Source organism: Massilia sp. Root418, assembly GCF_001425265.1.
Taxonomy (GTDB): domain Bacteria; phylum Pseudomonadota; class Gammaproteobacteria; order Burkholderiales; family Burkholderiaceae_D; genus Rugamonas.
On sequence record NZ_LMEC01000002.1, the window covers coordinates 111333 to 169003 of the forward strand.

Annotated in this window: 48 protein-coding genes (2 of these 48 cut by a window edge); 11 read left to right on the plus strand and 37 right to left on the minus strand. The window is 66.1% G+C overall.

Annotated features, from left to right (window positions below):
• The 8 genes from ASC94_RS06260 to ASC94_RS06295 all read right to left on the minus strand — a co-directional run.
• Positions 1-2271: the beginning of an NAD-glutamate dehydrogenase domain-containing protein gene (locus ASC94_RS06260; protein ID WP_056392397.1), read on the minus strand. It extends 2466 nt beyond the left edge of the window; the window shows 2271 of its 4737 coding nt (coding positions 1-2271); its start codon is at positions 2269-2271; the stop codon falls past the left edge of the window.
• A 129-nt stretch (positions 2272-2400) separates the two neighbouring features.
• Complete coding sequence (gene astB, locus ASC94_RS06265) at positions 2401-3741, minus strand: N-succinylarginine dihydrolase (protein WP_056392399.1); 1341 nt, start codon at positions 3739-3741, stop codon at positions 2401-2403.
• 17 nt (positions 3742-3758) lie between these two features.
• On the minus strand, positions 3759-5234 hold the full coding sequence (astD, locus tag ASC94_RS06270; RefSeq protein WP_056392401.1) for a succinylglutamate-semialdehyde dehydrogenase: 1476 nt from the start codon (positions 5232-5234) through the stop codon (positions 3759-3761).
• Positions 5227-6276: an arginine N-succinyltransferase gene (gene astA, locus ASC94_RS06275; RefSeq protein WP_056392403.1), complete on the minus strand. Its 1050-nt coding sequence runs from the start codon at positions 6274-6276 to the stop codon at positions 5227-5229. The genes astD and astA overlap by 8 nt, the downstream gene beginning before the upstream one ends.
• Positions 6277-6288: 12 nt before the next feature.
• Complete coding sequence (locus tag ASC94_RS06280; RefSeq protein ID WP_056392404.1) at positions 6289-7320, minus strand: arginine N-succinyltransferase; 1032 nt, start codon at positions 7318-7320, stop codon at positions 6289-6291.
• A gap of 137 nt (positions 7321-7457) precedes the next feature.
• Positions 7458-8696: an acetylornithine/succinyldiaminopimelate transaminase gene (locus tag ASC94_RS06285; RefSeq protein WP_056392406.1), complete on the minus strand. Its 1239-nt coding sequence runs from the start codon at positions 8694-8696 to the stop codon at positions 7458-7460.
• A 132-nt stretch (positions 8697-8828) separates the two neighbouring features.
• On the minus strand, positions 8829-9773 hold the full coding sequence (locus ASC94_RS06290) for a GlxA family transcriptional regulator (protein ID WP_056392408.1): 945 nt from the start codon (positions 9771-9773) through the stop codon (positions 8829-8831).
• 22 nt (positions 9774-9795) lie between these two features.
• Positions 9796-10719, minus strand: a complete 924-nt coding sequence (locus ASC94_RS06295; RefSeq protein ID WP_082616290.1) for a DMT family transporter — start codon at positions 10717-10719, stop codon at positions 9796-9798.
• Between the two features lie 90 nt (positions 10720-10809).
• Between ASC94_RS06295 and ASC94_RS06300 the strand changes: the two genes are divergently transcribed.
• From ASC94_RS06300 to ASC94_RS06315, 4 genes are all read left to right on the plus strand, one after another.
• On the plus strand, positions 10810-11244 hold the full coding sequence (locus ASC94_RS06300) for a MarR family winged helix-turn-helix transcriptional regulator (RefSeq protein ID WP_056392409.1): 435 nt from the start codon (positions 10810-10812) through the stop codon (positions 11242-11244).
• A 53-nt stretch (positions 11245-11297) separates the two neighbouring features.
• Positions 11298-11582 (plus strand): hypothetical protein, encoded by a 285-nt coding sequence (locus tag ASC94_RS06305; protein WP_056392412.1) that lies wholly within the window; start codon positions 11298-11300, stop codon positions 11580-11582.
• A 139-nt stretch (positions 11583-11721) separates the two neighbouring features.
• Positions 11722-12558 (plus strand): HDOD domain-containing protein, encoded by an 837-nt coding sequence (locus ASC94_RS06310; RefSeq protein ID WP_056392414.1) that lies wholly within the window; start codon positions 11722-11724, stop codon positions 12556-12558.
• Between the two features lie 87 nt (positions 12559-12645).
• Entirely contained in the window at positions 12646-13836 is a 1191-nt protein-coding gene (locus ASC94_RS06315) for an alanine--glyoxylate aminotransferase family protein (RefSeq protein WP_056392416.1), read from the plus strand.
• 4 nt (positions 13837-13840) lie between these two features.
• On the opposite strand, the gene ASC94_RS06320 is transcribed toward ASC94_RS06315, so the two are convergent.
• The 13 genes from ASC94_RS06320 to queA all read right to left on the minus strand — a co-directional run bounded on the left by ASC94_RS06320 (position 13841) and on the right by queA (position 29230).
• Positions 13841-15103, minus strand: coding sequence for a hypothetical protein (locus ASC94_RS06320; protein WP_056392418.1), 1263 nt, complete (start codon positions 15101-15103; stop codon positions 13841-13843).
• A gap of 1 nt (position 15104) precedes the next feature.
• Positions 15105-15440: a DUF6384 family protein gene (locus tag ASC94_RS06325; protein WP_157201317.1), complete on the minus strand. Its 336-nt coding sequence runs from the start codon at positions 15438-15440 to the stop codon at positions 15105-15107.
• A gap of 21 nt (positions 15441-15461) precedes the next feature.
• Positions 15462-17036, minus strand: a complete 1575-nt coding sequence (locus ASC94_RS06330; RefSeq protein ID WP_056392421.1) for a hypothetical protein — start codon at positions 17034-17036, stop codon at positions 15462-15464.
• A complete protein-coding gene (locus ASC94_RS06335) occupies positions 17036-18463 on the minus strand; it encodes a DUF6384 family protein (protein WP_056392423.1) in 1428 nt (475 codons plus the stop codon). Before ASC94_RS06335 ends, ASC94_RS06330 begins: the two co-directional genes overlap by 1 nt.
• A gap of 1 nt (position 18464) precedes the next feature.
• Positions 18465-19601, minus strand: coding sequence for a hypothetical protein (locus tag ASC94_RS06340; protein WP_056392425.1), 1137 nt, complete (start codon positions 19599-19601; stop codon positions 18465-18467).
• Between the two features lie 240 nt (positions 19602-19841).
• A complete protein-coding gene (locus ASC94_RS06345; RefSeq protein WP_056392428.1) occupies positions 19842-20465 on the minus strand; it encodes a glutathione S-transferase family protein in 624 nt (207 codons plus the stop codon).
• Between the two features lie 99 nt (positions 20466-20564).
• Entirely contained in the window at positions 20565-22652 is a 2088-nt protein-coding gene (locus ASC94_RS06350; RefSeq protein WP_056392430.1) for a TonB-dependent siderophore receptor, read from the minus strand.
• Between the two features lie 196 nt (positions 22653-22848).
• Positions 22849-23538: a YafY family protein gene (locus ASC94_RS06355; RefSeq protein ID WP_056392502.1), complete on the minus strand. Its 690-nt coding sequence runs from the start codon at positions 23536-23538 to the stop codon at positions 22849-22851.
• 66 nt (positions 23539-23604) lie between these two features.
• Entirely contained in the window at positions 23605-24636 is a 1032-nt protein-coding gene (gene secF, locus ASC94_RS06360; RefSeq protein ID WP_056392432.1) for a protein translocase subunit SecF, read from the minus strand.
• Between the two features lie 15 nt (positions 24637-24651).
• Entirely contained in the window at positions 24652-26520 is a 1869-nt protein-coding gene (gene secD, locus ASC94_RS06365) for a protein translocase subunit SecD (protein ID WP_056392434.1), read from the minus strand.
• Between the two features lie 63 nt (positions 26521-26583).
• Entirely contained in the window at positions 26584-26913 is a 330-nt protein-coding gene (yajC, locus tag ASC94_RS06370) for a preprotein translocase subunit YajC (RefSeq protein ID WP_056392437.1), read from the minus strand.
• Between the two features lie 125 nt (positions 26914-27038).
• Positions 27039-28178, minus strand: a complete 1140-nt coding sequence (tgt, locus tag ASC94_RS06375) for a tRNA guanosine(34) transglycosylase Tgt (RefSeq protein WP_056392438.1) — start codon at positions 28176-28178, stop codon at positions 27039-27041.
• A gap of 8 nt (positions 28179-28186) precedes the next feature.
• Entirely contained in the window at positions 28187-29230 is a 1044-nt protein-coding gene (gene queA / locus ASC94_RS06380) for a tRNA preQ1(34) S-adenosylmethionine ribosyltransferase-isomerase QueA (protein ID WP_056392440.1), read from the minus strand.
• 66 nt (positions 29231-29296) lie between these two features.
• Here queA and recG point away from each other — a divergent pair, with 66 nt between their 5' ends.
• Together recG and ASC94_RS06390 are read left to right on the plus strand one after the other, a co-directional pair.
• Positions 29297-31384, plus strand: coding sequence for an ATP-dependent DNA helicase RecG (recG, locus tag ASC94_RS06385; protein WP_056392442.1), 2088 nt, complete (start codon positions 29297-29299; stop codon positions 31382-31384).
• 53 nt (positions 31385-31437) lie between these two features.
• Positions 31438-32376: a M23 family metallopeptidase gene (locus ASC94_RS06390; protein ID WP_056392443.1), complete on the plus strand. Its 939-nt coding sequence runs from the start codon at positions 31438-31440 to the stop codon at positions 32374-32376.
• 63 nt (positions 32377-32439) lie between these two features.
• Here ASC94_RS06390 and ASC94_RS06395 read toward each other — a convergent pair whose 3' ends face one another.
• The 9 genes from ASC94_RS06395 to ASC94_RS06435 all read right to left on the minus strand — a co-directional run bounded on the left by ASC94_RS06395 (position 32440) and on the right by ASC94_RS06435 (position 41408).
• Positions 32440-33657, minus strand: coding sequence for an MFS transporter (locus tag ASC94_RS06395; protein WP_056392446.1), 1218 nt, complete (start codon positions 33655-33657; stop codon positions 32440-32442).
• A gap of 15 nt (positions 33658-33672) precedes the next feature.
• Complete coding sequence (locus tag ASC94_RS06400; RefSeq protein ID WP_056392448.1) at positions 33673-34662, minus strand: Gfo/Idh/MocA family protein; 990 nt, start codon at positions 34660-34662, stop codon at positions 33673-33675.
• A gap of 82 nt (positions 34663-34744) precedes the next feature.
• Complete coding sequence (locus ASC94_RS06405; protein WP_157201320.1) at positions 34745-35548, minus strand: DUF3025 domain-containing protein; 804 nt, start codon at positions 35546-35548, stop codon at positions 34745-34747.
• Positions 35549-35561: 13 nt separating this feature from the next.
• Positions 35562-36611: a dihydroorotase gene (gene pyrC, locus ASC94_RS06410; RefSeq protein ID WP_056392451.1), complete on the minus strand. Its 1050-nt coding sequence runs from the start codon at positions 36609-36611 to the stop codon at positions 35562-35564.
• A 51-nt stretch (positions 36612-36662) separates the two neighbouring features.
• Positions 36663-38102: an amidohydrolase family protein gene (locus ASC94_RS06415; RefSeq protein WP_157201321.1), complete on the minus strand. Its 1440-nt coding sequence runs from the start codon at positions 38100-38102 to the stop codon at positions 36663-36665.
• 32 nt (positions 38103-38134) lie between these two features.
• On the minus strand, positions 38135-38827 hold the full coding sequence (locus tag ASC94_RS06420) for an amino acid ABC transporter permease (RefSeq protein WP_056392452.1): 693 nt from the start codon (positions 38825-38827) through the stop codon (positions 38135-38137).
• A gap of 1 nt (position 38828) precedes the next feature.
• Entirely contained in the window at positions 38829-39581 is a 753-nt protein-coding gene (locus ASC94_RS06425) for an amino acid ABC transporter permease (protein ID WP_056392453.1), read from the minus strand.
• A gap of 21 nt (positions 39582-39602) precedes the next feature.
• Positions 39603-40547, minus strand: a complete 945-nt coding sequence (locus tag ASC94_RS06430; protein ID WP_056392454.1) for an amino acid ABC transporter substrate-binding protein — start codon at positions 40545-40547, stop codon at positions 39603-39605.
• Between the two features lie 135 nt (positions 40548-40682).
• The gene (locus ASC94_RS06435; RefSeq protein WP_056392456.1) at positions 40683-41408 is read right to left on the minus strand and encodes an amino acid ABC transporter ATP-binding protein; all 726 of its coding nucleotides are present in this window, start codon (positions 41406-41408) and stop codon (positions 40683-40685) included.
• A gap of 194 nt (positions 41409-41602) precedes the next feature.
• Between ASC94_RS06435 and ASC94_RS06440 the strand changes: the two genes are divergently transcribed.
• Positions 41603-42862 (plus strand): dicarboxylate/amino acid:cation symporter, encoded by a 1260-nt coding sequence (locus ASC94_RS06440; RefSeq protein WP_056392458.1) that lies wholly within the window; start codon positions 41603-41605, stop codon positions 42860-42862.
• 46 nt (positions 42863-42908) lie between these two features.
• On the opposite strand, the gene ASC94_RS06445 is transcribed toward ASC94_RS06440, so the two are convergent.
• The gene (locus tag ASC94_RS06445; protein WP_056392460.1) at positions 42909-44738 is read right to left on the minus strand and encodes an ABC transporter ATP-binding protein/permease; all 1830 of its coding nucleotides are present in this window, start codon (positions 44736-44738) and stop codon (positions 42909-42911) included.
• A 63-nt stretch (positions 44739-44801) separates the two neighbouring features.
• On the opposite strand from ASC94_RS06445, the gene ASC94_RS06450 reads away from it, so the two are divergent.
• Complete coding sequence (locus ASC94_RS06450) at positions 44802-45257, plus strand: acyl-CoA thioesterase (protein ID WP_056392463.1); 456 nt, start codon at positions 44802-44804, stop codon at positions 45255-45257.
• A 10-nt stretch (positions 45258-45267) separates the two neighbouring features.
• Positions 45268-46929, plus strand: coding sequence for an alkaline phosphatase (locus ASC94_RS06455; RefSeq protein WP_056392464.1), 1662 nt, complete (start codon positions 45268-45270; stop codon positions 46927-46929).
• 29 nt (positions 46930-46958) lie between these two features.
• On the opposite strand, the gene ASC94_RS06460 is transcribed toward ASC94_RS06455, so the two are convergent.
• The 4 genes from ASC94_RS06460 to ASC94_RS06475 form a co-directional block, all read right to left on the minus strand.
• Positions 46959-48629: a long-chain fatty acid--CoA ligase gene (locus ASC94_RS06460; RefSeq protein ID WP_056392465.1), complete on the minus strand. Its 1671-nt coding sequence runs from the start codon at positions 48627-48629 to the stop codon at positions 46959-46961.
• Between the two features lie 74 nt (positions 48630-48703).
• Positions 48704-50401, minus strand: coding sequence for a long-chain fatty acid--CoA ligase (locus ASC94_RS06465; RefSeq protein WP_056392467.1), 1698 nt, complete (start codon positions 50399-50401; stop codon positions 48704-48706).
• 189 nt (positions 50402-50590) lie between these two features.
• On the minus strand, positions 50591-51694 hold the full coding sequence (locus ASC94_RS06470; RefSeq protein WP_229417187.1) for an aminopeptidase: 1104 nt from the start codon (positions 51692-51694) through the stop codon (positions 50591-50593).
• Between the two features lie 33 nt (positions 51695-51727).
• On the minus strand, positions 51728-53815 hold the full coding sequence (locus tag ASC94_RS06475; RefSeq protein ID WP_056392472.1) for a molybdopterin-dependent oxidoreductase: 2088 nt from the start codon (positions 53813-53815) through the stop codon (positions 51728-51730).
• 156 nt (positions 53816-53971) lie between these two features.
• Here ASC94_RS06475 and ASC94_RS06480 point away from each other — a divergent pair, with 156 nt between their 5' ends.
• Positions 53972-55168 carry a M20 aminoacylase family protein gene (locus ASC94_RS06480; protein ID WP_056392474.1) on the plus strand — a complete coding sequence of 399 codons (1197 nt, stop codon included), beginning with the start codon at positions 53972-53974 and terminating at the stop codon, positions 55166-55168.
• A 97-nt stretch (positions 55169-55265) separates the two neighbouring features.
• Here ASC94_RS06480 and ASC94_RS06485 read toward each other — a convergent pair whose 3' ends face one another.
• The gene (locus ASC94_RS06485) at positions 55266-56162 is read right to left on the minus strand and encodes an NAD(P)-dependent oxidoreductase (protein ID WP_157201322.1); all 897 of its coding nucleotides are present in this window, start codon (positions 56160-56162) and stop codon (positions 55266-55268) included.
• Positions 56163-56295: 133 nt separating this feature from the next.
• Between ASC94_RS06485 and ASC94_RS06490 the strand changes: the two genes are divergently transcribed.
• A complete protein-coding gene (locus tag ASC94_RS06490) occupies positions 56296-56841 on the plus strand; it encodes an acyloxyacyl hydrolase (RefSeq protein WP_056392477.1) in 546 nt (181 codons plus the stop codon).
• Positions 56842-56907: 66 nt separating this feature from the next.
• On the opposite strand, the gene ASC94_RS06495 is transcribed toward ASC94_RS06490, so the two are convergent.
• Positions 56908-57671, minus strand: partial view of a M4 family metallopeptidase gene (locus ASC94_RS06495; RefSeq protein ID WP_082616293.1) — the 3' end only. Its footprint extends 964 nt past the window's final position; the window shows 764 of its 1728 coding nt (coding positions 965-1728); the start codon falls outside the window, past its right edge; it ends in the stop codon at positions 56908-56910.

Here is a 57671-nt window from a genome sequence, read left to right on the forward strand (position 1 = left end):
GGTGTCGAACTTGAAGATGATCTTGTCGCCCTGCTGATTGTTCTGGTAGTAGTTGGTGCGCAGCGTGGCGCCCATCAGGTCCACGATGGCGGCCAGGATTTCCTCGGTGTCGGCGTGGTTCACCGACGGCAGGCGCGACTTGATGCCGGCCAGTTTTTCCAGCGCGGCGGCGCGTTCGGCTTCCGGCAGCGCAGGATCGAAGCGCTGCTCGAACGCGTCCACCAGCTCCTTCACCAGCACCGGCTGCTTGCGCAGCGTCTCGGCCACGTAGCGCACCGAGAAGCGGCTGCCCGCCTGGCGCCAGTAGCTCGCGTAGGCGCGCACCAGCTGCACCTGGCGGGTGCTCAAGCCGCCTTCGATGACCAGGCCGTTCAGGCGGCCGTCTTCGGCTTCATTGTTGAACAGGGACGTGACCAGGTCCTGCACCACTTCGGCTACGCCGGGCTGCGCCAGCTTGGCGGCACTGGCCTCGTCCACCAGCAGGCTGGTGACGAAGTGGCGCTTGCCGTCGCCAGTGTGGATGGTATAGGTCTGCTCGCGGTCGATCGCCACGCCGGCATTGTGCAGCGCAGGCAGGATGTTGGACAGCGACGGCACGCGCTCCACCGAGTACAGGCGGATGGTGGTGGCGGGGCTGTCGGCGGAAGCGAGTTCCACGCGCGCAACCACGCGGCCGCCGTCGCCCTGGCGCAGCATGGCGCCCAGGTCGTGGAAGGCCACGGCAGGCGCGGTGGCGTTCACGTAGTCCACCGGCAGCGCGGCGCACAGTTTGCGCAGGCTGGAACGGGTGGTTTCCTCGAACACGGCGTCGGCCAGGGTGGAGAAGCTGTTGTGCCAGCCGTCCAGGATGGACAGCAGCGGACGCTGGATGTCCGACTCCAGGTCCAGCGGGTAGCGGGCGGCGTGCGCGATCAGGTAGACGCGCGCCAGCGGGCCGTCCGCCACCAGGGTTTGCGAGCTGACGTGCGAAGCGCCCGAGCTTTGCTGCAGGGCCTTGGCCAGCGCATGCGCCACGGAGGCGCTGTAGCGTTCGCGCGGCAGGTAGACCAGCACGTTCAGGTGGCGCGCGTACACGTCGCGGCGGGCGAACACCTTGGTGCGCGGCTGCTTGTACAGCGAGACGACCGCGCCGCACACTTCGGCCAGCCATTGCGGTTCGGCTTCCATCGCTTCGGTGCGCGGCAGCGACTCCAGGATCTCGACGAATTTCTCGGCGCGGAAGCCTTCCTTGCGCACACCGGCGATCTGCAGCACTTGCGCAATGCGGCCGCGCGCGAACGGCATGCGGGCCAGCGGGGTGATGGTGGCGGCGCGGGTAAACAGGCCGACGAAGCAGTGCTCGCCCAGGATGGCGCCGTTGGCGTCGGTGTTGCGCACGCCGATGAAGTCCAGCTGCTGGTCGCGGTGCAGCGTGCCTTCCACGTCGGCCTTGACGATGGACAGGGTATGCGGGCGCTTGGACAGGGTGTCGAAGTCGCCGGGAATGTTGGCCAGGCAGGTGCCGTAGACCGGGTGCGAGGTGTCCTGCAGCACGCCGATGCGGCTTGGAATGTCGCGTTCCAGTTCGCGCACGCCCGGCTTCACCTGGTAGTAGGCGTAGCCGAACGGCTCAAAACCTTCGGTGCGGGCCCAGTCCAGGAAGGCGGCCACTTCCTGGCCTTCTTCGCCGCCGTTGGCTGCGGCGGCCGCGCCCACGCTGGTGAAGCGCTCCTTCATGGCGTCCAGGTCGCGGCGCACCACGGCGGCGTCGCGCGCCACCAGTTCCAGGCGCGCCACCAGGGCCGCCAGGTCGCCTTCGGCCAGGTCGTCGGCCAGCAGCACCAGCACGTAGGATTCGAACTTGCCGCCGGCAGCGTCGGCACCCGCGCCCACGGCCGTGGCCACGCCATCGGCGCCACGCGCCACCGGCAGCACCGCGTTGAGCACGCCGTTGGCGATCAGGCGCTGCTTGCGCAAGGCCATGACGATGGAATCCACAAGATAGGGCATGTCGTCGTTCAGGATCAGCAACGCGGTCGCCTTGCCGCCACGGCCGTCGGCGTAGCGCAGCTTGGCGATCTGCACGCCTGCCCCGCTGCGCTTCGCCGCTTGCGCGAACCCTTCCCACAGCACCGGGACCAGGCTGTCCGGCGCAACGCCGGCCAGGTCTTCTTCGTCGATGGCCGCGAGCCAGGCGCCGATCAGGGCGGAGACTTGGCCGCTGTCGGCCGATTTGTTCGCGTTGATCAGGTCCAGCGTCTGTTTGCGCAGGTCTTGTGGCATTTGTGTCATCGTTGCTTCTCCAATACGTTGTGTGTATCCGTCCACACCGTGAGGCTTTTGGCTGGACGGCGGCGACGCTTATTCGGTGGCGGGGGTTGGCCCCGCAACCATATGGGGATGAATCCGGCTTTCTACAACTTACAGATCATACAGCCCTGGCAGGCCGAGGATGCGGGTCAGCTCCTCCAGTGCGGCGTGGGTCTCCAGCGCCAGCGCGGGGTCGGCCAGGTCTTTCGGCTCCAGTTGGTCGCGGTAGTGCTTCTCCACCCATGCCACCAGCGCGTGATACAGCGCCTCGGTCATGATCACGCCCTGGTGCATGGCCGACGCTTCCTCGTCCGTCAGCGCCACGCGCAGGCGCAGGCACGCGGGGCCGCCGCCGTTGCGCATGGACTGGCGCAGGTCGAAATGGATCAGCTCATCGACCGGGCCGCCGCCGGCCACCAGGCCCTCCAGGTAGCGTGCCACGGCGGCGTTTTCCTGGCACTCGTGCGGGATCACCAGCGCCATCCTGCCGTCCGCCTTGGACAGCAGCTGGGAGTTGAACAGGTAGCTGTGCACCGCGTCCGCCACGGCCACGGCGCCGGTGTCCACGCGCACCGCCTGCAGCTCGGCGCCTACGCCGGCCATGGCTGCACGCAGCGACGCCAGCGTTGCCGCCTCGTCGGCGAAAGCCTGCTCGTGGTAGAACAGCACATTGCCGTTGCCGACCGCGATCACGTCGTTGTGGAACACGCCCTGGTCGATCACGTCCGGGTTTTGCTGGATGTAGACGGTGCGCTCGGCGGCCAGGCCGTGCAGGCGGGCCACGGCCTGCGAGGCTTCCAGCGTCTGGCGCGCCGGATAGCGCCTGGGCGCCGGCGCGGCTGCGTCGAATTCCACGCGGCCGTAGACAAACATCTCGATCGCTTGCGCGCCGTGCGAGGAGCACAGGCGGGTGTGGTTGGCCGCGCCCTCGTCGCCGAAGGCCGGCGTGCCGGGCAGCGCATCGTGCACGGCGAAGTGCTTCGGATCGCCGAAGATGGCGCGCAGGCTGCGCGCCGACTGCGCGTGCTCGAAGGCGCGGTGCAGCTTGTTGTTCAGGTTGGCCGGCGTGAAGTGCACGCGGCCGTCGCCGGTGTCAGCGGACGGGCTGACGGTGGCGGCGTTGGCGGTCCACATGGGCGAGGCGGAATACGCACAGGCCAGGATCACCGGCGATTCCTTGTAGGCCCTGGCCAGCACGTCGGCATCGCTGCCGGTGAAGCCCAGGCTGCGCAGCAAACGGAAGTTGGGACGGTCCTGTGGCGGCAGCAGCGCCTGCGCAAAGCCGCGCTGCGCCAGCGCCCGCATCTTCGCCAGGCCCTGCAAGGCAGCCTGCTTCGGATTCGACGCGCTCTTGACGTTGTTGAACGAAGCCACGTTGCCGAACGAGAGGCCGGCGTAGTTGTGGGACGGGCCTACCAGGCCATCGAAGTTGAATTCGCGTGCTTGCCGCATGGGGTCCTCGGATTTCCTTAGAAGTTCATGCCGGGCGAAAGCTTGGCCGGCATTTCAAGCGCGCTGTTCTCGATCGAGGCGACCGGGTAGGCGCAGTAGTCCGCCGCGTAGTAGGCGCTCGGACGGTGGTTGCCGGACTTGCCCACGCCGCCGAACGGCGCGCTGCTGGCGGCACCCGTGGTGGGGCGGTTCCAGTTGACGATGCCGGCGCGCGCCAGCACCTGGAACTTGTTCCACAACGCTTCGTCGTTCGAAATCAGCGCGGCGGCCAGGCCGTATTCGGTGGCGTTGGCCACCTTGATGGCGCTGTCGAAATCGTCCACGCGGATGATCTGCAGCAGGGGGCCGAACCATTCCTCGTCCGGGATGCCCCTGGCGCTGGTGGTGTCCACGATGCCGGCCGAGACGAAGCCCGTGCCCTCCTGCAGCTGCTTCATTTCCAGCAGCAGCTTGCCGCCCTTGGCCACCATGTCATGCTGCGCCTGCACCAGGCGCGCGGCGATCGGCGCCGACACCACAGGACCCATGAAGGGCTGCGGCTCGGCGTTGGACGCGCCCACCACCAGCTTCGAGGCCACGTCCACCAGGCGCGCGATGAAGGCGTCGCCTGCCGGGCCGGTTTGCACCACCAGGCGGCGCGCGCAGGTGCAGCGCTGGCCGGCGGAGATGAAGGCGGACGACACGGCCATGAAGACGGCCGCGTCCACGTCCTTCACATCCCACACCACCAGCGGGTTGTTGCCGCCCATTTCCAGCGCCAGCAGCTTGCCGGTCTGGCCGGCGAACTGGCGGTGCAGCGCGGCGCCGGTCTGGCTGCTGCCGGTGAAGAGCACCCCGTCTATATCCTGGCTCTGGCCAAGGGCAATGCCGGTGTCGCGGCCGCCGTTGACCAGGTTGATGACGCCGGCGGGCAAGCCCGCCTGCTCCCACAGCTGCACGGTTTTCACGGCGGTGCGCGGCGCGTATTCGCTGGGCTTGAACACCACCGTGTTGCCGGCGATGAGGGCGGGTACGATATGGCCGTTTGGCAGGTGGCCGGGGAAGTTGTAGGGCCCGAACACGCCGAACACACCGTGCGGGCGGTGGCGCAGCACGGCTTCGCCGTCGGCCACCTTGCTGCGGGTTTCGCCGGTGCGCGCACCGTAGGACTGGATCGAGATATCGACCTTGTTGGCCATGGTTGTCACCTCGGTGCGGGCTTCCCACAGCGGCTTGCCCACTTCCTCGGCGATCAGCAGCGCCAGCGCTTCGGCGTTTTCCTTCAACAGGTCCCGGAAGCGGATAACGATGGCCACGCGCTGCTCCAGCGGCGTGAGCGCCCAGCCTTCGAAGGCGGCACGGGCGGCGCCGGCAGCTGCCGCCACGTCTTCCGCGGTTGCCTCGCGGCTGGCCCAGGTCTGCTTGCCGTTCGACGGGTCGATGGTCACCAGTTCGGCGCCGTGGCCTGCCGACCACTGGCCGTTAATGAAATTACTCTTGGCTTGTTCAGACATTGGTGTTCTTCCTCACGTTGAGAGTCAGGGTGCGCACGACGTCGCCGGCGTGCACGCGCAGCAGTTTCTGGTCGTCGGCGGACAGGTCGATCTTGCCGTTCACCGACGCGGCTTCGGACAGGATCATGCGGAAATCCTTCAGGTTGGTGTTCGACACCAGCACCGGTTCCATCTGGGGCGCGCAGGCGTGCGTCATGTCGGTATCGACGTCAACCACGGCCAGGCCGCTGTCGCGCACCGCGCGCAGTTCGGACACGCGGCCTTGCAGCACCGGGCCCGCGTCGAAGATGTCGACATAGCCCTCGAAGTGCATGCCCTCCTGCTCCAGCAGGCGGCGCGCCGGCACGGTGGAAGTGTGCACCTTGCCCACCACGTCCTGCGCGTCCTGCGGCAAGTAGGCCACGTACAGCGGCTGGCGCGGCATCAGTTCGGCGATGAAGGACTTCTTGCCCTGCGCGGTGAGCGCGTCGACATGGTCGAACTCCATCTTGAAGAAGTGGCGGCCCAGGCCTTCGTAAAACGGCGAGCGGCCGTCCGACTCCTGGTAGCCGCGCATTTCGGCGATCAGCTTTTCCGTGAACAGGTGCGGGAACTGGGCGATGAACAGGAAGCGGCACTTGGACAGGAATTTGCCGTTATTCCCGGTGCGGTAGTCGGGGTTCAGGAACAGCGAGCACAGTTCGGTGCTGCCGGTCAGGTCGTTCGACAGGTACAGCGTTTCCATGCGCGTGAACACTTTCAGTTCGCGGCTGGAGTGCACCAGGGTGCCGATGCGGTAGTTGTAGAACGGTTCGTCCAGGCCCACCGAGCCCTTGATGGCGCACACGCCGGCCAGGCGGCCGGTGTCGGTGTCTTCCATCACGAACATGTAGTCGCGCTTTTCCGGCGGGATGGTTTCGGCAAAGGAGGCGACCGCGATTTCCACGCGGTCGCCCAGCATCTTCATGTCCGGCTTGAGCGTGGTCATGCCGGAGCCGACCTGGCTGGCCATGTCGAACAGGGCGTCCAGGTCGGTGGCTTGTATGGCGCGTACAACTAGCATAGGAGTCTCTTTTTAGATGCGTACACAAATCACGTTGCCGCCGTCGGCGACCTGCAGCGTTTCCTGCACTTCCAGCGGCAGGGCGATGGTGGCGCTGGCCTCGATGGCCGGCACGGACACCACCACGGCGCGGAACTCCTGGCCGGCGTTGGCGGCCACCGCGTAGGGCACCACCGGTTCGCCCGCGCGCGAGGGGCGCGGCGTGACCACGGTGCGCTGCAGCGACGAGGTGCAGGTGCGCAGCGCATGCTTGTGCGCCTGCAGTATCGGGCCGCCGTCGAAAATGTCGATGTAATCGTCCGCTTCGAAGCCTTCGGCCGTCAGCAGGTTGAAGGCCAGTTCGCCGGAGGGGTGGATCTGGCCCATCACGGCTTGCGCGTCGCCCGGCAGCAGGGGCACGTAGACCGGGTAGTGCGGCATCAGCTCGACGATGAGGGTGCGGTTGCGGGCGCCGCCTATGGTGCGCTCGGCGTCGAGGAAATCCATCTGGAAGAATTTGCGGCCGACCGCGTCCCAGAACGGCGACTCGCCGTTCGCGCTGGTGGCGCCGGCCAGGGGCACGAAGAAGCGGTCCGCGAAGCGCTGCGGCGCCATGGCGGCGAACAGCAGGCGCGCGCGCGACAAGAGCGCCGCCTCGGGGCGGTTCTGCACCGCTTCGTTGACGTAGAAACTGGACAGCTGCGAATAGGCGGTCAGCTCGGAGCACAGCGTTAACGCGTGTACGCTATGGCTGATGTTCAGGTCGCGCGAGACCTGCTGGATCACGTCGTTGCGGAACGAGAAATAGGTGCCGTTGGAGCCGGCCGATGCGAAGATGGCGGCGGTGCCAACGATGCTGTGGTCCGCCAGGGATTCCAGCACGAACAGGTACGACTCCTCGCTGGGGATGTCGACGTGGGCGCTGAAGGATGCGATCGAAGCCTCGACCGCCTGCGCGATCTTGTCGCGCGTCTTGGGCAAGGTATGGACACCCGGCATGCTTACCGCAGCCAGCTTTTCCAGCGCTGCGATATCCGCAAGTTCTACCGGACGGACAACATACATGTGAACTCCTTTGTTTTTATACTTACGGGTGCTGCATGCGTGCTTGGCGGGTTACGGCGTTCCGCCTAACCCGCCCTACGTGTCCACCGGCGGATCGTAGGGCGGGTTAGCGCCTCAGCGCGTAACCCGCCAATGCATCAAGCAGCCAGGCTGTCCAGCGCAGCGCGCAGCAGGCGGCCGGCTTCGGCGATCTGCTCGTCGGTCACAACCAGCGCCGGCGCGAAACGCACCACGTCGGTGCCGGCGATCAGCACCATCAGGCCCTGCGCTTCGGCTGCCTTCTGGATGTCTTTCGACTTGCCCTTCCAGGCGTCCGCCACCACCACGCCCAGCAGCAGGCCGCTGCCGCGCACGGTCGACAGGATGGCCGGGTATTCCTTGGTCAGGCTTTCCAGCAGTGCCACCAGCTTGGCGGACGCTTCCTTCACGCGCGCCAGGAAGGCCGGCTGGTTGATGGTGTCGAGCACCGTCAGCGCCACGGTGGCGGCCAGCGGGTTGCCGCCGTAGGTGGTGCCGTGCGAGCCCACGCCCAGCGAGGCCGCCAGTTCATTGGTGGTCAGCATGGCCGCCACCGGGTAGCCGTTGCCCAGCGCCTTGGCCGAGGTCAGGATGTCCGGGGTGATGCCGTAGCCCTGGTAGGCGAACAGGTGGCCGGTGCGGCCCATGCCGGACTGCACTTCGTCGAAGATCAGCACGGCGCCGGTCTTGTTGCACAGGTCGCGCAGCTCTTGCAGGAAGGCCTTGTCGCCCGGCAACACGCCGCCTTCGCCCTGGATCGGTTCCACGATCACGGCGCAGACGTCGTCGCCGATGGCGGCGCGTGCGGATTCAATGTTGTTGTACTCGATGTGGTCGATGGCCGGCGGCAGCGGCTCGAAGCCTTCGGTGTACTTCGACTGGCCGCCGACGGACACGGTAAACAGCGTGCGGCCGTGGAAGGAGCTGAAGCAGGACACGATGCGCGACTTGTGCTCGCCGAACTTGGCGTGGGCGTGCTTGCGGGCCAGCTTCAGGGCCGCTTCGTTGGCTTCGGCGCCGGAATTGCAGAAGAAGGCGCGGTCGGCGAAAGTGGCTTCGGTCAGGGCCAGGCCCAGGCGCAGCACCGGCTCGTTGGTGTAGCCGTTGCCCAGGTGCCAGAGGGTGTTGGCCTGCCTGGTCAGCGCCTCGACCACCAGGGGATTGCAGTGGCCCAGGGCGGTGACGGCGATGCCGGAGGTGAAGTCCAGGTAATGCTTGCCGTTCTGGTCCCACAGGTCCAGGCCCGATGCGCGCACCGGCACCATCGCGGCCGGCGCGTAGGTTGGCACCAGTACTTCGTCAAACGTCTGCCGGGTGACAGGGCGAGTGGTTACAGTCGAATCAAGCTTTGCGTTCATGGCATTCCCTATCAATGTATAGAGGTACGGCCGCAACCAGGCGGCTACGGGTGGTACAACATTATAAAAAGCGGGATGCTAAAACTCTTTTGCGGATGCGACAAGGATTTTCATAATCCAGTGGCGCCCGGTTCACCCGTTCAGCTTGCGCTGGCGCTCCTCGCGCGGGGTGTTGCCAAACAGGGTGCCGAAGGCGGTGGAAAAGTGCGAGCCGGACGAGAAGCCGCACATCAGTCCCACCTGCACGATGGAGGAATTGGTCTCCAGCAACAACTGGCGCGCGCGCTGCAGGCGCAGCTCCAGGTAGTAGCGCGACGGCAGGCTGCCCAGGTATTGCTTGAACAGCCGCTCCAGCTGGCGCCGCGACAGGCCCACCAGGTTGGCGATGTCGTCGGTGGACAGGGGTTCCTCGATATTGGCCTCCATCAAGGTCACCGCTTCCGACAGCTTGGGCTGCAGCGCGCCGAAGCGCGCCTGCAAGGCCACGCGCTGGCGCTCCTCGTGGCCGCGCACGCGGTCGATGCACAGTGCTTCCTTCACCTCGGCCTGCACGTTGGCGCCGTACAGCGCGTCCACCAGGGTCAGCGCGAAGTCGGCGCTGGCGGCGCCCCCGCAGCAGCTCAGGTGGGGGCCGTCGATCTCGAACAGGTGCGGGGTCAGGATGGCGCGCTCGGAAATGCTTTCGGTGTCGGCGTACAGCGCCCACGGCAGGGCAATGCGCACGCCACCCATCAGCCCGGCCTCGGCCAGCCACAGCACGCCTGCGCCCACCCCGCCCCAGTAGGACGCGGCGCGCAGGCGCTCCACCACAGCGCGCAACTGTCCCGGCGGCGGCGCCGCCTGCTGCTCGTCGGCCACCAGCAGCGCCAGGTGCCAGCCGCCGGCCGGCGCCGGCGCCGCGGCCAGTTCCTGCGGGGTGCGGATGTCGAGCTGGAATTGCGGGCCCACGCTGCGCGCGGCCAGGCGCAGCGGCTGGACCAGGCCGGCCCAGGTGAGCGTGTCCGCCCCGCCCGCATTGACCAGCAGCACGCGCAGCGGCTGCTCCTGGGACAGGCGGGACAAATGGGAAAACGGCATCGGCGGATCTACTGGTGGATGATTACTCGGGCGCCAGCGCGGTGGGAGGCCGCGCAACGTTCCATTGGCTCACTATCATACCGGAGATCAACAATACCGCGCCGAGCAGCCCCGTCCATGCCAAGGTCTCGCCCAGCCAGAAATAGCCGAAAATCGCCGCGCAGCCCGGCTCGAAGGCATAGATCACGGCAGCCTCGTTGGCAGTGCTGTGGCTCTGGCCCCAGGTCTGCAGGGAAATGATGAGGGCGGTAGCCACGACGCCCAGGTAGATCAGGTTCCAGCGGTACAGCTTCAGGCCCTGCCAGATGTATTCCCAGTAGTCGCCCATGTCCTGCGGGCCGGCCACCGGGCCGCGCGGCACTTCGCGGACGGCGATCCACAGCGCCGCGCACACGGCCACGGTGAGGATTTGCGCGGCGGTCAGTGTCATCAGGCGCTCGGCCTTGCGGCTGAACACTTCCATCATCTTGATGTAGCAGCCGAAGCACAGCGCCGCCAGCAGCGCCAGCGTGTCGCCCCGGCCCCAGACGAAGGCGCCGTCCCAGCACAGCGCGAACAGGCCCACCAGCGCCAGCGCCAGGGCCGCCACGATGCGGCGCTCGGGCAGCTTGCCCAGGAACACGCCCAGCAGCGGCGGTACCAGCACGTTCAGGCCGCAAACGAAGGCGTTGCGGTTGGAACTGGTGAGCGACAAGCCCTCCACCTGGAACAGATAACAGAAAAACAACACAGCGCCGCTCAGCAGGCCGTAGCGGAAGTCGGCCCATTTGGCGCGCAGCAGGAAGGGCGACAGGATCAGGCTGGCCATGGCAAAGCGCGCCACCACGATCCAGTTGGTGGACAGGTAATTGGTCATGTCCTTCATGGCCGGGAAAGTGGTGCCCCAGACCAGGGTGACGAGCAGCAGGGCGGCAATGCCGCGGGCGTGGTTGGGCAGGGACGGCATGGCTGGTAATGTTCGTTTATCAATATTGGCTAGCCGCGTAGTGTACCGCGATTGCCGCCATGCAGCGGCGCGGCGCTATAATCACGCCTTATGGGTGAGCGATATCTGAAAAGCATCCGGCTGCTGGCCGAATGCATGCAAGGCTTTGAGCGGCTGTCGGGCGAGCACGTGCGCGAGTGCGGGCTGACCCATGCGCAATTCGATATCATCGCCACGCTGGGCAACACCGAAGGCATGTCCTACAAGGAACTTGGCGACCAGACCCTGATCACCAAGGGCACCTTGACGGGCGTAATCGAGCGCCTGGAGCAAAAGGGCCTGGTGGAACGCCAGCGCAGCCTGGACGACAAGCGCTCCTGGTTCATCCGGCTCAGTCCGCAGGGCGAGCAGGTGTTCCGCGACGTCTTCCCCAAGGTCATTTCCCGTGGCGGTGCCGTGTTCGCCAGCTACAGCGAGGAAGACTTCGCCGCCCTTGAAAAAACCCTGTCCGGCCTCAAACAAGTGATAACGGCAGGCGGCGCCTAAGGCCGGTCACGCGCCCAGCGCGCCCCCATCCCCCCAACAACCAAGGAACGACATTGAAAACCTCTCTGCTCGAAGGCAAAAAGCCTGCGAAATTCGACAAGCACATCATCGGCAACCTGTTGCTCAACGTCGACACCCCCGAGGAAGTGCGCAAGGAAAAGCTGCTGATCGGCGTGCGCAATGAAGACGGCGAAATCTACCGCCTGATCGGCGCCACCAAGCACAACAGCTTCATGAACGCCATCGAGGAACTGTTCGACCTCGGCCTGGTGGACGAACTGCAAGACTCCGAAGGCACCAGCGAAGGCTGCGACGCCATCTTCAGCGAAGCCGACTAAGGAAATGCAGTCTAAAATGGGGTCAGGGTTAATTTTGAAGGAAATGTTTCCCGAATAATTAACCCTGACCCCATTTTTCTTTTGTGGGATTGTGTCGCAAATAAATTCCACACGGCAATAATTTGCGTATAATTTCCTGATGGATAGACTGGACGCCTTCAAGCATGTCGCTGCTCAAGCGAGCCGGGGGGATCTTGCGTTCCCGACCAATGTGAACGCGTCCATCCGCCTGCAGGAGGCGCTCAGCGATCCGGATTGCCATGTCGAGGCGGCAGCCAAACTGATCCAGGCCGACCCGCTGCTGGCGGCCCGCACCGTGGCCATCGCCAATTCGGTGGCCTACAACCGTTCCGGTACTGAAATTTCCAGCGTGCGCTCGGCCGTCCAGCGCCTGGGCGTGCGCACCCTGCAGTCGCTGGTCGCCGCGCTCATCGTGCGCCAGCTGGGCAGCAAGATCACCGATCCCGCCCTGCAGGCCATGTCCGCCCAGCTGTGGGAGCATACCGCCCACGTGGCGGCGCTGGCCCAGGTGATCGCGCGCCGCGTGACCCATGTCGATCCCGATACCGCCCTGTTTACCGGCATCATCCACGAGGTGGGCGCGTTCTATATGCTGGCGCAGGCCGACGCTTATCCCGGCATCATGCAGGGCGATCCGGAGGACTGGGTGGAGCACGGCGAAATGGCCATCGGGCGCGGCGTGCTGCGCAAGCTGGTGGTGCCGGAAGCGGTGATGGCGTCCGTGGAGGCGATGTGGGTGGGCATGCGCGCCCTGCCGCCGGAAAACCTGGGCGACACCCTGCTGCTGGCCAACGACCTGGCACCTGTGCCTTCGCCCATGCACCAGCGCCCCGGCGCGACCACCCAGGCTGGGGCCCGCACCATCGACTTCGCCATCGGCGAGGGTACGCTGGACGAGATCCTGCGCGAGTCCGCGAACGACGTGCAGTCCCTGTTCTCGGTGCTGATGCTGTAGGTAAGCTGCAGGTAAGCTGTAGGTAGGCAGCAGTTAGCCGGCACTTCGGCTATAGTCGTAGCAACATCAACTACAACGACCGCTGCCATGTTCTCCCCGCCCACCGTAGACAGTATCAATTCCCTCCTCCCTTCCGAGCCGCTGCTGATGATGGGCGCCGGCCCGGTGCCGATCCCGCACAGCGTGGCGCAGGCCAATTCCATCGTGATCAACCACCTCGGCGGCACGATGGCGAAGATCATCCACCAGATGAAGGAAATGGCGCGCTATGTGTTCCAGACCGAGTCGCGCTGGATACTGGGCGTGGCGGGCCCCGGTTCGGCGGCGATGGAGATGAGCGTCTGCAACCTGGTGTTCCCCGGCACCCGCGTGCTGAGCGTGTGCAACGGCTACTTCGGCCGCCGCTTCGCCGAGATGGCCACCCGCGTGGGCGGCCAGGTGGAGTGCCTGAACGTGGCGGACGGCGAGGCGGCCCAGGTGGCGGCCGTGCGCGAGCACCTGGAGCGCTTCCGCCCCGAGGTGCTGACCATCGCCCAGGGTGAAACCTCGTCCACCGTGTTCAACATCCATTTGCCGCAGATCACCCGCCTGGCGCGCGAGTACGGCTGCTACGTGATCGTGGACGCGGTCTGCACCCTGAGCACCATGCCGTGCGAAATGGATAACTGGAAAATCGACGCGGTGGTAACGGGCGGCCAGAAGGGCCTGTCGTCCATCCCCGGCGTGTCGCTGATCGCGTTTTCGGAGCGCGCCTGGGAGCGCATCAGCGCGCGCCCGGTGCCGCCGCCGCACTGGTGCCTGGACGCCAAGCTGGCGGAGCAGTTCTGGCACAACGCGTCCTACCATTACACGGCGCCGGTGTCGGGCATCCTCGCGCTGCACGAGGCGCTGCACCTGATCTGCCAGGAGACGCTGGAGGAACGCTTCGCGCGTCACCTGCGCTGCTCGCTGGGCCTGCAGCGCGGCGTGGAGGCCATGGGCTTGAAGCTGTACGGCACGCCGGAGTCGCGCCTCAATTCGGTGGTGGGCATCGTGGTGCCGGACGGGATCAACCGGGCCGAGATCTGTGAGCAGATTTCGCTCAAGTACCGGGTGGAGATTTCCGGTTCCTTCGGCCTGAACATCGTGCGCATCGGGCAGATGGGCGAGCAGTGCCGCGCCCACCACCTGTTCCGCACCCTGCACGCGCTGGGCTCGACCATGAAGGACCTGGGCGCGGACGTGGACGTGGCGGCCGGCGTGGCGGCGCTGGAGCGGCAGCTGCAGGGCGCGCTGTAGGACGCTAGCCGCGCCCGCCGCTGCCCCAGGCGGTTTCGCCGTAGCGGAACTTGGGGCGCAGCTCGCGCGCGAACTGCTGCAGCTCCAGCGTGAAGCCGCCCAGCGACAGTTCGCCGTTCATGTAGCGCCCGATCAGGGACGGCAGGTCCAGGCCGTCGCGGAAGTCGATGTCCTTGCTGTCAACGAAGCCGCCGCGCCGCAAGTCCGCTTCCAGCGCTTCGGCGCGCTGCGCGTCTTCCTCGGCGTGGCGGCGCGCGGCCAGTGCGCGCTCGTAGTCGCGCCGGCTGGCGGCCAGCTTGTCCTGCAGGTTGACGATCTCCAGCACCAGCTTGTCGTCCTCCGGACTGGGCGTGGCGCGCGCCTGCGCGATCAGGTCCGCGATCGGCATGGACTTCAGGCTGGCGGCCTGCAGTTCCTGCGCGCGCAGATAGCGCGGGTCGCGCCGTGCGGCGTAGTCGGCCAGGCTGGCGCGCACCCGGCGCAGGCGTTCGTCGGCCTGCGCAACGGCCGCTTCGAGCGGGGCCACGGCTTCGGCGATGCGTTCGGCGATGGTGGGCGGCGGTGGCGCGAAGGACAGCTTGTCGAGCGCCGCGCGCGCCTCCGCCAGCGCCTGCGCGCTGCGCTCGGCGCGTACCGGCAGGGCTTCCTGCATGGCCAGCAGGATGCGCTCGTTGCGCCGGTTGTTCTCGAAGTTGCACAGGCCGGCGATCCATTCGTCCTTAGCCGCGTCGCTGCGGTCGGCGCGGTAGGCTGGCGTGCCGTAGCCTTCGCCGCACAGGTAGGCATACAGTTCGTCGCTGCGGTAGCGCGCCAGCTTGGCGGTGATCTCGGCCTCCAGGTCAGCGTTCATGGCCAGCAGCGACTGGTGCGCGGTCTCGGCGCGCTGGTAGGCTTCGCGCGCGGCCTGCAGCAGCTGCGCGGCGTCCATCTGCGCGCCGGGGCGCAGCGCGGCCTCGCGGATGTCGGCGCCGCGCTGGCGAATGGCCGCGACGTGGTTGGCGATGTCGCTGTTCACCGTTTGCAGTTCGGCGCGCAGGGCCTGTTCTTCGTCGGCGCGGAACGCCAGCTCGCGCTCCGCTTCGGCGGCAATGCTCTCGTTGTCCGCCAGGTGCAGCGCTGCGACCTGGCGCAGCAGGCCGGCGATTTTCTGCTCCAGTGCCAGCTCGTCGCGCCCCGCTTCGGCGGCGCGCGCGTCGCAGCTTTCCAGTTTACCCTGGTAGATGCGGGTGTTTTCGCCGATGGCGGCGCTGAATTCGGTGGCCAGCATGTTATTTCATCAGCCCGGACAACCAGCGGCGCCAGCCCGGCGCACGGCCGTGGCCGGCGCGCCGGGCGGCGATGTATTGCAGCGCCTTTTCGCGCTCGGCGGCGTCGCCAGGGCCGGGTTCGAATTCCAGGCGCTGGGCAAAGTAGGCGCGTACGCCTTCGGCGATCAGCTCGTCGTCCACCGCGAGGCGGTTGGCGGCATAGTACTCGCGGATGCGCGCCGCCACTTCCTCGCGCCGCCGGGGCAGGTCGAGATGCTCGTCCACCACCATCTGCCGGTGGCGCAGCTCGTCGATGATGGCCATCGCCCCCAGCTGCTCACTCAGACTCCCTGCCATGCCGCCTGTCCTTTCATGCCGCTAAAAACTGTCACTGGTGCTGTAGCTGCCACCGCCGCTGCTGTCGGAGGAGGAGTAGCTGCTGCCGCCACTGCTGTCCGAGCTGTCGTAGCTTGAACTGCTGCCTGAGCTGCTGCTTGCGCTGCTGCTGCTCGAACTGCTGCCCCAGCTGCTTGAGCTACTGCTTGAGCTGCTGCTTGAGCGCCGGCGCGAGCCGGAGGAGGACGAGGAGGACGAGCCGCCGCCACTGCTGGCAATCGCGCCCACCACCGCCACCACCACGGCGCCCACCGTCAGCAGCACCGTGCCGGCAGCCACGGCGCTGGTCTTGCCGACTTCGATCCACGAGATCGTACCATCGTCGTCATGGTAGGGGCCCAGCTTGCGCGTGTAGCGCCCGATTTCCGCATGCACCTGCTGCGCACTGGACTTGCCGTCCACATAGCCGTCCAGCACAGCGCGCAGGTCCAGTTCATCCTCGAAGAAGTGGCGCGTCACGCTGCCCGTGTCCGGCAGCGCTTCGAGCAGGCTGTCGCGGATTTCGCAGGCGCGCAGCCGTTTCTCGCGGCTCTCGCGCCCGCGCGCAGCCAGTGCCTCGTATTCCTGCTGCAGAGCGCTGGACTGCTTCCCCAGTCCAGTCAGGCGCTGCACCAGCGCATCATCTTCCACTGCCGGGGTGCTGGCCGCCAGGTCCGCCAGTTCATCGATGGAGCGCGCCTGCAGGAACTTCCGCACCATCTGCTGCACCGTGACGTAGCGGGCATCGGTCTTGTTTGCGTAGGCGGCGAGTGCCGCGCGCACCCCTGCTGCGGCGCTCTGCAGCACATCCAGTTCCCGGTTGCGCTCGGCCAGGCGCGCTTCGGCGGCCGGCAGGTCCAGCGCCGCACCGGCGGCAGCCAGCAGCTTCCGCTCGGCACTTTCCGCTTCCGCCAGATCCATATCCAGCCGGTAGGCGCGGCGCACCAGCTCTTGCTGCATCTCCAGCAGGGTTTGCTCCGCCGCGCGGTTGTCCTTGAAATGGCAGAGCCGCGCAATCCAGGCGTCCAGCAGGCGCACCGGCGGCAGCGCACTGTAGCTGAGGTCACCGTAGCGGCGCTGGCGCAGGTAGCCGTACAGGCTATCCCCGGCCTGGTAGGCGGCCAGCTTGGCGCTGCATTCGGCGCTCAGCTCCTGGTAGTCCGGCTGCAAGGCGTCGCGCGCCTCGCGCGCCAGCACATGCGCCTGCGCGCTGACGACGAAGGCGGTGTCGGCCGCCAGGTCCGCATGCAGGCGGTGGCGCAGGGCTTCGCATTCGCTGCGGGCCCGGTCGCGCGCCGCCAGCGCCGGCACCTCCCGCAGCTCGGCCTGGACCAGCCGGGTGCGCTCGCGCTGCTCTTCACGCGCGCGGTCGGCCAGTTCGGCCTTGACCCGGTTGCCGAAATCGGCCTGCTGGTCCAGCTGCAGTTCAGCCACCTGCCCCAGCAGCTCAGCCCGGGCGGCTTCGCACTCGGCCTGGCGCGCGGCGGCGCCGGCGCACTGCCGCTCAACGTCGGCCAGCGCCTGCTCGTGTGCGCGGCAAAATTCCTCCAGCGCCGCAATATAGGTCCCCTGCTCCATCACCACTCCGTAATCATATCGGGCTGCGCCTTGAGCGTGCGCGCGTAGCGCACCGTGAGCGAGTTGGCCGGCTTGTTACCCATGCCACGGTTTTCGACGTGGCCGGTGGACTGCTTTTCAGCCTTCACCGCCTGGTACTGCTCGCGGCTCACGCGCACGCCGTAGAATTCGGTCCAGGTTTGCGCGCCGGTTTCCACGCTGCGCACCGGCACCTGCACGTTGTTGCCCTCCGCGTCCAGCGCTTCCACGATCAGATACCAGGACTTGCCGCCAGACGTGTTGTAGTTGCGCTCCACGCCGGAGCGCACGCCCTCCCGGTCGGCTACCATGATGTCCAGCGGCAGGCGGGCGAAGTTCAGCAGGGCTTCCGCCTGCGTGGCCAGTTCCTTCACACGCCCGGCGTCCAGCTGGGCGGCAGCGGCGAAGGCCGCCTGCGCCAGCGCGTCCACGCGCTTCCTGTCATCGCCGGGCAGGCCCATCCTGCCCAGCTGGGCGACCGCCTCGCGCACGTCCTGCAGATGGCCTTCTGCCGCGCTGGCGGCGGCCAGCTGGGTGCCCAGTTCCTGCACCGCCAGCTGGGCGGCCGGTGCGCCGGCGCCGCCAGCCTGCTCCAGCGCCTGCTGCACCGCGCGCACCTGCTGGCGCACGGCCGGCGCATTCCATAGCACCGCTTCGTTGTATTGCCGCTGCAGTTCCAGCAGGGCCGATTGCGCCCCCAGCAGCTGCTCCAGGCGCTGCAGCGTGCCCTGCGTCTGCGCCAGCACGGCTTGCGCGGACAGCGCCTCGGCCTTACGCCGGTCCACCGCCGCCAGGAAGGCGCTGCGGTTGTCCGCAGTGATGGCACCGGCGTCGGGCGCGTTTTCCTTCAACGCGGGTTCGGTTTGCTTCAGCCCGGCCTGCACCTGGGCCAGCATGGCGGCGGCAGGCGGCAGCTGCGCCTGCGCCGCGCCCGAACGGCCGGCCAGGCGCACAGCTTGTTCGATGGCTTCTTTCTGGCTGGCGCGCGCCTGCTCCAGCACGCCCGCCAGCTGTGCAACATGCTCGCGGCTGTCGCGCTGCAAGCGCCAGTAGTCGAGGTAATGCATGCCGCCCCACATGACCAGGCTGGCCACGGCGCAGCCCAGCCACAGGCGGTACACATGGGCGTGCCGGCTGCGCCTGGTGTACAGGCGCGACAGCAGGCCGGCCAGCCTGCCCGGCGCGGCAGGGCGGAATTCCAGGCGCCCGTCGAAATAGGCGCGCACGCCCTGGGCGATCAGCGCGTCGTCCACCGGGATGTTCTGTGCCGCGTAGTAGGCGCGGATGCGCTGCTCGGCTTCGGCACGGCGGCGCGGCAAGTCGAGATGCTCCGCCACCACCATTTGCTGGTGGCGCAGGTCATCGATAATGGACATCGCCCCCAGCTGCTCGGACAGCGCTCCCGCCATCTCAGGCGCCCTTGTTCAGCAGGGCGATGAAGCGCTGCTTGCTGTCCTCGGTGGCCGCTTCGATTTCCTTGGAGGTGCGGGTGGATTCTTCGCGCAGCTCTTCGATCAGCTTCAGGCTGCTGCCCTGGAACTCGACGATGGCGTTGGCCAGCGCGCTCACCGAGCTGGCTTTCAGGGTGGAGCCGTAGCCGGCGCGCAGGCCCGCTTCGAGCTGCTGGCCGCCGGCCTTGGCCAGCGATTCCAGGCCCTGGTTGATGCCGTCGGTCATGGCATCCATGGTGCTGGTGGTTTCCGCCAGGCCGGCCATGGAAGTGAACGACGCGGCCAGGCCGGTGAACACCACCTCATTGGTGGCAAAGAAGGTGACGGCGCGCTGGTAGATGCGCTCTTTGACGGTGTGGGTCTGCTGCAGGCGCGCGAACACCAGTTCGGCCGTGTTGTAGGAGGTTTTCAGGTCGTCGGCGATGTCCTTCACGATCTGATAGGACTTGTCCTCGTCCTGCACCGCGCGCAGCGCTTCGTCGCGCGCCAGTTCCAGGCGGGCGCGCTCGACGGCGTCGGCCACGTTCTCGGTGGCCTTGTTGGCCACGTCCAGCTCGGCCTTGCGGCGTTCCAGTTCGGCGGTGGCCGTTTCCAGCACCTGCTGCGCATCCACTTCGGCGGTTTTGAGGGCCATGCGGAAATCGCGGTAGGCTTCCAGGATGGCGTTTTCGCGCTGGATCTGCTCGTTGGCCGACTTGGCCACGTCCAGGTAGGTGGCGCGGATGTCGTTGAAGCGGTCCGGGATCGAGCCGCGCCGCATCTTCATCCAGCCCATCTGGATGCGTTCCTGGAAGTCGATCTTGCCGTCGGCCATCCAGCCGGCCATCTTTTCCGCATCCTCGCGGATGGAGTTGAAGCCGGTGGTGATCTCCGCGTAGCGGGTGGAGATGTCCATGCCCTTGATCTGGTCGCGCACGGCGGCATTGAAGGTGGACGAGTACTGCAGCGTGGTGGCGATGGCCGTGATTTTCACGGCATCATACTTGGACACTTTTTCCAGCAGCGGCACCACCGGCGCAGCCTCGCGGTTGCCCAGGTTGACGCCTATGGTGCGCAGCGCGTTGACTGCGCGGTCGAGGTAGCTGATTTGGTTCATTCGAGACTCGCAAGTGATGGGTTTGCTATAAAGAAATTAGCCTGCAACGCATCTTATAACAAAAACATCCTTGCGAAAATCTCACCCCGCTTTTATCTGCCGCGGCGCAAAGGCCGCCGGCGGCACCGGCAGCAGCACGGGACGGGCCGCGAAGCGGGGCGCCGGCCCTGGCATGGCCCCCACGGCGCCCGCCAGCCGCTGGCGCGACTTGCGCGCCGTCTCGCATAGCAGGCACATGGCTCAGGCCTCCTGGGCTTGCTCGGTCTGCTGCCAGGCCGGCAGCTGCTGCATGCGGCCGAACCATGCCATGAGATTGGCGTAGCCGCCCAGCGGCAGCGCGGCCTTGTCCAGGTACATGATGGGGGCGGCCAGGGTGAGGTCGGCCAGGGTCAGGCTGTCGCCCACCACCCACTGGCGGCCGGCCAGGTGCTTGTCGAGCACGCTGGCATAGTCGGCCAGCTCGCTCTCGCCGCGCTCCTCCTCGCGCGCATCCGGGCCCTGTCCGGTCACGTAGCCTTTCCACACGCGCTCCCAGGTCAGCACACCGATGGCGGGCGAGAAATGCTGGCAGGCCCAGAACATCCAGCGGTTAATGTCGGCGCGCACGCGCACGTCCTGCGGGTAGACGGTCTGGCCGGGCGTCTTCTCGGCCAGGTACTGCATGATGGCGCAGGATTCCCACAGCAGGAAGCCGTCGTCTTCCAGCACCGGGATCTTGCTGTTCGGATTGAGCTCGCCCAGGCGGCGGCGGTCGTCCGGGCTCATCAGGCTGATCTCGACAAATTCCACATCCGACTGCAGGTGGGCTGCAAGCATCGCCACGCGGCGGGCGTTGGACGAAATCGGGTGGTGGTAGATACGCATGGCTGTCTCCGTAAGTGATTAGCGATAAAGCTATGTTAAGAGACAGCCATGACAGTTTCTGTCAGTAGCGTTTGGCAATCTATCCGCTCAGGGAACGCCCTATAGATCCAGCTTCATGCCGAGCTTGACCGTGCGCGGCAGGCCGGCCGAAAGACGTGTGCCGCGGGCCGCCCAGTATTGCTTGCCGCCGGCGTTTTCCACGTTGGCCTGCCAGGTGGCGCGCTTGCCGAAAGCCTGCCCCACGTAGCGCGCGCCGGCGCTGAACAGCGTGACGCCGCCCAGCCACGCCTGGTCCAGGTCGTTCACCGGGCGCTTGCCGGTGTAGTAGGCGCCGCCGTTAAAGGATATACCCGGCACCGCGTCCAGCGCATACGACAGGAAGGCGCTGGCGGTCCGGCGTGCGGCGTTCTCCGGCAGCTTGCCGTTGTAGACGGCGTTGATATTGCGGAAGCGCGGGTCCAGCCACTGGGCCGAGGTCTGCCACGCCAGCCGGCGCGTGAGCTGGCCCTGCGTGGACAGCTCCAGGCCGCGGTAGCGCTGCTGGCCATCGGCAACGTAGCGGTTGGCGCTGTCGGTATAGTAGCCGGGCCGCTCGATCTGGAACAGCGCGGCCGACAGCAGGGTGCCGCCCGGCGCGCGCCAGCGCGTGCCCAGCTCGCGCTGCCTGCTCACGCCAGGCGCCAGGCGCTCGCCCTGGTTGACGGTGCCGGTGGGGCCGGTCTCGCCCTCTTCCAGGCCCTGCGCGGCCGAGGCGTAGAAGCTCAGTTCGGGCACGGCCTTGTAGACCAGCGCGGCCATGGGCGCGGTCCTGGCGGCGTCGTAGCGGGCGGCGCCCTGTTCGCTGCGGTAGTCGGCGCGGCGCAGGCCGGCGATCAGCTGCCACTGCGGGCCCAGTTCCATGCGGTCCAGCGCGTACAGGCCCGCGTCGCGCGAGGCCAGCGCGGCCGTGGTGGGCTTGGCCGGCACGGCGCCATAGACGATGGCGCCGATGGGCTGCGGGTTGTACAGGTTTTGCGCGGCAACCGTGTAGCTGGCCTGGTAGATCGGGTCCTGGGTCTTGACGGTGCGGGTGGCGCCCAGGGTGAGCTCGTGGCGGATGGCGCCGGTGGCGAAGCTGCCCGCCAGCTCGGCGCGCAGCAGTTCGGACGCGGTGACCGAGGTCTGGATATTGCCGTTGATGCGGCCGGCGCCGGTGGCCACGGCGGCATTGTTGTTGAAGCGGAAAATGGCGAGGCGGCGGTCGCGCTCGGTTTCCGCGCGGCCCGCTTCCACCGTCAGCGCCCAGTTGTCGCCGAGCGCGTAGTCGGCGCGCAGCTGGGCGTTGGCGACGCGCGCTTCGAAGATGGCTTGCTCGGGGCCGACCAGGCGGCGCGGGTCCACCGTGCGCGGCAAGGCGATGGCGCCGTTGACGGCAGCCGGCAGCGCAACGCCAGCCTGCTCGGTCATCTTGCGGCGGTCGTATTCCAGGTCCGCCTTGAGCAGCAGGCGCGGCGACGCGCGCCAGTCGAAGGCGGCCGAGGCGAAGCGGCGCCTGCCGTCGTCCACGCCGTCCAGGTGGGAACCCAGCACGCCCCCGGCGGCGTTCACGCGCAGCCCGAATTCATTGGCCTGGCCGAAGCGGCGCGCCACGTCCGCGCTGGCGACGGCGCTGCCGTTGCCGTCCACCTGCAGGCCGACGCTGGCGACCGGTGCGGCGCCCGCGCGCCGGGTAACGAAATTGACCACCCCGGCCGGCGTGGTGAAGCCATAGTAGAGCGCAGACGCGCCCTTCAGCACTTCCACGCGCTCCTTGTTCTCCATGGCCACCTGGGAGAAGTTCATGATGGGCAGGGAACCGTTCAGGCGGTAATTGGTGCGGTTCTCCACCGGGATGCCGCGTATCACCAGCTGGTCCCAGGTGTCGCCGCCGTTCTGCTGGCGCGTGACGCCGGCGGTGTTGCGCAGCGCGTCATACAGCCCGCCGGCCGCCTGCAGCTCCAGCACCTCGCGCGTGACCACGTTGACGGTGGAGGGCACGTCCATGATGCTGCTGCCCCGGAAACTGCCTGCTTCCACCGTGTTCGGCACGAAGCCCTGCGCGCGCGCGGCGGTGACGCGCACGGTGCCGAGTACGGCGTCGTCCTGGGCCAGGGCGAGCGATGGTGAGACGGCGAACGGCAAGAGAACGGCAAGGCGGTAGCGCGGCATGGTGACTTTCAAGTTGGCAAACACAGCCCGCCATGTTATCGCAAATGAGAATCATTATCAATTTTGAGCAAAAAAAACCCGCCGGGGAGCGGCGGGTGAAGTCCAAAACTAGGGATGTCCTGAAAGAGACGGTTCCACTATAGGCCCGGGCGGGCGCGCGCTCTGTGCGTCAATTAACGCAAACGTAACGCAAACGCTAGCTCTCTTCGCTGATGCCGTTTTCCGCCCGCCAGGTCTTGAGCAACGCGTGGCGCGGGGTGGGATAACGCTCGGCAATGGTGTCGGCGGAGCGGATGCGGTCCATGCGGAAATGGCGCAGCGCGCCGCGCATTTCGCAGAACGCGGCCAGCACGCGCTTGCCCTCGAAATAGGCCAGCGCGAACGGCCACACCACGCGTTCGGAGGCCCGTCCCTGCTCGTCGCTGTAGCAGATCCGCAGCTTGTGCTGGCGCCGTATGGCGCGCCGCGCGGGCGGAATGTGCGGATCGTCGCGCTCGTTGAAGCCGATCGGCACCCACAAGCTGGTTTCGGCCATCTCGTCGCGCAAGTCCTTGGGAGTGGCGGTGGCGATCTTGGCCAGCGCGCTGGCGGCAGCCAGGGCCAGCTCGGCGTCGCCCTGGCGCTTGACCCAGCGCGCGCCCAGCACCAGCGCTTCCAGCTCATCGGCGCCGAACATCAGCGGCGGCAGGAAGAAGCCGGCCCGCAGCAGGTAGCCCACGCCGGCCTCGCCCGCCAGCGGCGCGCCCAGCTCGGCCAGGGTCTGCATGTCGCGGTAGATGGTGCGTTCGGATACGCCCAGCTGCGTGGCCAGCGCGGCCGCCGTCACCGGGCGCCGGTTGCCGCGCATGGCGTCCATCAGCTGGAATAGTCTGCCGGTACGGCTCATGGTCATCCTCGTGTATAAAAAATGCCGCCAGGCTTGCGCGTGGCGGCATTGTCGGGGGCAGCGGTCTTAGACCACTGCGCCGTCGGTTTCGTCTTTTTCCTTGACCGGCTTGATCAGGTCTTCGCGCTTCACGCCCAGCCACATGGCCACGGCGGCAGCCACGAACACGGACGAGTAGATGCCGAAGCAGATACCGATGGTCAGCGCCACGGCGAAGTAGTGCAGGGTCGGGCCGCCGAACAGCAGCATCGACAGCACCATCATCTGGGTGCAGCCGTGGGTGATGATGGTACGCGAGATGGTGGAGGTGATGGCATTGTCGATCACTTCATGCACCGAGGCCTTGCGCTGCTTGCGGAAGTTTTCGCGGATACGGTCGAAGATCACCACCGATTCGTTGACCGAGTAGCCCAGCACCGCCAGCACCGCCGCCAGCACCGTCAGCGAGAATTCCCACTGGAAGAAGGCGAAGAAGCCCAGGATGATGACCACGTCGTGCAAGTTCGCGATAATTGCCGCCACCGCGTACTTCCACTCGAAGCGCACGGCCAGGTAGATCATCACGCCGATGATCACCATCACCAGCGCGTTCAGGCCATTCTGGGCCAGCTCGTCGCCCACCTGCGGGCCGACGAATTCCACCTTGTTCAGCTGCACGGTCTCGGCGCCGGCCGCGTCCACGCAGGCGTTCTTGGCGATCTGCTCGCCCTTGGCCGATACGTGCTCCACGCGCTTGATGCTGCCGCTGTCGGCCTTGCACAGCGCCTCGAACACCTTCTGCGAGGCGTTGGCCGCGTCAGTGCCCTTGGCGCCGGCCACGATGGGCAGGCGCAGCATCACGTCGCGCGCGGTGCCGAAGCTGGTCACTTCAGGATGGTCGTAGCCCAGGCCCTGCACGGTGCCGCGGATCGCTTCCAGGTTGGCCGCGTGCGGGTACTTCACCTCCATCACGGTGCCGCCCTTGAACTCGATCGACAGGTGCAGGCCCTTGTGGAACAGGAAGAACACTGCCGCCACGAAGGTCAGCGCCGACACCACGTTGAAGATCAACGCGTGGCGCATGAAGGGGATGTCTTTTCTGATGCGGAAAAATTCCATGTTGTCTACCCTCTTTTATTTCGACTGGCCGGGAACCCAGACCGTGCCGATGGCGATGGTCTGGAGTTTCTTCTTGCGGCCGTACCACAGGTTCACGACGCCGCGCGACACGAAGACGGCCGAGAACATCGAGGTCAGGATGCCCAGGCAGTGCACCACGGCGAAGCCGCGCACCGCGCCCGAACCGAACACCAGCAGCGCCAGGCCGACGATCAGCGTGGTGACGTTGGAGTCCAGGATGGTGGCGAAGGCGCGGTCGAAACCGGCCGCGATGGCCGCCTGCGGCGAGGCGCCGCCGCGCAGTTCTTCGCGGATGCGTTCGTTGATCAGCACGTTGGCGTCGATCGCCATACCCAGCGCCAGCGCAATTGCGGCGATGCCCGGCAGCGTCAGCGTGGCCTGCATCATGGACAGCAGCGCGATCAGCAGCAGCAGGTTGACGCCCAGCGCCAGCACGCTGAAGAAGCCGAACATCATGTAGTACAGGATCATGAACACGGCGATGGCGGCAAAGCCGTACACCATGGACAGCTTGCCCTTCTGGATGTTCTCGGCGCCCAGCGCAGGGCCGACGGTGCGTTCCTCGATCACGGTCATCGGCGCGTACAGCGCGCCGGAGCGCAGCAGCAGTGCCAGCTCGGCCGAGTTCTCGGCGTTGCCCATGCCGGTGATGTTGAAGCTGCTGCCCAGTTCGCTCTGGATGGTGGCCACGGACAGCACTTCCGGCTTGCCCTTCTGTTCATACAGCACGATGGCCATCTTCTTGCCCACGCGCTCGCGGGTGGCTTCGCGCATCTTGCGGCCGCCGTCGCCGTTCAGGTCGATCGACACCGCAGGCTGCTGGTTCGAATCGAAGCTGGCGGTGGCGCGCGAGATGTAGTCGCCGGTCAGCACGATGTCCTTCTGCAGTACCACGGGCACGCCTTTGCCGACCGTGAACAGCTCGGAGTTGAACGGCACGGCCGCCTGCAGCTCGGTGCCGGGGGTGACGGTCTCGTCGACCATGCGCACTTCCAGGGTGGCGGTGCGGCCGATGATGGCCTTGGCGCGCGCCACGTCCTGCACGCCGGGCAGCTGGACCACGATGCGGTCCGGGCCCTGCTGCTGGATCACCGGCTCGGCCACGCCCAGTTCATTGACGCGCTTGGACAGCGTGGCGATGTTCTGGCGCACGCCGTTGTCCATGGCTTCCTTCAGCGCGGCCGGCTTCAGGTTCAGCGCCAGGGTCAGGTCGGCGCCGTCGCTGCCTTCGGCGGCGGTCAGGTCGGCCTGCTGTTCCAGGATGACGGCCTTGGCGGCGGCGCGGGTTTCGGCGTCGCGGAATTTCACCTCGACGGCGTTGCCCTTGCGCTCGATGCCGGCGTGGCGCACGTTCTTGTCGCGCAGCTGGCTGCGCACGGCGGTCTGGATGCCCTGCACGCGCTTGTCCAGCGCGGCCTGCACGTCAACCTGCATCAGGAAGTGCACGCCGCCGCGCAAGTCCAGGCCCAGGTACATCGGCACGGCGCCGATCTTCTGCATCCAGGCCGGCGTGTTGGCCGTGAGGTTGTTGGTGACGATGTAGGCCGGATCTTCCGCGTCGGGATTGAGCGCGCGCTCCAGCGCCAGCTTGGCCTTGAATTGGGTGTCGGTGTCGTTGAAGCGCACGCGCACCGAGACGCGGTTGCCGGTGCCGTCCAGGGTCACGGCTTCGTGCGCCAGCTTCTCCTGCTTGAGCAGGCTATCCACGCGGGCGCTCAGCTCGCTGGTGACCTTGACGGTGGACTTGCCGCTGGTGACCTGCAGCGCCGGCGATTCGCCGAAATAGTTCGGAGCCGTATACAGTGCGCCCAGCAGCACGGTAATGGCGATGATGATGTACTTCCAGACAGGATAGCGATTCATATATTCTGCGTTCCAGGAGAGACTCAAACGGGCCGCGTATGCTGGATAGGCGGCCCGTGAAGATTACAGCGCTTTCAGCGTGCCCTTAGGCAGCAGCGTGGTGACCGACGGCTTCTGCACCACGATCTCGGTGCCTGCGGCCACTTCCAGGGTCACGTAGACGTCGGTCACTTTCGAGACCTTGCCCAGGATGCCGCCAGCGGTGACGACTTCGTCGCCCTTGGCCAGCGCGTCCATCATCGCTTTCTGTTCCTTGGCGCGCTTCTGCTGAGGACGGATCATCAGGAAGTACATGACCACGAACATCAGGACCAGCGGCAGGAAGCTGGTGAGGTTGCCGCCCAGGCCGAGTGCGTCAGTAGGGGCTTGAGCGTAGGCATTGGAAATGAACACAGGGAACTCCAGTTATATTAGTTTGAAAAAATAGCGCTGTATTCTAGCATTGGCCGGTCCGGGGCTAGACGTTTCGACCATGTTGGGACAATAAATGTTTTTGCAAGTTTGGCCCTGACCGTTGATTACACCCCGCGGGCCCGGTCGGCGTGGAATTGCGTCACCCACGCCGGGAAGCGGTCCTGGTCCAGCGCATCGCGCATCTGGCGCATGATGTCGAGGTAGTAATGCAGGTTGTGGATGGTGTTCAGGCGCGCACCCAGGATCTCCTGCGAGCGGTGCAAGTGGTGCAGGTAGGCGCGCGAGAAGTTGCGGCAGGCGTAGCAGGAGCAGCTCTCGTCCAGCGGCTGGGTGTCTTCCTTGTAGCGCGCGTTCTTGATCTTGATGTCGCCGTAGCGGGTGAAGATCCAGCCGTTGCGCGCATTCCGGGTCGGCATCACGCAGTCGAACATGTCCACACCGTTCGACACGCCGGCCACCAGGTCTTCCGGCGTGCCGACGCCCATCAGGTAGTGCGGCTTGTTGGGCGGCAGGCGCGGGCCGACGTGGGCCAGCACGCGCATCATGTCTTCCTTCGGTTCGCCCACCGACAGGCCGCCGATGGCCAGGCCGGGGAAATCGATCTCTTCCAGCTTGGCCAGCGATTCGTCGCGCAGGTTCTCGAACATGCCGCCCTGGACGATGCCGAACAGCGCGTTCGGGTTCTCGCCGCGGTTGAACTCGTCCATGGAGCGCTGCGCCCAGCGCAGCGACATGCGCATGGACTTGGCCGCTTCGTCCACGGTGGCCGGACGGCCCTGGATTTCGTAGGGGGTGCATTCGTCGAACTGCATCACGATGTCCGAGTTCAGCACGCGCTGGATCTGCATCGAGATCTCGGGCGAGAGGAACAGCTTGTCGCCGTTGATGGGCGAATTGAAATGCACGCCCTCTTCCGTGATCTTGCGCATGTCGCCCAGCGAGAACACCTGGAAGCCGCCCGAGTCGGTCAGGATGGGCTTGTCCCAGCCCATGAAGCCGTGCAGGCCGCCGAACTTGGACATCACGTCGTTGCCGGGGCGCAGCCACAGGTGGAAGGTATTGCCCAGGATGATCTGGGCGCCGATTTCCTTGAGCTCCAGCGGCGACATGGCTTTTACCGAGCCATAGGTGCCGACCGGCATGAAGATCGGCGTCTGCACTTCGCCGTGGTTCAGTTTCACGGTGCCGCGGCGGGCCTTGGTCAAGCCGGTGGTGTCGGTCTTGATGAGTTTAAATTCAAGCATTGAGATTCCTAGTTTTTAGCGCGGGACTGCGTGGTCAGCAGCATGGCGTCCCCGTAGCTGAAGAAGCGGTATTCATTGGCGATCGCGTGGGCGTAGGCCTGGCGGATCTCTTCAAAGCCCGCGAAGGCCGACACCAGCATCAGCAGGGTCGATTTCGGCAGGTGGAAATTGGTGATCAAGCGGGTGACCGACTTGAACTGGTAGCCCGGGGTGATGAACAGGGCCGTGTCGGCGCTGCCGGCTTCGATCTGCCCGCTCTGCGAGGCCGATTCCAGCGCGCGCAGGCTGGTGGTGCCCACGGCGATCACGTCGCGTCCGGCGGCACGGGTGGCGCGCACGGCGTCCACCGTGGCCTGCGGCATGGTGTACCACTCGGTGTGCATCTTGTGCTCGGCCAGGTTCTCGGTGCGCACCGGCTGGAAGGTGCCGGCCCCCACGTGCAGCGTGACGTAGGCGAAGTTCACGCCCTTGTCCTTGAGTTTCTGCAGCAGCGCGTCGTCGAAGTGCAGGCCGGCGGTGGGGGCGGCGACGGCGCCCGGCACCTTGTTGAACACGGTCTGGTAGCGGGTCTCGTCGAATTCGTCGGCGGCGTGCTCGATGTAGGGCGGCAGCGGCAGGCGGCCGTGCGCTTCGATCAGCTCGAACACGTCGTCTTCAAAGTGCAGGGTGTAGAACTCGCCGGCGCGCTCGCCGACGGTGACGTCGAAGGCGTCCGCCAGGCGGATCTTCACGCCGGGGCCGGGTGACTTGGAGGCGCGCACCTGGGCCAGCACCGTGCGGGTGTCCAGCACGCGCTCAACCAGCGCCTCGACCTTGCCGCCACTGTCCTTGACGCCGAAGAAGCGGGCTTTCAGCACGCGGGTGTCGTTCATCACCAGCAGGTCGCCGGCCTGGAACTGGTCCAGGATATCGGTGAACTGGCGGTCGTGCAGGGCGAGGGCCGCACCTTGTCCATCCACGTGCAGCAGGCGCGATGCGCTGCGGTCCGGCAGCGGAAATTGCGCTATGCGCTCCTGTGGCAAGTTAAAATCGAAATCTGATAGAGAATACATGACGCACTTCTGAAACTGTTGGGCAACCCTCTATTTTACGCTAGTAGCCCGCAAAGCATCTGAAATATGCCCTTACCGACGCAAAAACCTGTCAAAAAACCCACCGCAAAGGGAGGCAAGCTCACCGCCGCCAACGCTGAAGCCAAGCTCGCCAAGCTGGGCCTGCGCACCGACATGGACCTGGTGCTGCACCTGCCCATGCGCTACGAGGACGAAACCCAGGTGTTCACGATAGCGGACGCCTGCCTGCGCAGCGGCCAGACCTGGCAGGTGGAGGGCGTGGTGACCAGGAACGAAATCACCTTCAAGCCCCGGCGCCAGCTGCTGGTCCACATCGCCGACGACACTGGCGACATCCAGCTGCGCTTCATGAATTTCTACGGCAGCCAGGTCAAGCAGCTGGCCGAGGGCACGCGGGTGCGCGCGCGCGGCGAGGTAAAGCACGGCTTCTTCGGCGCGGAGATGGTGCACCCGGTGTACAAGGTGATCAACGAGGGCGCGCCGCTGCCGACCGCGCTCACGCCGGTGTACCCGTCCGGCGAGGGCCTGCCGCAGTACATCCTGCGGCGCGCCATCACCGATGCCATGAAGCGGGTGGACTGGACCGACACCCTGCCTGCGGAGCTGGTGCGGCGCATGCACCTGAGCGACTTCGAGCCGGCCGTGCGCCTGCTGCACTCGCCCACGCCGGAAGTGGACGAGCACGCGCTGATGGACCGCTCGCACCCGGCCTGGACGCGCGTGAAGTTCGACGAACTGCTGGCGCAGCAGCTGTCGCTGAAACGCGCGCAGCAGGCGCGCCGCGCCAAGGGGGCCGCCGCGCTGAAGAAAGTGGGCCAGCTGTCGGTGGCCTTCCAGGCCGCGCTGCCGTTCAAGCTGACCAAGGCCCAGCAGCGCGTGCTGGACGAGATCCGCGCCGACCTGCGCCAGCAATATCCGATGCAGCGCCTGCTGCAGGGCGACGTGGGCGCCGGCAAAACCGTGGTGGCCGCGCTGGCGGCCGCGCAAGCCATCGACAGCGGCTACCAGGCCGCGCTGATGGCGCCCACCGAGATCCTGGCCGACCAGCACTTCCGCAAGATCGCCGCGTGGATGGAGCCGCTGGGCGTGAAGGTGGTGTGGCTGACGGGCAGCCTGAAGAAAAAGGAAAAGACGCTGGCCACCGAGCTGGTGGAATCCGGCGAGGCGCGGCTGGTGATCGGCACCCACGCGCTGATCCAGGACACGGTGCAGTTCGAGAACCTGGGCCTGGTGATCGTGGACGAGCAGCACCGCTTCGGCGTGGGCCAGCGCCTCACCTTGCGCAACAAGGGCAACGCGGGCGCCATTCCGCACCAGCTGATGATGTCCGCCACGCCGATTCCGCGCACCCTGGCCATGACGTACTACGCCGACCTGGAAGTGTCCGTCATCGATGAGCTACCGCCGGGCCGCACGCCCATCGTCACGCGCGCCATCGACCAGAACCGGCGCGACGAAGTGGTGGCCCGCGTGCACGCGGCGGCGCTGGAGGGGCGGCAGGTGTACTGGGTCTGCCCGCTGATCGAAGAATCGGAAGCGCTGCAGCTGCAGACCGCCACCGAGACCCACCAGCTGCTGGCCGAAGCGCTGCCGGACCTGAACGTGGGCCTGGTGCACGGCCGCCTGAAACCCGCCGAGAAGCAGGCCATCATGGACGCCTTCAGCGCCAATGAGATGCAGGTGCTGGTGGCCACTACCGTGATCGAGGTAGGCGTGGACGTGCCGAACGCCTCGCTGATGGTGATCGAGCACGCCGAGCGCTTCGGCCTGTCGCAGCTGCACCAGCTGCGCGGGCGCGTGGGACGCGGCTCGGCGGCCAGCGTGTGCCTGCTGCTGTATCAGAGCCCGCTGGGCCCCATCGCCAAGCAGCGCCTGATGACCATGCGCGAAACCACGGACGGCTTCGAGATCGCGCGGCGCGACCTGGAAATACGCGGCCCCGGCGAATTCCTCGGCTCGCGCCAGAGCGGCCAGGCCATGCTGCGCTTCGCGGACCTGGAGACCGACGGCTGGCTGGTGGACCAGGCGCGCGACGCCGCCCACGCCCTGCTGCACGATCCCGCCAGCGCGGAAACCGTGGAGATCCACCTGGAGCGCTGGCTGGGCGGGCGGGAAGAATTCCTGAAAGTGTAAGTGTTTGTAAAAAGTTGCACGATGGAACGAGCTATGCGACACTCGCCCTCCTTATGCGTACACTTTCCACTTCCATTATCGGCTTGGCAATAGCGGTTGCCTACCTGCCAGCGGCGCTGCCTGCGCACGCCGAGCAGCAGGCCACCGGCGCAGCCACCGCGGCAACAGCCGCGACGGCGCAAGCCGCGCCCGGCGCCACGCCGCCCGCTGCAGGCAGCGCTGCACACGCGGCGGTGGCCCAGGTCCCTGGCGCAGCGGCAGCAGTGGGCAATGCGGCGGCAACGGCGTCCGCGCTGACGGCGCCGGCCACCGCCATGGCGAGCGGCGCCGGCTCGCGCACGCTGGCGGCGGCCCCTGCTGCGGACAAACCGAAGTCCAGGTGGCTCTGGCCGCTGGAAAGCGCGAAAGCGCGCGTGAGCAGCTTCTTCGGCGCGCTGCGCGGACGGCGCGCGCATGGCGGCGTGGACATCTCCACCCCGGTCGGCACCCCGGTCAAGGCGACCGACGGCGGCGTGGTGGTGGCTTCCACCAACCGCTACCTGGGCGACAAGAAATACGGCGAAGTGGTGGTGATCGAACACCTGAACGGCTTCAAATCGCTGTACGCGCACCTGAACACGCGCGACGTGAAAGTGGGCGACGAAGTGATGGCAGGCCAGTCCATCGGCCAGTCCGGCCAGACCGGGCACTCAACCGGCCCGCACCTGCACCTGGAAGCGTTCTACAACGGCGCCCGCACCGACCCGGGCCACTTGCTGGCGGGCCTGGAGGACGTCGCGCTGCCTTCCGCGCTGAACGCCAAGCAGTACACCTCCACCGACGGCAGCTTCGTCACCAAGGCGCCCTATGTGGCGCCTGTGAAGGCCGGCAAAAACAGCAGCCGGAAGGCCGACCGCAAGACCGACCGAAAAGCCAAAGCCGGCAAGGACACCCCTCAAAAGCACATCAAGAAACGCGAGCCCAGGTCCAGCAAGAAGTCCGGCCGCAAGTAAGCCAGGAAAACGAGCGCCAGCGCGCCCGCCACCGCCGCCCGCAGCAGCCAGGTTTTCATGATGCTACGCGGCCTTAAGCGCGCTGCGCGCCAGCGGACGCTCGTCCACCGGCAGGTTGGCCAGCCCGGCCATCACGCCCAGCCCGATCGCAATGCCCCACACCACGTTGTAGTTGCCCTGCAGGGCGAACAGGTAGCCGCCCAGCCAGACGCCGAGGAAACTGCCGATCTGGTGCGAGAAGAACACGATCCCCGCCAGCATGGACATGTGCTTGACGCCGAAGATGCCGGCGATGATGCCGTTCGTGAGCGGCACCGTGGACAGCCAGATGAAGCCCATCGCCGCAGCAAACAGATATACCGACATGGCCGACAGGGGCGCCAGCAGGAACAGCGCGATCACCGCCGAGCGGATGAAATAGATCCCCGAGAGCAGGTAGCGCTTGGGCACCATGCCGCCCCACTTGCCCGCGTAGAAGGAGCCGAAGATGTTGAACAGGCCGATCAGCGCCAGCGCCATCACGGCCAACTTGGGATCGCCGATACCCTTGTCCTTCAGGTAGGCCGGCAGGTGGACGGCGATGAACACCACCTGGAAGCCGCACACGAAATAGCCCGCCACCAGGAACAGGAAAGAGCGGTTGCGCAGCGCTTCGCCGAAGGCTTCGCCGATGCTCTGGTGCGCGCCGCCGGCATGCTCCACGGCCGGCTCGCGCAGGAAGAAGGCCATCGGCACCATGGCGATGACGACCGCCGCCGCCAGCAGGTAGAACGCGCTTTGCCAGCCCACCGAGGAAATCAGGTACTGCTCCAGCGGCATCATGAGGAACTGGCCGAAGGAGCTGGCCGCGCCGGACACGCCGAAGGCCCACGAGCGCCGCTCCACCGGCGCCACGCGGCCGATGATGCCGCTCACGGCGCCGAAGGCGGTACAGGCCAGCCCCAGGCCGATGAACACGCCGGAGCCGACGATGAACAGCGTAGGCTGCGTCACCACCGCCATCCACACCAGGCCCGCCATATAGCTCAGCGCGCCCACCAGCACCACGCGCATGGTGCCGAAGCGGTCCGCCGCCATGCCGGCGAAGGGGCCGAAGGCGCCCCACAGCAGGTTCTGCAAGGCCAGCGCCAGCGAATAGGTTTCGCGGGTCCAGCCGTTGGCGTCCGAGATGGGCTGCATCCAGAAGCCGAAGCCGTGGCGCACGCCCATGGCCAGCGTGAGCACGACACCGCTGGCCAGCAGCACGGATTTGAGCGACGGTACGCGGTCTGATGTGAACATGGGGTTCCCTTGGGATTATGCGGCGTCTGCGCTGTAGCGCACGCCGATCTGGGCGCGCATGCTGTCGAGGATGCCCATCAGGGCCACGCTCTCGTCCAGCGGCATGACGGGGCTTTCCAGCAGGCCCGCGCGCAGGCAGCGCACCACTTCGGCCGCTTCGTGCGGGTAGCCGTTGCCGCTGCGCGGTACGTGCAATTCGGTCTTGCTGCCATCGGACAGTTCCACCGTCAGCGAATTGGTGTAGTGGAAGCGCGAGTTCAGGCGCACGTGGCCCTTGTCGCCGGAGATGGTCAGTTCGCAGGGGGTGCGGGCGCGCAGGCTGGACAGGCAGGAGGACACGGCGCCGCTTTCATGCCTGAGCGTGAAGGAAGCTTGCACGTCGACGCCGGTGGCGCCCAGTTCGCCCTGCGCCTGCGCAGAGGCGACCGGGCCGAGGAAGTAGGCCGACAGCGACAGCGGATAGATGCCCAGGTCGAGCAGCGAGCCGCCGCCCAGCTCGGGGTTGAACAGGCGGTGTTCGGGGCCGGCGTCGGAGGCAAAGCCGAAGTCCGCCGTAACGCCGGCGGGCTTGCCGATTTCGCCGCTGTCCACGATGCGCTTGGCTTCCACGATGGCCGGCATGAAGCGGCTCCACATGGCTTCCATCATGAACAGCTTTTTCTCGCGCGCCAGGGCGACGATTTCTTCCGCCTGGCGGCGGTTCACGGTGAACGATTTTTCCACCAGCAGCGCCTTGCCGGCGTTCAGGCACATGATGGCGTTCTCGTGGTGCATGGGGTGCGGGGTGGCGATGTAGACGACGTCCACGTCCGGGTCGTCGGCCAGGGCCTGGTAGCTGGCGTGGCAGCGGTTCACACCGTAGGCGGCGCCGAATTGCTGCGCGCTTTCCGCAGTGCGCGATGCTACCGCTACCAGTTCGGCGCCGGGCGTGTCGCGCAGGCCTTCGGCCATCGCCTTGGCGATTTTGCCCGTGCCCAGGATGCCCCAGCGGATTACCTTGTCCATCTTCGTTCACTTTCTGCCGCGCGGGCGGCGCTGCGGCGGGTTACGCGCGTTCCGCGCTAACCCGCCCTACGGTTTTACCGTTTTACGGTTTTCGTTTTGGGCGGAAGACCGCCGCGTCGCTATAAAATTCGTCGTCCTGCTGCGGCCACCAGCCCGGCACGCCGAGCACCGGCAGCGGCGTGAAAGACGCCTTGCTCAACCCGTCCTGCGCCAGCTCGCGCGCCAGCTGCCCGTCCAGCCAGGCCTGCTGCCCGGCGAGCTCCAACGCGAAGTAGGCGTCGTCCGCCATCACCACGCGGGTGTGGGCGGTGATGGCCTTGTAGGGTGCCACCAGCTTTTCCATCAGCGCATGGCCGAACAGCCAGACCTGCGCATCGTTGCCGAACAACTGGCGCAACTCGACGAAGGCGCGGCGCCATTCGTGGCTGCGCAGCGCCTGCACCAGCGCCCTGCCCTGCTCCGAGCCGCGCACCACCAGCAGCGCGGCGTTCTCGTCGAACAGCGTGGCGGCGTCGCGCGCGGGGCCGCGCGATTTGCCGACGCCGTCCAGCGCGATCTGCGCCGCCTGTAGCGCGTTCAGCTGCCGCTTTATGCGCGGGAAGCTGAGCCACACCAGGGCGTTGAAGAAGTCGTGCAGGTTTTCGCGCGTGGGCACGCCGCCCGTGGCACCGATGAATTCCTCGTACGCCACGCCTTCCGGCAGCGCGCTTTGCGGCACGAAGGCCAGCGGCAATCCTTGATGATTGCACAATTCGCGCGCGCCTGCTTGGGCGTTGAAAAAGGGGATGATGCTGGCCGTGCCGAAATCGGTATCGACACGCGCCGCCGCAGCAGCGGCGCGCACCGAGCGATACCAGGGCCGGGCCCAGTCGATTGCCGCAAACACGCTGGTTTCCAGCTTAAGCCATCTTCCAGTTGATGGTTTCACCTGCATTCAGCGGCACCACTTCCAGCTCGCCCAGCGGCAGCGTGGCCGGCAGGGTCCATTGTTCGCGGCGCAGGGTGATGGTGTCGGGGTTCGGCTCCAGATTGTAGAAGGCGGGGCCATTCAGGCTGGCGAAGGCTTCCAGCTTGTCCAGCGCACCGGCGCGCTCGAACGCTTCGGCGTACAGTTCCATCGCGTGCAGCGCGGTGTAGCAGCCGGCGCAGCCGCAAGCATGTTCCTTGGCGCCCTGCGCGTGCGGCGCGGAGTCCGTGCCGAGGAAGAAGCGCTCGTCGCCGCTGGTGGCGGCCGTCATCAGCGCCAGGCGGTGCTCTTCGCGCTTCAGGATGGGCAGGCAGTAGTAGTGCGGGCGGATGCCGCCCTTGAAGATCTCATTACGGTTGTACAGCAGGTGGTGCGCGGTGATGGTGGCCGCGATTGGCCCTTCCGCTTCGGCCACGTACTCGGCCGCCTGGCGGGTGGTGATGTGCTCGAACACCACCTTCAGCTCGGGGAAGTCCTTGCGCAGCGGGCGCATGACGCGCTCGATGAACACCGCTTCGCGGTCGAACACGTCCACTTCCGGATCGGTCACTTCGCCGTGGACCAGGAAAGGCAGGTCCAGTTCCTGCATCACTTCCAGCGTCTTGTAGCAGTTTTTCAGGTCGGTCACGCCGGCGTCGGAGTTGGTGGTGGCGCCGGCCGGGTACAGCTTCACGGCGTGCACGAAACCGCTGTCGACGGCGCGGCGGATCTCGTCCGGGTTGGTGTTATTGGTCAGGTACAGCGTCATCAGCGGCTCGAAGCGCATGCCGGCCGGCAGCGCGGCCAGGATGCGGCTGCGGTAGGCTTCGGCGGCGGCCACGGTGGTGACCGGCGGCTTCAGGTTGGGCATGACGATGGCGCGGCCGAACTGGCGCGCGCTGTGCGGCAGCACGCTGGCCATGGTGGCGCCGTCGCGCAGGTGCAAGTGCCAGTCGTCTGGGCGGGTAATGGTGATGCTGTCAGGGGTTGCAATGTTGGACATGGCGGCTGCTCTCAGTGAGGAATGCCGCCATTTTACCGCGTGCGCCCCTGATTATGGCTGCGCGGCCACCCAGGCTTTCACGTCTGTCAACATCTTGTCGAGCGCGGCGCGGTCGTAGGGGGTGCCCCGGCTGAGCACCATGCGGATCTTGCGGGTGGCGGCCATGTCCTGCAGCGGGTCGGCGTCCAGCACCAACAGGTCGGCGGCTTTGCCTTCGGCCACACTGCCGTAGCGGTCCAGCTTGCCGAGGAAACGCGGACCGGCGATGACGGCGCTTTGCAGCGCTTGCGCCGGCGTGAGGCCGTATTTCACGTACAGGCCGATTTCGTCATGCAGCGCCTGGCCTGGGTAGTCGAAGGAGTTCAGGAAGCCGGCGTCGGTACCGGCCACGATGCTGACGCCCTCCTGCGCCAGGATGGGCAGCAGCGCGGCGGATTTCTCGAACAGGGCATGGCGCAGGGCGATCGCTTCCGGACCGTCCTTGGCGGCGCGCTGCACGCGCCAGTCGTAAGTGGCGCGCAGGCCTTTGCCGATGTATTGCAGGTAAGCGTCCCTGGCGTGGTCGTTCTGGTCGAGATAGGCGGTGACGTAGGAGCCGTACAGCGTAGGCACGATGGCGGTGCCGGCGGCGGCCATGCGCCTGAAGGCGGCGCGCGCGGCGGCTTCGTCATAGCTGTCCAGGCTCTGTTTCATCGCTTCGCGGCTGGTCAGCTTGCCCTCGGCCACCTGCGCTGTCAGCTCCGCTTCGCGGGGCGTGGCGGCGCGCAGCAGGTAGGACTGGTGCTCCACGGTGCCCAGGCCGGCGGTGAACATGGTGTCCAGCGTGAGCTGCACCGGCACGTGGCCGGAGGTGCGCATGCCGCGTTCCCTGGACTGCCTCAGCGCTTCCAGGTACAGCGCGGGCGTGAGCGTGTTTTCGGTGATCTTCACGAAGTCCACCTTCTGCCCCTGCAGCTTGTCCAGCGCGGCGCTCACTTCCGCAGGGTTGCCGACTTCGATGGTGCCTTTCCACAGCGGCTTGACGCCTTCGAGTTTTTGGCCGGAAGTGAAGATGGTGGGGCCGCTCATCTTGCCCGAGGCGACTTGCGCGCGCCAGTCCAGCACCGTGTCGGCCAGGTCGCCTGAACAGTCGCGCACCGCAGTAATGCCGTGCGCCAGGTAGAGCGGCATGAGCTGCTTGTTTTCTTCGATCAGCTCCGGGCCGCCGCCGAAGTGCACGTGCGTGTCCCACAGGCCCGGCATCAGGTATTTGCCGGGCAGGCGGATGGTCTTCTTCGGCGCGTAGTTCTTCAGCGCCTTGTCGTCCACCACGGCCAGGATGGTGTCACCCTTCAGCACCACGGACTTGCCTTTGACCGCCTTGCCGGCGGCAACGTCGATCAGCGTGGCCTGGGTCAGGACCAGGTCCGCCGCGATCTTGCCGGCAGCGTGCGCGCTGGTGAACAGGCCAAGCGCGAGCAGCGCGGCGGAAAGGGGGATCATCTGCGGCATGGCGGGTCCTTGGAAATTCGCGTGCCCGCATCTTACCGGATGATCGCCACTTTGCGCTGCAGCTTGCGCACCAGCCAGGACAGCGCGCTGCACAACACGAAATACACCAGCGCCACGAACAAATACATTTCCACCAGCCGGCCATCGCGCTGCGCCACCTTGCTGGCCGCGCCGACGAAGTCCGCCACCGACAGCACGTACACCAGCGACACGTCCTGGAACAGCACGATGGTTTGCGTGAGCAGCACCGGCAGCATGTTGCGGAAGGCCTGCGGCAGGATCACGTGGCCCATCATCTGCCAGTAGCCCATGCCCAGCGCCTGCGCCGCCAGCATCTGCCCGCGCGCCACCGACTGTATGCCGCCCCGCATGATCTCGCAATAATAGGCGGCCTGGAACAGGATGAAGGTGATCAGCGCGGACCAGAAGGCGCCCACTTTCACCGGCTCGGGCGAACCGATGATCCAGGCGCCGATGTAGGGCACCAGGAAGTAGAACCAGAAGATCACCAGCACCAGCGGCACCGCGCGCATCAGGTTCACGTAGCCGGAAGCCAGCAGCGACAGCGCGCGGATGGACGACAGGCGCCCCAGCGCCAGCAGGGTGCCCAGCACCACGCCGCCCAGCATGGCGAACACGGTGAGCTCCAGCGTGAACAGCATGCCGACCCGGAACAGGTAGCCCCAGGAGCGGGCGATGACGTCGAAATCGAAGCCGGCCAACATCTCAGCGCACCCCGCCGGACTGGAAGCTGCCGGGCAGCGCCAGCTTGCGCTCGGCCAAGTGCATCAGTCCCACCACGATGATATTGACGGTGACGTAGATCAGCGTGGCGGCGGAAAACGCTTCGAACACCTGGAAGGAAAATTCCTGGATGGCGCGCGCGCTGGCGGTCAGTTCGGTCAGGCCGATGGTGAGCGCGATGGAGCTGTTCTTGATAATGTTGAGGAACTCGCTGGTGAGCGGCGGCAGGATGACGCGGAAGGCCAGCGGCAGCAGCACGTGGCGGTATGCCTGCCAGCGCGACAGGCCGAGCGCCAGCGCCGCCGTGCCCTGCCCTCCGGAGAGGGACTCGATGCCGGCCGTGACCTGCACCGCCACCCGCGCCGAGGTGTAGAAGCCGAGCGAGATGACCGCCGTGACGAAGGGCGCGTTCGGCAGCGCCTTGAGCCAGGCGCCCACGTCCGCCGGCACCAGCTCGGGCATGACGAAATACCACAGGAACATCTGCACCAGCAGCGGCACGTTGCGGAACAGTTCAATGTAGGCGCTGCCCAGGCGGCGCAGCAGGGTGCCGCCGCGGGTGGGCGGCAAGGTGCGCGCGGTGCCGATCAATACGCCCAGCAGCAGCGCCATGATCCAGCCGCACAGCGAGGCGGCCAGCGTCCATTGCAGGCCGTCGATCAGCGTTTCCCAGTAGGTGCGCACGCCGTCCGGGGACTCTTCCCAGAAGATGCGCCAGTTCCAGTGGTAGTTCATGCTGCGGCCGCGTGCGCCGGCTTACTTCTTCTTCCTGGCGGCGGCCTGCTGCGCCGGCGGAATCGCCGCGTAGGCAGCCGGGTCCGGCGAATCGGTCGGCTTGGCCAGCACGGCCTGCAGCTGCGGCGGCATGGGGAAATTCAGGTTGATGCCTTTCGGCGGGATGGGCGACATGAACCACTTGTCGTACGTCTTCTTGAAGTCCTCGCTCTGGTAGAAGCGCGTCAATGTGGCGTCCACCAGCTGCTTGAAGGCGGGGTCCTCGCGGCGTAGCATGATGCCGTAGGGTTCGACCGACAGCGCCTCTTTCGTGATCTCGTATTCGGCGGGGTTCTTGGCGGCGGCCAGCTGCGCCGCCAGCAGGATGTCGTCGTTGGCCTGCGCGGCGGCGCGGCCGGTTTCCAGCATCAGGAACGATTCCGGATGGTCCTTGCCGACCAGGATGGTCATGCCGAGGTTCATCTCGTTGTTCAGGATGGTGAGCTGCTTCTGGGTGGTGGTGCCGGCGGTGACCACCAGCGCCTTGCCCTTCATGTCGGCCAGGCTCTTGATGCCGGAAGCCTTCTTCACCAGCAGCTTGTTGGCCACCACGAACATGGTGGGCGCAAAGGCGACCTGCTTCTGGCGCTCGGCGTTGTTGGTGGCCGAGCCGCATTCAAGGTCGATGGTGCCGTTGGCCATGAGGGGGATGCGGTTGGCCGGCGTGACCGGGTTCATCGTCACCTTCACCGAGGTCAGGCCAAGCTGCTTCTGCGCGGCGGTGACGATCTTCATGCACAGGTCCACCGAGTAGCCGATGTACTGCTGCTTGTCGTCCAGGTAGGAGAATGGCACCGAGCCGTCGCGCACGCCCAGGGTGATGGTGCCGGTGCGCTTGATCTTGGCCAGGGTGCCGGTGAGTTCCTGGGCCGCCGCCGAGGCGGAAGCGGCGCACAGCAGGATAGCGAGCAGTGATTTCAACGTCATGATTCCTCCGGTAAGAAGTTCAACAACGTGATGCGCCGCAGCGGCGGGTTACGCGCTTCGCGCTAACCCGCCCTACGCAAGCTTCCTCGGGCCGCAGGGCGGGTTGGCCGAAGGCGCAACCCGCCGCGGAACCGCCTAATGAATAATACGCGCCAAAAAGTCCTTTGCCCGCTCGGAACGCGGAGCGCCAAAAAATTCGTCCTTGCTGCAGTCTTCCAGGATGCGGCCCTTGTCCATGAACACCACGCGGTTGGCCACCTTCCTGGCAAAGCCCATCTCGTGGGTCACCACCATCATGGTCATGCCTTCCTGCGCCAGGCCCACCATCACGTCCAGCACCTCGTTGATCATTTCCGGATCGAGCGCGGAGGTCGGCTCGTCGAACAGCATGGCGATCGGGTCCATCGACAGGGCGCGCGCGATGGCCACGCGCTGCTGCTGGCCGCCGGAAAGCTGGTTGGGAAATTTGTCCTGCTGCGCCAGCAGGCCCACGCGGTCCAGGTATTTCAGGCCGCGCTCGATGGCTTCGTCCTTGCTGCGGCCCAGCACCTTGATCTGGCCCAGCGTGAGGTTGTCGCGCACCGACAGGTGCGGGAACAGCTCGAAGTTCTGGAACACCATGCCGATGCGCGCGCGTAGCGCCGGCAGGTCCGTGCCCCTGGCGCCGACCGAGGTGCCGTCGACAATGATTTCACCCTCCTGGAACGGTTCCAGGCCGTTGACCGTCTTGATCAAGGTGGATTTTCCGGAACCGGACGGGCCGCAGATGACCATCACATCGCCCTTGGCCACTGCGGTGCTGCAGTCGGTGAGCACCTGGAATTGGCCGTACCATTTATTGAGTTTTTTTATGGCTATCATCTTTGCGTTTAAAATTCGGCCCGCAAACAGTTTATTTCGCGCGCTGTATTCAGCGAGACACAGTTGCTTGACACGCATCTGGACCGCAAGGATACTGCGACACTTGCTCAGTTATTGATCAACTACACAACATTCTACCGGCCATTTACCCAATGGCGCGCAGTTTAGAGACACTACCACAGGAACCCCCGCCTATGAAAACACGCAATAATCTGACAACCTACATCATGGTTAGCCTGGTGCTAGGCATCGTCGCGGGTTACTTCGCCAACGTCGGCCTGGCCAATCCCGGCGCCTTTGCCGAGTATATGTCCTATTTGACCACCATCTTCCTGCGGTTGATCAAAATGATCATCGCTCCGCTGGTGTTTGCCACCCTGGTAGTCGGTATCGCACGCATGGGCGATGCCAAGGAAGTGGGCCGCATCGGCCTGAAGACGCTGGGCTGGTTCTTCATTGCGTCGGTCATGTCGCTGCTGCTGGGCCTCGTAATGGTCAACATCTTCCGTCCGGGCGACGCGCTGGTGGGCCACCTGCCGGCGGTCAGCACGCCATCGGGCATCGCCGCCACCGGCCTGTCGCTGAAAGAGTTCATCACCCACCTGGTGCCGGCCTCCATCATCGACGGCATGGCCAAGAACGAAATCCTGCAGATCGTGATCTTCTCGCTGTTCTTCGGCACCGCCGCCGCAGCAGTGGGCGTGAAGGCAGAGCCGCTGGTCGACGCGGTGGACGGCCTGGCCCACATCATGCTGAAGGTGACCGGCTACGTAATGAACTTCGCACCGGTGGCCGTGTTCGCGGCCGTGGCAGGCACCATCGCCAAAAGCGGTGTGGGCGTGCTCGGTACCTACGGCGTGTTCATGGCGGAGTTCTACCTGAGTATCGCCGTGCTGTGGGGCTTGCTGATTTTCGCCGGCTTCGTGTTCCTGGGCCGCCGCATCTTCGCCCTGATGGGCGAAATGAAGGGCCCGGCCCTGCTGGCCTTCTCCTGCGCTTCGAGCGAAGCGGCCTACCCGAAAACGCTGGAAGGCCTGGAGCGTTTCGGCGTGCGCAACCGCATCGCCTCCTTCGTGCTGCCGATCGGCTATTCCTTCAACCTGGATGGCTCGATGATGTACTGCACCTTCGCCACCGTGTTCATCGCCCAGGCCTACGGCATTGAAATGCCGCTCAGCACCCAGCTGACCATGATGGCGGTGCTGATGCTGACCTCCAAAGGTATCGCCGGCGTGCCGCGCGCTTCGCTGGTGGTGATCGCCGCCACCCTGGGCCAGTTCAACATCCCGGAAGCCGGCCTGCTGCTGCTGCTCGGTATCGACCACTTCCTGGACATGGCGCGCTCCGCCACCAACGTGATCGGCAACAGCGTTGCCGCCGCCGTGGTGGCCAAGTGGGAGGGCGAGCTGGTGGCCCCGCTGGACAAGGAACTGTCGGATTCGCCGCTGCCGTAAGCGCCGGCGCGGATGTAAAAAAGGCTTCCCTCGGGAAGCCTTTTTTTTACTCCACTTCTTCTTCCACCTTGGCCTGCTGGCGCTGCCACATCTGCGCATACAGGCCGTCCGCCGCCAGCAGCGACTGGTGCGTGCCGCGCTCGACGATGCGGCCGTGGTCCAGCACGATGATCTGTTCCGCGTCCACCACCGTGGACAGGCGGTGCGCAATCACCATGGTGGTGCGGTGCCGGGCGATTTCCTTGAGCTGCGCCTGGATGGCCTGCTCGGCTTTCGAGTCCAGCGCGGACGTGGCCTCGTCGAAGATCAGGATGGCGGGATTCTTCAGCAGGGTGCGCGCGATGGCCACGCGCTGCTTCTCGCCGCCGGACAGTTTCAGCCCCCGTTCGCCCACCATGGTGGCGTAGCCGTCCGGCAGGCTGGCGATGAAGTCGTGGATGGAGGCCGCCTTGGCCGCCGCCACGATGTCCTCCTTGCTGGAGCCGGGCTTGCCGTAGGCGATGTTGTATTCGATGGTGTCGTTGAACAGCACCGTATCCTGCGGCACGATGCCGATGGCGTGGCGCAGCGAATCCTGGGTGACCGCGCGCAGGTCCTGGCCGTCGATGGTGATGGCGCCCTGGTTCACCTCGTAGAAGCGGTACAGCAGCCGTGACAGGGTGGACTTGCCCGAGCCGCTGTGGCCCACCACCGCCGTGGTGCTGCCGGCGGCGATGGTGAAGTCGACATCGAACAGGATCTGGCGCTTGGACTCATAGCTGAAGTCCACGTGCGAGAAGCGCACCTGCGCGCCCTGCGTGTGCAGCGGCTTGGCATCCGGCGCGTCCGCCACTTCGCGGTTCTGGTCCAGCAGCGAGAACAGGCGCTCCATGTCCGCCAGGCTTTGCTTGATCTCGCGGTAGATCACGCCCAGGAAGTTGAGCGGGATGTAGAGCTGGATCATGAAAGCGTTCACCAGCACCAGGTCGCCCAGGGTCATCTTGCCGTCGATGACGCCCTGGGTGGCGCGCCACAGGATCAGCGTGACCGCGGTGGCGATGATCAGCGACTGGCCGGTGTTCAGGAAGGACAGCGAGGTCTGCGACTTGACCGCCGCCGCCTCGTAGCGCTGCAGGCCCTCGTCGTAGCGTTTGGCTTCGTAGTCCTCGTTGCCGAAGTACTTCACGGTTTCGTAGTTGATGAGCGAGTCGATGGCCTTGGTATTGGCCTTGGAATCGAGGTCGTTCATGGTGCGGCGGAAGTGCGTGCGCCAGTCGGTGACGGTGATCGTAAACACGATGTAGGACACCAGCGCCACGAAGGTGATGGCGCTGAACCAGATGTCGTAATGCGTCACCAGGTAGCCCAGTACCAGGGAAATCTCCACCAGCGTGGGCAGGATGTTGAACAGCGTGTACGAGATCAGCGAGCCGACGCCGCGCGTGCCGCGCTCGATGTCGCGCGTCATACCGCCGGTCTGGCGGTTCAGGTGGAAGCGCAGCGACAATGAATGCAGGTGGCGGAACACCTTGAGCGCGATGGTGCGCACGGCGCGCTGCGTCACGCGCGCGAACAGGAACTCGCGCAGCTCCGTAAACACCGTGGTGGACAGGCGCAGCAGGCCGTAGGCCACCAGCGCGCCCAGCGGCAGCACCAGCAAGGCGTGCGGATGCGACGGCGAGATGGTCATCTGGTCCACCAGCTTTTTCAGCACCACCGGCACGCCCACGTTGGCCAGCTTGGCGCCGATCAGGCATAGCAGCGCGGCCAGCACGCGCCATTTGTAGACCCACAGGTAGGGAATCAGGGTTTTCAGGGTGGCCAGGTCGCTGCGCGGCGGCTTGCCGGCGGCGTCTGCGGGAGGTGGCGGTGGGGGCGAGGTGGCTGAGCGGCGCATAACGAAACGGGGCTTCCGTGGTTTACAATCAGTCCCAATTGTAGCCCTTAGCGAGACTTCACGATGACCACGCCTGAAAACACCACCGCCCCCAACCTGGCCGCCGTCCATACGGCAGAGCGGCGCGGCCTGCCGGAAGGGAAGATGCCGGAACTGCGCGTGATGCCCGCGCCGGCCGACGCCAACGTGTACGGCGACGTGTTTGGCGGCTGGATCATGGCGCAGGTCGACATCGCCGGCTCGCTGCCCGCCACCCGGCGCGCCAACGGCCGCGTGGCGACCGTGGCCGTGAATTCCTTCGTATTCAAAAATCCCGTCTTCGTCGGCGATCTGCTGTCCTTCTACGCCGATATCATCAAGGTCGGCAACACCTCGATCACGGTCAACGTGGAAGTGTACGCCGAGCGCAACCGCCTGCAGGCGTGCACCGTCAAGGTCACCGAAGCGACGCTGACCTATGTGGCCACCGGCCCGGACCGCAAGCCGCGCCCGGTGCCGCCGCTGGAAACGCTGCTGTAAGGCTGCACGGATGGAAGCAGGACGCCGCAACCTCCTGCTGACCGGCGCCCGGCTGTCGGCGCTGGCCGCCATGGCCGCCGCCGGCGCCACCCTGGCCGGCAGCGAGGCAGGAGGCGGCGCGCAGCGCGGCCGCAGCCGCGGCGCTGCGCAAGCCGGCGAGGGCGCCAACGGCGCCGGCTATCCCTTCTCCCTCGGCGTGGCCTCCGGCTCGCCGCTGCCCACCGCGGTGGTGCTGTGGACCCGCATCCTGTACGACCCGTTCAGCGCTGCCGCCATGCCGCCGCTGGCGCTGTCCGTGCGCTGGGAGGTGGCGCACGACGAAGCCTTCCGCAGCATCGCCGCCAGGGGCACGGCGATGGCCCCGCCCGAACTGGCGCACAGCGTGCACGTCGACGTCAGCGGCCTGGCGCCCGGCCGCTGGTACTGGTACCGCTTCATGCTGGGCGACGCCGTCAGCCCCACCGGGCGTACCCGCACGGCGCCCGCGCCGGACAGCACGCCCTCCGCGCTCAAGCTGGCCGTGGCCTCCTGCCAGCACTGGGAATTCGGCAGCTACGCCGCGCACCGCCACATTGCCGCCGCCGCGCCGGAGCTGGTGGCCTTCCTCGGCGACTACATCTACGAATGGGGTGCCTACCAGCGCCAGCATCCGCAGCGCGCGGTGCGGGTGGACGAGAGCTTCACGCTGGACCAGTACCGCGCCCGCTACGCCCAGTACAAGAGCGACCCCGACCTGCAGGCCGCGCACCACGCCGCGCCCTGGATACTCACCTGGGACGACCACGAAGTGGCCAACGACTACGCCGGCGACCGCGACGAGCGCCTGTCCGCCAGCTTTGCCGCGCGCCGCGCCGCCGCCTACCAGGCCTACTACGAGCACCAGCCCATCCGGCTCGACGTGCAGGCGGGCGGCTACGGCAGCTTGCGCATGCACCAGCGCTACGACTGGGGCCGGCTGGCGCGCTTCCACGTGCTCGACAACCGCCAGTACCGCGCGCCGCAAGCGTGCACCGTGGGGCGCGGCGGTTCCAGTTCCGTGTACTGGCGCGAATGCGCGGCGCTGCGCGACCCGGCGCGCGAGATGCTGGGCGCCGAGCAGCAGCGCTGGCTGGAACAGGGGCTGAAGCAATCGAAGGCGCGCTGGAACATCCTGGCGCAGCAAACGCTGATGGCCGGCGGCAGCCAGGTGCCGCTGGTGAACGGCGACGACGGCCGCTACTGGACCGACGGCTGGGACGGCTACCCGGCCGCTCGGCAGCGCCTGTACCGCGCGCTGCGGGGAAGCGGCGCAGCCAACCCGCTGGTGCTGTCCGGCGACGTGCACACCTTCTACGCCGCCGAGCTCACGCCGGACGGCCGCCGCCCCGCCAGCGCCGCCAATCCGGTGCTGGCGCACGAATTCTGCGGCACCTCCATCACCTCCGGCTCGCGGCCCCAGGCGCGCACGCTGCAATACGTGGACATGAACCCGCAGCTCAAATACGGCCGCAGCGACAAGCGCGGCTTCATGCTCTTCACCATCACACCCGAGCGCAGCAGCGTGCAATTCCAAGGCCTCGACGACGTCCGCAACCCCGCCAGCCCCATCGCCACCCTCGCCAGCTTCACCGTCCCCAGCAACACCAATACGAAAATGGGGTCAGGGTTAATTAAAAGTGCAACTTTTAATTAACCCTGACCCCATTTTCTGAGCAACTTTTCTTAGGCGGCTTTTTTCTCGTCGCGCAGCTGGCGGCGGAGGATTTTGCCGACGTTGGTCTTCGGCAGCTCGTCGCGGAATTCGATGTATTTGGGCTTCTTGTAGGCGGTCAGCTCGTGCTTGCAGAATTCCTGCAGCGCTTCGGCCGTCAGGTTGGGGTCCTTGCGCACCACGAACAGCTTGACCGCTTCGCCGGAGTTTTTGTCCGGCACGCCGATGCATGCCACTTCCAGCACGCCCGGATGCGCCGCCACCACGCCTTCGATTTCGTTCGGGTAGACGTTGAAGCCCGACACCAGAATCATGTCTTTCTTGCGGTCCACGATGCGGGTGTAGCCGCGCTCGTCCATGATGCCGACGTCGCCGGTCTTGAAGAAGCCGTCGGCCGTCATGGTCTTGGCGGTTTCGTCGGGACGCTGCCAGTAGCCGGCCATCACCTGCGGGCCGCGGATGGCGATTTCACCCGGCTGGCCGAGCGGCACTTCCACGCCGTCGTCGTCCAGGATCCTGATTTCGGTGGACGGGATCGGCAGCCCGATGGTGCCCGTGAATTCCTTGATGTCGACGCGGTTGGCGGTGGCCACCGGCGAGGTTTCGGACAGGCCGTAGCCTTCGATGATGGGCGTGCCGGTGAGCTTGAGCCAGCGGTCGGCCACGGCTTGCTGCACCGCCATGCCGCCGCCGTTGCACACCTTGTAGCTGGAGAAGTCCAGCTTGGCGAAGTCGGGGTTGTTCAGCAGCGCGTTGTACAGCGTGTTCACGGCCGGGAACACCACCACCGGATACTTGGCCAGTTCCTTGACGAAACCGGGGATGTCGCGCGGGTTAGGGATCAGGATGTTCAGGCCGCCGAAGCGCATGCCCATGAAGGCGCTGATGGTGAGCGAGTAGATGTGGTACAGCGGCAGCGCGCACACGAACACCACCTGCTTGCCGCTGGTGTCCAGGCCCAGCCAGGCTTCGTTCTGCAGCACGTTGGAGATCACGTTACGGTGCAGCAGCACGGCGCCCTTGGAGACGCCGGTGGTGCCGCCGGTGTATTGCAGGAAGGCGATGTCCTCGTGGCCCAGCTGCACCGGCTTAAGCGTCAGGCGCGAACCTTCGGCCAGCACCTTCTTGAAGCTGGTGGAACCGGGCAGCGACCAGGCCGGCACCATCTTCTTCACGTTGCGCACCACGAAGTTGACGATGGCGCCCTTCAGGCCGCCCAGCAGGTCGCCCATGCTGCCCACGATCACATGCTTGACCTGGGTGTTGGCGAGCACCTGCTGCACCGTGGTGGCGAAGTTCTCCAGCACGATGATGGCTTCGGCGCCGGAGTCGTTCAGCTGGTGCTGCAGCTCGCGCGGGGTGTACAGCGGGTTGACGTTGACCACGGTGTAGCCGGCGCGCAGGATGCCGGCCATGGCCACCGGGTATTGCAGCACGTTGGGCAGCATGATGGCCACGCGCGCGCCTTTTTCCAGGCCCTTGCTTTGCAGCCAGGCACCGAGCTGCTGGGACATCTGGTCCACTTCGCGGTAGGTCAGGAACTTGTCCATGCAGACGTAGGCGTTGCGGTCGGCGTACTGACGGAAGGACTCCTCCAGCAAGTGCGTCACCGAGCTGTATTGCGTGTTGTCGATTTCCGCGGGTACGCCCTGGGGGTAGGAATTCAACCAAATCTTGTCCATCACTAGCCTCGTTCAAACATTTTCTATAAAAAAACCGCCCGGCCAGCAGGCGGTCGCGCCTGTGGCCGGGGGGTTTATGCCGCCTTCTTCTTCTCGCCCACCACTTCGTCGCGCAGCACGCGGCGCAGGATCTTGCCGACGTTGGTTTTCGGCAGTTCGTCGCGGAACTCGATGTATTTCGGCTTCTTGTAGCCGGTCAGGTTTTCCTTGCAGTAGGCCATCAGGGTGTCCGCGTTCAGGTTCGGGTCCTTGCGCACCACGAACACCTTCACCGCTTCGCCCGAGTGCTCGTCCGGCACGCCGATGCAGGCGCATTCCAGCACGCCGGGATGGCCGGCGATCACGCCTTCCACTTCGTTCGGATAGACGTTGAAGCCGGACACCAGCACCATGTCCTTCTTGCGGTCCACGATCTTGACGTAGCCGCGCGCGTCCATCACGCCCACGTCGCCGGATTTGAAGTAGCCGTCCGGCGTCATCACCTTGGCGGTTTCCTCCGGACGGTTCCAGTAGCCCACCATCACCTGCGGGCCGCGGATGGCGATCTCGCCCGGCTGGCCCAGCGGCACTTCCTTGCCGTCGTCGTCCAGGATGGCGATGTCGGTGGACGGCACGGGCAGGCCGATGGTGGCGGTAAACTCGGTGCCGTCGGCGCGGTTGCAGGTGGCCGTGGGCGAGGTCTCGGACAGGCCGTAGCCTTCGATGATGGGCACGCCGGTCACCTTCAGCCACTTGTCGTTGACGGCCTGCTGCACCGCCATGCCGCCGCCGTTGCAGATCACCACGCCGGAGAAGTCCAGCTTGCTGAACTCGGGATGGTTCACCAGCGCGTTGTACAACGTGTTGACGGCCGGCAGCATGTTGAAGCGGTACTTGGACAGTTCCTTGATGAAGCCGCCGATGTCGCGCGGGTTGGGGATCAGGATGTTCATGGCCCCCATGCGCATGCCCCACATGGCGCAGGCCGTCAGCGCGAAGATGTGGTACAGCGGCAGCGCGCAGACGATGGTCAGCGGCTCATTGGCCGGCAAGGTCTTCAGGCGCGGCTGGGCCCAGGCTTCGTTCTGCAGCAGGTTGCCGACGATGTTGCGGTGGGTCAGCGTGGCGCCCTTGGACACGCCCGTGGTGCCGCCCGTGTACTGCAGGAAGGCCACGTCGGACGCGTTCAGTTCCACCGGCGTGAGCTTCATGCCCGCGCCCTGCGACAGCGCGTCCTTGAAGCGCACCGCGTTCGGCAGCGAGAAGGCCGGCACCATTTTCTTCACGTTGCGCACCACGAAGTTGACGATGGCGCCCTTCAGCCCGCCCAGCATCTCGCCCATGCTGGCCACGACAATGTGCTTGACCTTGGTGCGCGGCAGGACCTGCTCCAGGGTGGTGGCGAAATTTTCAAGGATGAGGATAGCTTCCGCACCGGAGTCGTTCAGCTGGTGCTCCAGCTCGCGCGGCGTGTACAGGGGATTGACGTTGACCACGGTGTAGCCGGCGCGCAGGATGGCCGCGATGGCGATCGGATACTGCAGCACATTGGGCATCATCACCGCCACGCGCGCGCCCTTTTTCAGGCTGCGGCTTTGCAGCCAGGCGCCCAGGCGCTTGGACAGCGTATCGAGCTCGGCATAGGTAAGGAACTTGTCCATGCAGACGTATGCGTTGCGGTCCGCATATTTCTGGAAGGACTCTTCCAGCAGATGCACGAGCGACCGGTACTGGTTCGGATCAATCTCCGCCGGGACGCCGGGGGGGTACGACTGCAGCCAAATTTTTTCCATCCTGTGCCTCGTCTCTTGATATGTTTTTATGGGGGGCAAACAAAAAATAGTACGCTCGTACACAAACTGAGTAAGATGCTATCGGGCGCAACGCCAGTATGCAAGCGCTTTTGCAGATTTTGAACCCCTACTCTATCAACTGATGTGTCGCCGGCACGCTGGAGCATTCCTGCTGCGGCGCAGCAAAGCTCAGCGATCGGGCGACACTATCGTCTGGGTAGCGACCGTATCAGGCTGGGGTGGCGGCGGCTGGCCCAGATGAAGCAAGCGGGCCTGGCGCTCTTGCAGGCTCAAGGTCGACATGCCTTGCACCGCAGCATAAAAGCGCGGGAAGGTCTTTTCCTGCGCCAGCAAGGCGCGGAATCCCGGTAAGAAATCATTGTATGTTGCAACAGACGCAAGGTGGGCGTTATTGAGCGGCTCGGCGAAGAAGCGATCATAGCCCGCGTACCCGCCCCAGCTGTTGATTTTCATCAGCTGGTATTCCTCTTTCAGCGACGCGAAGATGCGCAGCTTCTCCTCGCGCTTTTTCTTGTCGCTGACCTTGCGCGCGTAGTTGGCGGCCAGCAGCGCACGGTGGCGCACCAGCAGGTCGAGGAAATCGCGCCGGCGCACGCTGTAGCGCTCGTAGGCTTCGCGCATGGCGGGGTTGCCGTACATGTCCAGCCAGCGCTGCACGCCGGCCTCCTCGACCGCCGTGGCGAAGGCTTCGTTGAAGCGCGAGTCGCCCTGCACATAGGCCACCTGGTGGGCCAGCTCGTGGAACACCATGCGCGCCAGTTCGGCGTCGGAATAGTTGATGAAGGAGGACAGCAGCGGGTCGCTGAACCAGCCCAGGGTGGAGTACGCCGGCACGCCGCCCAGCTGCACGTCGTTGCCTTCCTTGCGCAGCTCGTCGGCGTAGGCCTCGGCGTCTTCCTTGCTGTAATAGCCGCGGTAGCTGACGCAGCCGGCGATGGGGAAGCACCACTGGATCGGGCGCAGCGACAGCGAGGGCGTGGCCACCACGTTCCACAGCACGTAGGGCCGGTTCAGGGCGGCGTAGTTGCGGTAGCTGGCGTTGTCCGGCAGGCCGAGTTCCTTCACGGCGAAGCGGCGTATCAGCAGCGCCTTTTCCAGGCGCGCCTTGAGCTTGGGATCGGTGGCCGGATCGCCCAGCCAGTCCTCGATGGGGCGGGCTTCGGACCAGAGCGCATACTGGCCCTGGGCCGCCTGGAAATAATACTTAAACTGGGCGCAGCCAGCCAGCATCAATGCGCACGCGCCCGCCGCCAGCCAGAACCTGGCACGCATTAACTGTCGGGCAAATTTGCGCATTTTTCACTCTCACGCCGCTTTCTCTACTTGAACCAGTGTATCGTAAAAAGTCGGCGCGCGGCCCATATCGGTAAGGCGCTGGCTGGTCACTTCGTTGGCGTTTTTGCCGTCGCCCGCGAGCTTTTTCCACCATATGGAGAGGCCCACGACGAGGCCCGCGCGGGCCTTGTCGGTGACGCGCAATTTACATTCGAATGAGCCACGATCGTTGTATATGCGCACCATTTCACCGTGCGCCAGGCCGCGCTGTCCGGCGTCGTCCGGGTGCATGTCGAGATGGGGTTCGCCTTCGGTGGCGCGCAAGCTGGTCACATTGACAAAGGTGGAGTTCAGGAAGTTGCGCTGCGGTGGAGAAATCATGGCAAGCGGGTACTTGGCGGCCAGCCCCGGATTGCTGGCGCGCGACTCGTACGGTGCGATGTAGGCCGGCAACGGGTCGAGGCCGTCGGCCAGCATCTGCGCCGAATAGAACTCGCATTTGCCGGACGGCGTGGGGAAGCCGCCTTGCGCGAACGGCGCGGCCGGCATGTTCAGGCGCTGCCAGCCCTTCTGCTTGAGCGCATCCCAGTCGAAGTGCACGGCGCGCGCGTCCTTGGTGTTGAAAGCCTGGGCCGCCAGCTGCTCGTCGCTCTCGCTGAACATGGGATCATCCAGGCCCATGCGCGCGGCCAGCAGGCGGAAGATTTCCGTGTTCGCCTTGGCCTCGCCCATGGGCGCGACGGCGGCGTTGTTGGCCATCATGTACAGGTGGCCGTAGGAGGTGTGCACGTCCACGTGTTCCAGCTGGGTGGTGGCGGGCAGCACGATGTCGGCATAGTCGGCGGTGTCGGTCTGGAAATGTTCCAGCACCACGGTGAACAGGTCTTCGCGCGCGAAGCCGGCCGCCACCTTGGCCGAGTCGGGCGCCACCGCCACCGGGTTGGAATTGTAGACGATGACCGCCTCCACCTGCGGCCCGAACGCCGGCGACGCGGGACGCAGCAGGTCGTCGCCGATGGTGCTCATGTTGATGGTGCGCGGCAGCCTGGCGTGGCGCTGCAGCAGGTCGGTGCGCTGCAGCAGCGCCTTGTTGGACGGGAAGCTGCCGCTGGCGGAAAGCTGCATGCCGCCGGCCGGGTTGCGCCAGGCGCCCACCAGCGCCGGCAGGCAGGCGATATTGCGCACCGCCATGCCGCCGCCGCGCACGCGCTGCACGCCGTAGTTGGCGCGGATGGCCACCGGCTCGCCGTTCTTCGCCATGCCGCCGTACAGCCGCGCCAGCTCCACCACTTCCTGCGCCGTGATGCCGCAGGTCTCGGCGGTGCGCTCCGGCGTCCATTCGGCGGCGCGCGCCTTGAGCTGCTCGAAGCCCAGGGTGTACTCGGCGATGTAGCCGTGGTCCAGCAGGTCCTCGGCGATCAGCACGTGCATCAGGCCCAGCGCCAGCGCGGCGTCGGTGCCGGGCAGCAGGGCAATGTGCTGGTGGCATTTCTCCGCCGTGAGCGAGCGGTAGGGGTCGATGGCGATGAGCTTGGCGCCGTTGCGCTTGGCGGCCTGGGCGCGGGCCCAGAAGTGCAGGCTGGAGGCAATCGGATTGCCGCCCCAGATGATGATCAGTTTGGCGTCCTGGAAATGCTCCAGGTCGGTGCCGATGGACCCGCCCACGGTGTATTTGTAGCCGGTGGCGCCGGCCGTGGCGCAGATGGTGCGGTCCAGCTGCGAGGCGCCCAGGGTGTGGAAGAAGCGGCCCGCCATGGCTTCGCCCTGCAGCAGGCCCATGGTGCCGGCGTAGCTGTAGGGCAGGAGCGCTTCCGGCGCGCGCGCCACGATAGGCTTCAGCCTGGCGGCAATGGTGTCCAGCGCCTCGTCCCAGCTGATGCGCTCGAACTTGCCCTCGCCCTTCTTGCCCACGCGGCGCAGCGGATGCAGCAGGCGGTCGGCGTGGTAGGTGCGCTCGGTGTAGCGCGCCACCTTGGTACAGAGCACGCCGGCGGTGGGCGGGTGATCGGGATCGCCTTTCACTTCGGTGGCGACGCCGTCTTCGACGGTGACGATGAGGGCGCAGGTGTCGGGGCAATCGTGCGGGCAGGCGGCACGAACGTAGCTGGTAGTGGTCATGTCTGGCGGGTCCGGGAAAACAATCGGGGAAAGCGCTATCGTAAACGATTCCGCGCCACCCCATCCGGTAGCGGCAAAGGCTACAATGGCTATACCGCCATGATGCGTAGCGTCTTACCAAGACGTGCAGCAAGAACAAAATACTGGAGAGCCCAGATGAAACTTGTAGCACCCATTATCGCGTTTCAATCCGAGTTGCAGCAGATCCGCCGCGACCTGCACGCGCACCCGGAACTTTGCTACGAGGAAGTACGCACTTCCGACGTGGTGGCCGCCAAGCTGACCGAATGGGGCATCCCCGTGGTGCGCGGCCTGGGCCTGACCGGCGTGGTCGGCATCATCAAGAACGGCACGTCGGAGCGCGCCATCGGCCTGCGCGCCGACATGGACGCGCTGCCCATGCAGGAAATCAACACCTTTGCCCACGCGTCCAGGCACGAGGGCAAAATGCACGCCTGCGGCCACGACGGCCACACGGCCATGCTGCTGGGCGCGGCCCACCACCTGGCACAGCACCGCGATTTCGACGGCACGGTCTACCTGATCTTCCAGCCGGCCGAGGAAGGCGGCGCCGGGGCGCGCCGCATGATACAGGACGGCCTGTTCGAGCGTTTCCCGATGGACGCGGTGTATGGCATGCACAACTGGCCCGGCATGCCGGCCGGCGCCTTCGGTGTGTGCGAGGGGCCGATGATGGCGTCAAGCAATGAATTCCACGTGACCCTGCGCGGCAAGGGCGCGCACGCGGCGCAGCCGCACAAGGGCATCGACCCCATCATGGTGGCGGTGCAGATTGCGCAGGCCTGGCAGACCATCATCACCCGCAACAAGAGCCCGCTCGATACGGCGGTGCTGTCCATCACGCAGATCCATGCGGGCAGCGCCACCAACGTGATTCCGGACGAGGCGAAAATGGTGGGCACGGTGCGCACCTTCACCAGCGGCGTGCTGGACCTGGTCGAGCACCGCATGCGCTTGCTGGCCGAGAACATCGCGGCCGGTTTCGATGCGGAGGTGGATTTTGCCTTCCGGCGCAATTACCCGCCGCTGGTGAACCACGCCAAGGAGACGCAGTTCGCGGTGGAAGTGATGAAGGCGGTGGCCGGCGCCGACAAGGTGGACGCCCAGATCGAGCCGACCATGGGCGCGGAAGACTTCGCGTTCTTCCTGCAGGAAAAGCCGGGCTGCTACATCTTCCTGGGCAATGGCGACGGCGACCACCGCGACGGCGGCCACGGCCTGGGGCCCTGCGTGCTGCACAACGGCAGCTATGACTTCAACGACAACCTGCTGCCCATCGGCGCCAGCTTCTGGGTGCGGCTGGCGGAGACGGCGCTGCCGCGGGCACGCTGAGATTGGCGGGTTACGGCGTGCCGCCTAACCCGCCCTACGCCCTCGCGTGGCGACCGTAGGGCGGGTTAGCACGCAGTGCGTAACCCGCCAGGCGCCGCTACGGCAACTGGTCCGCCCCCTCGCCCACGCGCTGTCCGGTATTGAGCTGCTCCAACCCCAGCAGCGCCGCCGCATGATCGGCCTGCGGGAACATCTCCACAATCGCCTCGTAGCGCTGCGTCACCAGGTCGGTAACCGGCAACTGCACCCCGGCCGCCGCCGCAGCCGCCAGGATATTGTGCTGGTCCTTCAACTGCGTGCGCACCTGTCCGCCCGGCATGAAATTGCGCTCCAGCATGCGCTGCCCGTGCACCTCCAGCACCTTGCTCTCCGCAAAACCGCCCCGTATGGCCGCCCGTACCGCGGCCGGGTCCGCGCCAGCCGCCTGCGCCAGCAGCAGCGCTTCCGCCACGATGTTGATGGTGCCGCCCACGATCAGCTGGTTGCACAGCTTTGCTACCTGCCCGCTGCCCGCCGGCCCCACCAGGGTGGACCGTCCCAAGGCCGCGAACACCGGCTCGGCGCGCGCGTAATCCTCGGCGCTGCCCCCCGCCATGATGGCCAGGGTGCCCGCCCGCGCCCCGCCCACGCCGCCCGACACCGGCGCGTCGACAAAGCGGCAGCCGCCCGCCGTGAGCCGGGTGTGGAACTCCTGGGCCTCGGACTGGCGCGTGGAGCTCATGTCCACCCACAGCGCGCCCGGCCGCAAGGCCGGCAACGCCGCGTCGATCACCAGGCCCACCACCGGTCCGGCCTCCAGCATGGAGATCACCACGTCCGCCGAGCTCACCGCGTCGGCCAGCTCGGCCACCGGCATGGCGCCGAATTCAGCCAGCGGCTCGGCCTTGCTGGCTGTGCGGTTCCAGACGGTGACGGCAAAGCCGGCGTGCAGCAGGCGCCGCACCATCGGCTCTCCCATCAAGCCGATACCAAGAAATGAAATTTGCGTTGACAATGGGACTACTCCTGAGTGAACAATGTTGAGGATGTCGTAACAATATTAGCCTCTCCTGAACGTTTTTGTGAATCTCGGTAGAATGAAGTACTGCTATATAACTCGACATATAGCGCAGACTCTGAAAGAAGCCATGCAAACAAAAAAAATCCTCGCGGCAGCAGCCGCAATTCTGGCAATGCAAGCAGCGGTTGCCGGGGACAAGCTGATCGACACCTCCTACGTTGAATACGCCAGCGCCTCCAAGATCCAGATGGCCCGCATCGGCGCCACCTCCGACTGGAACAAGCAGTGGTTCCAGTCCAATGGCAGCAGCCTGAGCGGCTACTGGGACGCCAGCTTCGGCGCCTGGCGCGGCAAGATGGCCAACAATGTGCCGGGCGCGCACCAGGACCTGGTGGACGTCGGCTTCACGCCGGTGTTCCGCTACGGCGCCGACAACAAAAAGGGCTTCTACGTCGAAGGCGGCATCGGCGTGCACCTGCTGTCCAAGCTGTACAACAACAACGACGACAAGCTGGCCACCGCCTTCCAGTTCGGCGATCACATCGGCGTGGGCTATGTGTTCAACAATAACTGGGAAGTCGCAGCCAAGATCCAGCACTTCTCGAACGGCGGCATCAAGAAGCCCAACAGCGGCGTGGATTACGCAGTGGTCAAGCTGGCTTATCGCTACTAATCAGGCGGCCATGAAAAAACCTCCGCAGTTCGCACTGCGGAGGTTTTTTTTCGTCCGGCCGGCAGCTTACTCGGCGACGTCCGCGCCCACGTTGATGGCTGCGTAGGCGCGCTGCACGGCTTTCGCCTCGGCGCTGTTGGCGCCATACAGCTCCTGCGCCGCGGCCAGCACTTTCAGGCGCGCGTCCGCGTAGTTGGTCGAGGAGGTGAACTTGGTGCTCAGCGCCTTGAACCAGATGCGGTATGCCTTGTCCAGGCCGATGCCGGTCATGGCCAGCGGCGCCTGGGTCAGGTACTTGCTGTAGTACTCGCTGGTGCTGCTTGAATTCGAGCCCTTGGCCAGGAAGTAGAACATGCGGTTGTTCGGGCCGCTGCTGTAGTGCACGTCCAGGCGCTTGAGCGACGTGCTCCAGGCATCCGGGCTGCGGCCGTCCTTGCTGGGCTTGAATAACCAGCGCAGCGGCTGGCCGTCCTTGGCAATTTCCTTGCCGGTCATCCAGTCGTTGGCGCTCGGCCATGGCAGCGTGGCGCCGGTGCCGCCGGCGCGCGCGTAGGCTTCCACCGCTTCACCCGTGATGTCCGAGCTGGACTCGTTCAGGCCGCCCGATTCGCCGCGGTACGCCAGGTTGGACGTGGCGGCGGTGACGCCGTGGCCCATTTCATGGCCGATCACGTCGATCGAGCCCAGGTTGTTGAAGTAGGTGCCGCCGTCGCCGATGTACATGCATTTGCAGGTGTCGGAGTAGTAGGCGTTGTCGTAGGCGGTGTTGACGTGGGCCGCGATATAGGTGGCCGTGTTGTTGCCGTCCAGCGACTGCCAGCCCAGCACGT

What these genes read in the sequence shown, in the direction of transcription:
- secD (WP_056392434.1), bottom strand. Translation starts at nt 26,520, where the DNA reads ATGAATCGCTATCCTGTCTGGAAGTACATCATCATCGCCATTACCGTG.
- ASC94_RS06430 (WP_056392454.1), bottom strand. Translation starts at nt 40,547, where the DNA reads ATGACGTTGAAATCACTGCTCGCTATCCTGCTGTGCGCCGCTTCCGCC.
- ASC94_RS06310 (WP_056392414.1), top strand. Translation starts at nt 11,722, where the DNA reads ATGGATAGACTGGACGCCTTCAAGCATGTCGCTGCTCAAGCGAGCCGG.
- tgt (WP_056392438.1), bottom strand. Translation starts at nt 28,178, where the DNA reads ATGCTTGAATTTAAACTCATCAAGACCGACACCACCGGCTTGACCAAG.
- ASC94_RS06325 (WP_157201317.1), bottom strand. Translation starts at nt 15,440, where the DNA reads ATGGCAGGGAGTCTGAGTGAGCAGCTGGGGGCGATGGCCATCATCGAC.
- astB (WP_056392399.1), bottom strand. Translation starts at nt 3,741, where the DNA reads ATGCGGCAAGCACGCGAATTCAACTTCGATGGCCTGGTAGGCCCGTCC.
- ASC94_RS06440 (WP_056392458.1), top strand. Translation starts at nt 41,603, where the DNA reads ATGAAAACACGCAATAATCTGACAACCTACATCATGGTTAGCCTGGTG.
- ASC94_RS06315 (WP_056392416.1), top strand. Translation starts at nt 12,646, where the DNA reads ATGTTCTCCCCGCCCACCGTAGACAGTATCAATTCCCTCCTCCCTTCC.
- ASC94_RS06475 (WP_056392472.1), bottom strand. Translation starts at nt 53,815, where the DNA reads ATGACCACTACCAGCTACGTTCGTGCCGCCTGCCCGCACGATTGCCCC.
- astD (WP_056392401.1), bottom strand. Translation starts at nt 5,234, where the DNA reads ATGTCTGAACAAGCCAAGAGTAATTTCATTAACGGCCAGTGGTCGGCA.
- ASC94_RS06445 (WP_056392460.1), bottom strand. Translation starts at nt 44,738, where the DNA reads ATGCGCCGCTCAGCCACCTCGCCCCCACCGCCACCTCCCGCAGACGCC.
- ASC94_RS06350 (WP_056392430.1), bottom strand. Translation starts at nt 22,652, where the DNA reads ATGCCGCGCTACCGCCTTGCCGTTCTCTTGCCGTTCGCCGTCTCACCA.
- ASC94_RS06285 (WP_056392406.1), bottom strand. Translation starts at nt 8,696, where the DNA reads ATGAACGCAAAGCTTGATTCGACTGTAACCACTCGCCCTGTCACCCGG.
- ASC94_RS06415 (WP_157201321.1), bottom strand. Translation starts at nt 38,102, where the DNA reads ATGCCGCAGATGATCCCCCTTTCCGCCGCGCTGCTCGCGCTTGGCCTG.
- queA (WP_056392440.1), bottom strand. Translation starts at nt 29,230, where the DNA reads ATGTATTCTCTATCAGATTTCGATTTTAACTTGCCACAGGAGCGCATA.
- ASC94_RS06340 (WP_056392425.1), bottom strand. Translation starts at nt 19,601, where the DNA reads ATGAACCAAATCAGCTACCTCGACCGCGCAGTCAACGCGCTGCGCACC.
- ASC94_RS06480 (WP_056392474.1), top strand. Translation starts at nt 53,972, where the DNA reads ATGAAACTTGTAGCACCCATTATCGCGTTTCAATCCGAGTTGCAGCAG.
- ASC94_RS06400 (WP_056392448.1), bottom strand. Translation starts at nt 34,662, where the DNA reads ATGGACAAGGTAATCCGCTGGGGCATCCTGGGCACGGGCAAAATCGCC.
- ASC94_RS06470 (WP_229417187.1), bottom strand. Translation starts at nt 51,694, where the DNA reads ATGCGTGCCAGGTTCTGGCTGGCGGCGGGCGCGTGCGCATTGATGCTG.
- recG (WP_056392442.1), top strand. Translation starts at nt 29,297, where the DNA reads ATGCCCTTACCGACGCAAAAACCTGTCAAAAAACCCACCGCAAAGGGA.
- astA (WP_056392403.1), bottom strand. Translation starts at nt 6,276, where the DNA reads ATGCTAGTTGTACGCGCCATACAAGCCACCGACCTGGACGCCCTGTTC.
- ASC94_RS06390 (WP_056392443.1), top strand. Translation starts at nt 31,438, where the DNA reads ATGCGTACACTTTCCACTTCCATTATCGGCTTGGCAATAGCGGTTGCC.
- ASC94_RS06490 (WP_056392477.1), top strand. Translation starts at nt 56,296, where the DNA reads ATGCAAACAAAAAAAATCCTCGCGGCAGCAGCCGCAATTCTGGCAATG.
- ASC94_RS06465 (WP_056392467.1), bottom strand. Translation starts at nt 50,401, where the DNA reads ATGGAAAAAATTTGGCTGCAGTCGTACCCCCCCGGCGTCCCGGCGGAG.
- ASC94_RS06330 (WP_056392421.1), bottom strand. Translation starts at nt 17,036, where the DNA reads ATGGAGCAGGGGACCTATATTGCGGCGCTGGAGGAATTTTGCCGCGCA.
- ASC94_RS06420 (WP_056392452.1), bottom strand. Translation starts at nt 38,827, where the DNA reads ATGTTGGCCGGCTTCGATTTCGACGTCATCGCCCGCTCCTGGGGCTAC.
- ASC94_RS06460 (WP_056392465.1), bottom strand. Translation starts at nt 48,629, where the DNA reads ATGGACAAGATTTGGTTGAATTCCTACCCCCAGGGCGTACCCGCGGAA.
- ASC94_RS06300 (WP_056392409.1), top strand. Translation starts at nt 10,810, where the DNA reads ATGGGTGAGCGATATCTGAAAAGCATCCGGCTGCTGGCCGAATGCATG.
- ASC94_RS06320 (WP_056392418.1), bottom strand. Translation starts at nt 15,103, where the DNA reads ATGCTGGCCACCGAATTCAGCGCCGCCATCGGCGAAAACACCCGCATC.
- ASC94_RS06280 (WP_056392404.1), bottom strand. Translation starts at nt 7,320, where the DNA reads ATGTATGTTGTCCGTCCGGTAGAACTTGCGGATATCGCAGCGCTGGAA.
- ASC94_RS06355 (WP_056392502.1), bottom strand. Translation starts at nt 23,538, where the DNA reads ATGAGCCGTACCGGCAGACTATTCCAGCTGATGGACGCCATGCGCGGC.
- ASC94_RS06450 (WP_056392463.1), top strand. Translation starts at nt 44,802, where the DNA reads ATGACCACGCCTGAAAACACCACCGCCCCCAACCTGGCCGCCGTCCAT.
- ASC94_RS06425 (WP_056392453.1), bottom strand. Translation starts at nt 39,581, where the DNA reads ATGAACTACCACTGGAACTGGCGCATCTTCTGGGAAGAGTCCCCGGAC.
- pyrC (WP_056392451.1), bottom strand. Translation starts at nt 36,611, where the DNA reads ATGTCCAACATTGCAACCCCTGACAGCATCACCATTACCCGCCCAGAC.
- ASC94_RS06335 (WP_056392423.1), bottom strand. Translation starts at nt 18,463, where the DNA reads ATGGCGGGAGCGCTGTCCGAGCAGCTGGGGGCGATGTCCATTATCGAT.
- ASC94_RS06295 (WP_082616290.1), bottom strand. Translation starts at nt 10,719, where the DNA reads ATGCCGTCCCTGCCCAACCACGCCCGCGGCATTGCCGCCCTGCTGCTC.
- ASC94_RS06395 (WP_056392446.1), bottom strand. Translation starts at nt 33,657, where the DNA reads ATGTTCACATCAGACCGCGTACCGTCGCTCAAATCCGTGCTGCTGGCC.
- ASC94_RS06435 (WP_056392456.1), bottom strand. Translation starts at nt 41,408, where the DNA reads ATGATAGCCATAAAAAAACTCAATAAATGGTACGGCCAATTCCAGGTG.
- ASC94_RS06455 (WP_056392464.1), top strand. Translation starts at nt 45,268, where the DNA reads ATGGAAGCAGGACGCCGCAACCTCCTGCTGACCGGCGCCCGGCTGTCG.
- secF (WP_056392432.1), bottom strand. Translation starts at nt 24,636, where the DNA reads ATGGAATTTTTCCGCATCAGAAAAGACATCCCCTTCATGCGCCACGCG.
- ASC94_RS06345 (WP_056392428.1), bottom strand. Translation starts at nt 20,465, where the DNA reads ATGCGTATCTACCACCACCCGATTTCGTCCAACGCCCGCCGCGTGGCG.
- ASC94_RS06290 (WP_056392408.1), bottom strand. Translation starts at nt 9,773, where the DNA reads ATGCCGTTTTCCCATTTGTCCCGCCTGTCCCAGGAGCAGCCGCTGCGC.